Origin of the sequence: Pseudomonas sp. Xaverov 83, from assembly GCF_019352905.1 — a bacterium.
GTDB lineage: Bacteria > Pseudomonadota > Gammaproteobacteria > Pseudomonadales > Pseudomonadaceae > Aquipseudomonas > Aquipseudomonas yamanorum.
This window is the reverse complement of the sequence record NZ_JAAAFU010000002.1, coordinates 65,901-122,552: the sequence shown is the minus strand read 5'-3', so window position 1 is coordinate 122,552 and position 56,652 is coordinate 65,901. Positions and strand designations below refer to the sequence as shown.

The 56,652-nt window shown below is 59.8% G+C and carries 53 protein-coding genes and 1 tRNA gene (1 of these 54 cut by a window edge); 36 read left to right on the top strand and 18 right to left on the bottom strand.

From position 1 onward, the window contains the following. The 3 genes in view from K0H47_RS00725 to K0H47_RS00715 are tightly spaced (at most 12 nt apart) and all read left to right on the top strand, a layout consistent with a single transcriptional unit that may run on beyond the window. A protein-coding gene (locus K0H47_RS00725) for a cytochrome ubiquinol oxidase subunit I (RefSeq protein WP_219271736.1) crosses the window boundary here: on the top strand, positions 1-125 show its 3' end. 1,315 nt of this gene lie to the left of the window's left edge; the window shows 125 of its 1,440 coding nt (coding positions 1,316-1,440); the start codon falls outside the window, past its left edge; the stop codon is at positions 123-125. Between the two features lie 3 nt (positions 126-128). Next, a complete protein-coding gene (gene cydB / locus K0H47_RS00720; RefSeq protein ID WP_008432810.1) occupies positions 129-1,136 on the top strand; it encodes a cytochrome d ubiquinol oxidase subunit II in 1,008 nt (335 codons plus the stop codon). A 12-nt stretch (positions 1,137-1,148) separates the two neighbouring features. Further along, a complete protein-coding gene (locus K0H47_RS00715; protein WP_003215809.1) occupies positions 1,149-1,316 on the top strand; it encodes a DUF2474 domain-containing protein in 168 nt (55 codons plus the stop codon). A gap of 41 nt (positions 1,317-1,357) precedes the next feature. On the opposite strand, the gene K0H47_RS00710 is transcribed toward K0H47_RS00715, so the two are convergent. Further along, entirely contained in the window at positions 1,358-2,482 is a 1,125-nt protein-coding gene (locus K0H47_RS00710) for a methyltransferase (RefSeq protein WP_063026994.1), read from the bottom strand. 128 nt (positions 2,483-2,610) lie between these two features. Continuing rightward, positions 2,611-3,321, bottom strand: coding sequence for a LuxR family transcriptional regulator (locus tag K0H47_RS00705; protein WP_063026996.1), 711 nt, complete (start codon positions 3,319-3,321; stop codon positions 2,611-2,613). A gap of 403 nt (positions 3,322-3,724) precedes the next feature. On the opposite strand from K0H47_RS00705, the gene K0H47_RS00700 reads away from it, so the two are divergent. Continuing rightward, the gene (locus K0H47_RS00700) at positions 3,725-4,501 is read left to right on the top strand and encodes a ferredoxin--NADP reductase (protein ID WP_063026998.1); all 777 of its coding nucleotides are present in this window, start codon (positions 3,725-3,727) and stop codon (positions 4,499-4,501) included. A gap of 42 nt (positions 4,502-4,543) precedes the next feature. Here the strand turns inward: K0H47_RS00700 and mscL are convergent, their stop codons facing one another. Further along, the gene (mscL, locus tag K0H47_RS00695) at positions 4,544-4,960 is read right to left on the bottom strand and encodes a large-conductance mechanosensitive channel protein MscL (RefSeq protein WP_219271734.1); all 417 of its coding nucleotides are present in this window, start codon (positions 4,958-4,960) and stop codon (positions 4,544-4,546) included. 286 nt (positions 4,961-5,246) lie between these two features. Between mscL and katB the strand changes: the two genes are divergently transcribed. From katB to radA, 3 genes are read left to right on the top strand one after another with little or no spacing between them, the layout of a single operon-like run. Then, positions 5,247-6,788: a catalase KatB gene (gene katB / locus K0H47_RS00690; protein WP_017477839.1), complete on the top strand. Its 1,542-nt coding sequence runs from the start codon at positions 5,247-5,249 to the stop codon at positions 6,786-6,788. A gap of 52 nt (positions 6,789-6,840) precedes the next feature. Beyond that, complete coding sequence (locus K0H47_RS00685; protein ID WP_177070193.1) at positions 6,841-7,380, top strand: ankyrin repeat domain-containing protein; 540 nt, start codon at positions 6,841-6,843, stop codon at positions 7,378-7,380. 35 nt (positions 7,381-7,415) lie between these two features. After that, the gene (gene radA, locus K0H47_RS00680) at positions 7,416-8,783 is read left to right on the top strand and encodes a DNA repair protein RadA (RefSeq protein WP_003215821.1); all 1,368 of its coding nucleotides are present in this window, start codon (positions 7,416-7,418) and stop codon (positions 8,781-8,783) included. Positions 8,784-8,899: 116 nt separating this feature from the next. On the opposite strand, the gene K0H47_RS00675 is transcribed toward radA, so the two are convergent. After that, positions 8,900-9,268: a PilZ domain-containing protein gene (locus K0H47_RS00675; RefSeq protein ID WP_219271732.1), complete on the bottom strand. Its 369-nt coding sequence runs from the start codon at positions 9,266-9,268 to the stop codon at positions 8,900-8,902. A gap of 173 nt (positions 9,269-9,441) precedes the next feature. Here K0H47_RS00675 and K0H47_RS00670 point away from each other — a divergent pair, with 173 nt between their 5' ends. From K0H47_RS00670 to yjiA, 3 genes are all read left to right on the top strand, one after another. Next, entirely contained in the window at positions 9,442-11,508 is a 2,067-nt protein-coding gene (locus K0H47_RS00670) for a carbon starvation CstA family protein (RefSeq protein WP_063027003.1), read from the top strand. A 15-nt stretch (positions 11,509-11,523) separates the two neighbouring features. Next, positions 11,524-11,721 (top strand): YbdD/YjiX family protein, encoded by a 198-nt coding sequence (locus K0H47_RS00665; protein ID WP_219271730.1) that lies wholly within the window; start codon positions 11,524-11,526, stop codon positions 11,719-11,721. A gap of 157 nt (positions 11,722-11,878) precedes the next feature. Beyond that, the gene (gene yjiA, locus K0H47_RS00660) at positions 11,879-12,844 is read left to right on the top strand and encodes a GTPase (RefSeq protein ID WP_063027004.1); all 966 of its coding nucleotides are present in this window, start codon (positions 11,879-11,881) and stop codon (positions 12,842-12,844) included. Between the two features lie 180 nt (positions 12,845-13,024). Here yjiA and glyA read toward each other — a convergent pair whose 3' ends face one another. Continuing rightward, the gene (gene glyA / locus K0H47_RS00655; protein WP_063027005.1) at positions 13,025-14,278 is read right to left on the bottom strand and encodes a serine hydroxymethyltransferase; all 1,254 of its coding nucleotides are present in this window, start codon (positions 14,276-14,278) and stop codon (positions 13,025-13,027) included. A gap of 241 nt (positions 14,279-14,519) precedes the next feature. Then, positions 14,520-18,371 (bottom strand): bifunctional diguanylate cyclase/phosphodiesterase, encoded by a 3,852-nt coding sequence (locus K0H47_RS00650; RefSeq protein ID WP_219271728.1) that lies wholly within the window; start codon positions 18,369-18,371, stop codon positions 14,520-14,522. 285 nt (positions 18,372-18,656) lie between these two features. Between K0H47_RS00650 and ettA the strand changes: the two genes are divergently transcribed. Further along, complete coding sequence (gene ettA, locus K0H47_RS00645) at positions 18,657-20,321, top strand: energy-dependent translational throttle protein EttA (RefSeq protein WP_003215833.1); 1,665 nt, start codon at positions 18,657-18,659, stop codon at positions 20,319-20,321. A gap of 349 nt (positions 20,322-20,670) precedes the next feature. Beyond that, positions 20,671-22,008, top strand: coding sequence for an NADP-specific glutamate dehydrogenase (gene gdhA / locus K0H47_RS00640; RefSeq protein ID WP_219271726.1), 1,338 nt, complete (start codon positions 20,671-20,673; stop codon positions 22,006-22,008). Here gdhA and K0H47_RS00635 read toward each other — a convergent pair. The 4 genes from K0H47_RS00635 to K0H47_RS00620 all read right to left on the bottom strand — a co-directional run bounded on the left by K0H47_RS00635 (position 22,005) and on the right by K0H47_RS00620 (position 25,599). Next, entirely contained in the window at positions 22,005-22,502 is a 498-nt protein-coding gene (locus tag K0H47_RS00635; protein WP_063027010.1) for a GreA/GreB family elongation factor, read from the bottom strand. The genes gdhA and K0H47_RS00635 overlap by 4 nt on opposite strands. A 70-nt stretch (positions 22,503-22,572) precedes the next feature. Continuing rightward, positions 22,573-22,929 carry a hypothetical protein gene (locus tag K0H47_RS00630; RefSeq protein ID WP_093204917.1) on the bottom strand — a complete coding sequence of 119 codons (357 nt, stop codon included), beginning with the start codon at positions 22,927-22,929 and terminating at the stop codon, positions 22,573-22,575. 234 nt (positions 22,930-23,163) lie between these two features. Then, positions 23,164-25,017: a DUF4105 domain-containing protein gene (locus tag K0H47_RS00625; protein WP_017477816.1), complete on the bottom strand. Its 1,854-nt coding sequence runs from the start codon at positions 25,015-25,017 to the stop codon at positions 23,164-23,166. Between the two features lie 93 nt (positions 25,018-25,110). Then, positions 25,111-25,599: a DUF3015 domain-containing protein gene (locus tag K0H47_RS00620; RefSeq protein ID WP_017477815.1), complete on the bottom strand. Its 489-nt coding sequence runs from the start codon at positions 25,597-25,599 to the stop codon at positions 25,111-25,113. 267 nt (positions 25,600-25,866) lie between these two features. On the opposite strand from K0H47_RS00620, the gene K0H47_RS00615 reads away from it, so the two are divergent. Both K0H47_RS00615 and K0H47_RS00610 read left to right on the top strand, forming a co-directional pair. After that, a complete protein-coding gene (locus K0H47_RS00615) occupies positions 25,867-28,305 on the top strand; it encodes a Lon protease family protein (protein ID WP_017477814.1) in 2,439 nt (812 codons plus the stop codon). Between the two features lie 200 nt (positions 28,306-28,505). Beyond that, positions 28,506-28,832 carry a hypothetical protein gene (locus tag K0H47_RS00610; protein WP_003215849.1) on the top strand — a complete coding sequence of 109 codons (327 nt, stop codon included), beginning with the start codon at positions 28,506-28,508 and terminating at the stop codon, positions 28,830-28,832. Between the two features lie 136 nt (positions 28,833-28,968). Here K0H47_RS00610 and K0H47_RS00605 read toward each other — a convergent pair whose 3' ends face one another. Further along, positions 28,969-30,804, bottom strand: a complete 1,836-nt coding sequence (locus tag K0H47_RS00605) for a hypothetical protein (protein WP_219271725.1) — start codon at positions 30,802-30,804, stop codon at positions 28,969-28,971. Between the two features lie 166 nt (positions 30,805-30,970). Between K0H47_RS00605 and K0H47_RS00600 the strand changes: the two genes are divergently transcribed. Then, positions 30,971-31,459, top strand: a complete 489-nt coding sequence (locus tag K0H47_RS00600) for a TIGR00645 family protein (protein ID WP_003215853.1) — start codon at positions 30,971-30,973, stop codon at positions 31,457-31,459. A 121-nt stretch (positions 31,460-31,580) separates the two neighbouring features. Then, a complete protein-coding gene (locus tag K0H47_RS00595; protein ID WP_017477811.1) occupies positions 31,581-32,198 on the top strand; it encodes an FKBP-type peptidyl-prolyl cis-trans isomerase in 618 nt (205 codons plus the stop codon). A gap of 54 nt (positions 32,199-32,252) precedes the next feature. Here the strand turns inward: K0H47_RS00595 and K0H47_RS00590 are convergent, their stop codons facing one another. From K0H47_RS00590 to K0H47_RS00580, 3 genes are all read right to left on the bottom strand, one after another. Then, positions 32,253-32,510: a hypothetical protein gene (locus K0H47_RS00590; RefSeq protein WP_003215856.1), complete on the bottom strand. Its 258-nt coding sequence runs from the start codon at positions 32,508-32,510 to the stop codon at positions 32,253-32,255. Positions 32,511-32,708: 198 nt separating this feature from the next. Then, entirely contained in the window at positions 32,709-33,050 is a 342-nt protein-coding gene (locus K0H47_RS00585; RefSeq protein ID WP_063027018.1) for a zinc ribbon domain-containing protein YjdM, read from the bottom strand. Between the two features lie 115 nt (positions 33,051-33,165). Further along, positions 33,166-34,134 (bottom strand): polyprenyl synthetase family protein, encoded by a 969-nt coding sequence (locus tag K0H47_RS00580; RefSeq protein WP_003215860.1) that lies wholly within the window; start codon positions 34,132-34,134, stop codon positions 33,166-33,168. Positions 34,135-34,373: 239 nt separating this feature from the next. On the opposite strand from K0H47_RS00580, the gene rplU reads away from it, so the two are divergent. The 5 genes from rplU (at position 34,374) to K0H47_RS00555 (ending at position 38,139) form a co-directional block, all read left to right on the top strand. After that, positions 34,374-34,688 carry a 50S ribosomal protein L21 gene (gene rplU, locus K0H47_RS00575; protein ID WP_003176051.1) on the top strand — a complete coding sequence of 105 codons (315 nt, stop codon included), beginning with the start codon at positions 34,374-34,376 and terminating at the stop codon, positions 34,686-34,688. Positions 34,689-34,722: 34 nt separating this feature from the next. After that, entirely contained in the window at positions 34,723-34,998 is a 276-nt protein-coding gene (gene rpmA, locus K0H47_RS00570; RefSeq protein ID WP_003215862.1) for a 50S ribosomal protein L27, read from the top strand. Between the two features lie 193 nt (positions 34,999-35,191). After that, complete coding sequence (gene cgtA / locus K0H47_RS00565; RefSeq protein ID WP_219271723.1) at positions 35,192-36,415, top strand: Obg family GTPase CgtA; 1,224 nt, start codon at positions 35,192-35,194, stop codon at positions 36,413-36,415. A 123-nt stretch (positions 36,416-36,538) separates the two neighbouring features. Continuing rightward, the gene (proB, locus tag K0H47_RS00560) at positions 36,539-37,657 is read left to right on the top strand and encodes a glutamate 5-kinase (protein WP_017477809.1); all 1,119 of its coding nucleotides are present in this window, start codon (positions 36,539-36,541) and stop codon (positions 37,655-37,657) included. A 17-nt stretch (positions 37,658-37,674) separates the two neighbouring features. Further along, entirely contained in the window at positions 37,675-38,139 is a 465-nt protein-coding gene (locus K0H47_RS00555; protein ID WP_063027020.1) for a CreA family protein, read from the top strand. Between the two features lie 100 nt (positions 38,140-38,239). Here K0H47_RS00555 and rpsT read toward each other — a convergent pair whose 3' ends face one another. Beyond that, positions 38,240-38,518 carry a 30S ribosomal protein S20 gene (gene rpsT, locus K0H47_RS00550; RefSeq protein WP_003215870.1) on the bottom strand — a complete coding sequence of 93 codons (279 nt, stop codon included), beginning with the start codon at positions 38,516-38,518 and terminating at the stop codon, positions 38,240-38,242. 254 nt (positions 38,519-38,772) lie between these two features. Between rpsT and murJ the strand changes: the two genes are divergently transcribed. The 6 genes from murJ (at position 38,773) to ispH (ending at position 46,311) form a co-directional block, all read left to right on the top strand. After that, complete coding sequence (murJ, locus tag K0H47_RS00545; protein ID WP_219271721.1) at positions 38,773-40,311, top strand: murein biosynthesis integral membrane protein MurJ; 1,539 nt, start codon at positions 38,773-38,775, stop codon at positions 40,309-40,311. 118 nt (positions 40,312-40,429) lie between these two features. Further along, complete coding sequence (ribF, locus tag K0H47_RS00540) at positions 40,430-41,368, top strand: bifunctional riboflavin kinase/FAD synthetase (protein ID WP_076014011.1); 939 nt, start codon at positions 40,430-40,432, stop codon at positions 41,366-41,368. 13 nt (positions 41,369-41,381) lie between these two features. Continuing rightward, positions 41,382-44,213: an isoleucine--tRNA ligase gene (ileS, locus tag K0H47_RS00535; RefSeq protein ID WP_063027026.1), complete on the top strand. Its 2,832-nt coding sequence runs from the start codon at positions 41,382-41,384 to the stop codon at positions 44,211-44,213. Continuing rightward, the gene (gene lspA / locus K0H47_RS00530; RefSeq protein WP_003215877.1) at positions 44,206-44,715 is read left to right on the top strand and encodes a signal peptidase II; all 510 of its coding nucleotides are present in this window, start codon (positions 44,206-44,208) and stop codon (positions 44,713-44,715) included. Before ileS ends, lspA begins: the two co-directional genes overlap by 8 nt. A 7-nt stretch (positions 44,716-44,722) precedes the next feature. After that, entirely contained in the window at positions 44,723-45,160 is a 438-nt protein-coding gene (gene fkpB, locus K0H47_RS00525; protein WP_003215879.1) for an FKBP-type peptidyl-prolyl cis-trans isomerase, read from the top strand. A gap of 203 nt (positions 45,161-45,363) precedes the next feature. After that, positions 45,364-46,311 (top strand): 4-hydroxy-3-methylbut-2-enyl diphosphate reductase, encoded by a 948-nt coding sequence (gene ispH, locus K0H47_RS00520; protein ID WP_063027028.1) that lies wholly within the window; start codon positions 45,364-45,366, stop codon positions 46,309-46,311. Here ispH and K0H47_RS00515 read toward each other — a convergent pair. Continuing rightward, the gene (locus tag K0H47_RS00515; RefSeq protein ID WP_219271719.1) at positions 46,265-46,846 is read right to left on the bottom strand and encodes a GspH/FimT family pseudopilin; all 582 of its coding nucleotides are present in this window, start codon (positions 46,844-46,846) and stop codon (positions 46,265-46,267) included. The two genes, ispH and K0H47_RS00515, sit on opposite strands and share 47 nt — an antisense overlap. 219 nt (positions 46,847-47,065) lie before the next feature. Here K0H47_RS00515 and pilV point away from each other — a divergent pair, with 219 nt between their 5' ends. From pilV to thiO, 5 genes are all read left to right on the top strand, one after another. Further along, positions 47,066-47,542 (top strand): type IV pilus modification protein PilV, encoded by a 477-nt coding sequence (pilV, locus tag K0H47_RS00510; RefSeq protein WP_063027032.1) that lies wholly within the window; start codon positions 47,066-47,068, stop codon positions 47,540-47,542. Next, the gene (locus tag K0H47_RS00505; protein WP_093204938.1) at positions 47,539-48,246 is read left to right on the top strand and encodes a PilW family protein; all 708 of its coding nucleotides are present in this window, start codon (positions 47,539-47,541) and stop codon (positions 48,244-48,246) included. The genes pilV and K0H47_RS00505 overlap by 4 nt, the downstream gene beginning before the upstream one ends. A gap of 7 nt (positions 48,247-48,253) precedes the next feature. Then, positions 48,254-48,781, top strand: coding sequence for a PilX N-terminal domain-containing pilus assembly protein (locus K0H47_RS00500; protein WP_093204942.1), 528 nt, complete (start codon positions 48,254-48,256; stop codon positions 48,779-48,781). A gap of 12 nt (positions 48,782-48,793) precedes the next feature. Then, on the top strand, positions 48,794-49,195 hold the full coding sequence (locus K0H47_RS00495; protein WP_177070207.1) for a type IV pilin protein: 402 nt from the start codon (positions 48,794-48,796) through the stop codon (positions 49,193-49,195). Between the two features lie 62 nt (positions 49,196-49,257). Beyond that, positions 49,258-50,367 (top strand): glycine oxidase ThiO, encoded by a 1,110-nt coding sequence (gene thiO / locus K0H47_RS00490; RefSeq protein WP_177070209.1) that lies wholly within the window; start codon positions 49,258-49,260, stop codon positions 50,365-50,367. On the opposite strand, the gene K0H47_RS00485 is transcribed toward thiO, so the two are convergent. After that, positions 50,354-50,587: a PP0621 family protein gene (locus K0H47_RS00485; protein ID WP_081253077.1), complete on the bottom strand. Its 234-nt coding sequence runs from the start codon at positions 50,585-50,587 to the stop codon at positions 50,354-50,356. The genes thiO and K0H47_RS00485 overlap by 14 nt on opposite strands. Positions 50,588-50,708: 121 nt before the next feature. Further along, positions 50,709-51,734 carry an outer membrane protein assembly factor BamD gene (locus tag K0H47_RS00480; protein WP_063027044.1) on the bottom strand — a complete coding sequence of 342 codons (1,026 nt, stop codon included), beginning with the start codon at positions 51,732-51,734 and terminating at the stop codon, positions 50,709-50,711. 149 nt (positions 51,735-51,883) lie between these two features. Between K0H47_RS00480 and rluD the strand changes: the two genes are divergently transcribed. The 4 genes from rluD (at position 51,884) to K0H47_RS00460 (ending at position 56,644) form a co-directional block, all read left to right on the top strand. Then, positions 51,884-52,846: a 23S rRNA pseudouridine(1911/1915/1917) synthase RluD gene (gene rluD / locus K0H47_RS00475; RefSeq protein WP_003215899.1), complete on the top strand. Its 963-nt coding sequence runs from the start codon at positions 51,884-51,886 to the stop codon at positions 52,844-52,846. Beyond that, positions 52,843-53,568, top strand: a complete 726-nt coding sequence (gene pgeF, locus K0H47_RS00470; protein ID WP_093204948.1) for a peptidoglycan editing factor PgeF — start codon at positions 52,843-52,845, stop codon at positions 53,566-53,568. The genes rluD and pgeF overlap by 4 nt, the downstream gene beginning before the upstream one ends. 135 nt (positions 53,569-53,703) lie before the next feature. Further along, on the top strand, positions 53,704-56,268 hold the full coding sequence (gene clpB, locus K0H47_RS00465; protein ID WP_063027048.1) for an ATP-dependent chaperone ClpB: 2,565 nt from the start codon (positions 53,704-53,706) through the stop codon (positions 56,266-56,268). A gap of 300 nt (positions 56,269-56,568) precedes the next feature. Beyond that, a tRNA-Asn gene (locus K0H47_RS00460) sits at positions 56,569-56,644 on the top strand. The last annotated feature ends 8 nt before the right edge of the window (positions 56,645-56,652 follow it).

Here is a 56,652-nt window from a genome sequence, read left to right as displayed (position 1 = left end):
CCCACGAAAGCACCGAGCCTACTCTCGGTGGCCCTGGGCAGAAACGCACACCGGCCCGTCCGTTGTCGGCGGCTGATGATAGTGCCGATGCCGATCACGGCGACACCTTGAACAAGGGGAACTGAGCCATGGGTATTGATCTTCCGCTGATCTGGGCCGTGATCATCATCTTCGGCATCATGATGTACGTGGTCATGGACGGCTTTGACCTGGGGATCGGCATTCTCTTCCCGTTCATCCCGGGCAAGACCGACCGTGACGTGATGATGAACACCGTCGCCCCCGTGTGGGACGGCAACGAAACCTGGCTGGTACTCGGCGGCGCGGCGTTGTTTGGCGCGTTCCCGCTGGCCTATTCGGTGGTGCTCTCGGCGCTGTACCTGCCACTGATGCTGATGCTGATCGGGCTGATCTTTCGCGGCGTGGCGTTTGAATTCCGCTTCAAGGCCAAGGACGACAAGCGTCACTTGTGGGACAAGGCCTTCATCGGCGGCTCGCTGGCGGCGACGTTCTTCCAGGGCGTAGCGCTGGGGGCGTTCATTGATGGCATTCCGGTGGTCGACCGCCAGTTTGCCGGTGGCTCACTGGATTGGCTGACGCCGTTCACGATGTTCTGCGGCGTGGCCCTGATCGTGGCGTATGCGCTGCTGGGTTGCACCTGGCTGATCATGAAGACCGAAGGCAGTTTGCAGGAGAAGATGCATAACCTGGCGCGGCCCCTGGCCTTCGTGGTGCTGGCGGTGATCGGTATCGTCAGCCTCTGGACGCCGCTGGCCCACCCGGAAATCGCGTCGCGCTGGTTCACTCTGCCTAACCTGTTCTGGTTCCTGCCGGTGCCGATCCTGGTACTGGTGACCATGTACGGACTGATTCGCGCCGTGGCCCGCAATGCGCACTACACGCCGTTCCTGCTGACGCTGGTGCTGATCTTCCTCGGCTACAGCGGTCTGGGGATCAGCCTGTGGCCGAATATCATCCCGCCATCGGTATCGATCTGGGACGCCGCCGCGCCGCCGCAAAGCCAGGGCTTCATGCTGGTGGGCACCCTGTTCATCATCCCGTTCATCCTGGGCTACACCTTCTGGAGCTACTACGTGTTCCGCGGCAAGGTCACCCACGAAGACGGTTATCACTAGGAGGATTGACTCATGTCCGGCAAACCTTCGTTGCACGACATTGAACAGGCTGAGAAAAAGCCGCTCTGGCAGCGCTTGGGCTGGCTGGCGATGATCTGGACCGGCAGCGTCCTGGCCCTGTTCGTGGTGGCCAGCCTGATGCGCATGTTCATGAATGCCGCGGGTCTGACCACCCACTGACATCCCGTTGTAACTATTGCCCTCCTTTATGGAGGGCTTTTTTATTTGCGCGCCTTGAGAATCACGAACTTCGGTGTGGTCGCCACTTGCTCGACGCCGCGGAACAACCGCGCCAACTTGGTGTGATAACCCAAGTGACGGTTGCCGACGATATACAGGGCGCCGCCCACTACCAACGCTTCCCGCGCCTGCTGGAACATGCGCCAGGCGAGGAAATCACCCACCACTTGCTGCTGGTGGAACGGCGGGTTGCACAGCACCACCTCCAGTGATTGCGGTTCTTGATCGGCCAGTCCGTCGCCGGGGCGAACCAGCACCTCGCGTTCACCCAGGGCAGCGCGCCAGTTTTCGGCCGCCGATTGCACGGCCATATAGGACTCATCCACCAACGTGTACTGCGCTTGCGGATTCTGCAGTGCGCTGGCAATCGCCAACACGCCGTTGCCGCAGCCAAGGTCCGCCACGCGGGCGTCCCCCAGGTTTGCCGGAAGGTGCGGCAGGAAGGCTCGGGTGCCGATGTCGAGGCCTTCGCGGCAGAACACGTTGGCGTGGTTGAGCAGTTCGATGGCCGGGGTTTCCAGGCGGTAGCGCGTAGGGTAGGGCGATACGGCGTGTGGCCGATCGGCCTGGGTGGCGATCAGCAAGCGGGCCTTTTTTACCGCCAGTGAGGCGTGCATCGGGCCGACATAGCGCTCCAGCAATTCGCCGGCGGCCCGTGGCAAGTGCTTGACCATCGCCCCGGCAATCACCTCGGCGCCGGGTGCCAGTTGGCCTTGCAGGCGAATCAGTTGTTCTTCGAGCAGGGCCAGGGTTTTCGGCACGCGGATCAGTACACGGTCGAACGGCCCGGTCGGCGTCTGGCTGGCGGGCAGGAGCGTTACCGCGTCGAAAGCCTTGCCGTTGCGCGCGAGATTTTTCTCCAGGCCCAGGGCGCCGAGGAACGAGTCACCGCTGGAGGTGACCTGCACATGCCCTTCGAGGCTGGCCGCCAGCGCGCCGAAACTGTCGTTGAGCACCAATACGCGGGTCGCAGGCGTCGGCTGTTGTTCCGCCAGATAGCTGAGCAAATACTCATCGGCTGCATCAAACGCTTGCAGCGGGTCGTTGTGCTGTTCTGGCTGACGGATCAGGTCGAGTTGGGCGAAGGGGCTGTCGAGCAGGGGCATGGCGGGGGAGACTCTGGGTAAGCGAACCATCGGGGTGAGCGGCGACGCGAGGCGCATCAGGGGCTCGCGTCATCACCCGGAACTGGCCGCAAATGTTACTTTTTTTTCCCCTGGATTACATGCGGTGTTTAAAACAACCCGCATTTTACTGCCGTGATCACCGCGGCAATCTTGTTACTGACTCCCAGCTTCTTCATCGCACTGCTGATATGGAAGCCGACCGTGCGTTCGGACAGGCACAGGATGGTGGCGATGTCCGAAGCGGTCTTGCCCATGGCCGACCATTGCAGGATTTCGGTTTCACGCGGGGTCAATTTGCTGGGCGCTTGCGGACTGGGCTTGTCTGCATATTTTTTGGCCACCACCGCGTGCATGGCGTGGCAAATCCAGAGTACTTGTCCGGCTTTTTCATAGAGTTCTTCAGGGCCCACTGGGCCGATGGTGCGCCCCAGGCTCAACATGCTGAAAACACCCTGGAAGTCATGAACCGATTGGGTCCATCCGAAATTCAATCCGTTGGACTGGGCATGAGCCCATAAGTCCGGTACCGAGGAAAAGGTTTTCTCGTCCCATACGATCGGTAGAACCGAGCGTTTGCAATGTGCAACCACAGGGTCGAAATCAAAGTAGTGCTCTTGTCTGTACAGCGTATTCCACTCATTTGAATAGTTGTTTAGGTTGACGGTTTTCGTTTGGTTGTTGGGTAGATGAGAACTAAGGGTGAATGCGCAGTATTGGAAGCCAAGCTCGTAGGTAAGGTTGAGGGCCGCTTCGTACATGCTGGTTATTTCGCTTTCCCCTTCGAGTTTGGGCAGGCGAGTGTTGTGCCAGTTGACCATCGGTAACTCTCCATGTGCATGTTTTTTACATGGGGTACTTCCAAGGCCCCCGTTTACGGCATGAAAAAATAGTGTAGGACAACGGCTGTAGCTCGAAATGAAAATTTGGTTATGTTCGGCTGAGTGGTGGATGAGGAGTATTTGTACAAACTAACTACGGTGTACAAGTTGCAGGTGTTCGATAAGATTTTTCTATTTTTTTTAACGACTTGCTGTGAATGCCGCTTGTTAATATTTAATTGCGTTCCGTCATCTAATGGCTTGTTGAAAGGAGGCTAATAGCCAAATATTTAGTACTGCCCAGCGGTTGCCCATGGGCGCAGCGGCAATGCCAGCACAAACCATCGGTGTTTCCAGGAGGCGCTTTGAGGGACACTAGGGGCCTCTGCAAATGGAGTTTCCCATGACGGCCAGTGCTGAAAAATACACCCGCCAGACCTTGCTCGACGTGCAATCGCTGACCCCCAGCCTGTTTACCCTGCGCACTACCCGAGACCCGGGCTTTCGCTTTCGCGCCGGGCAATTCGTGCGCCTGGGGGTGACCAAGGCCGATGGCAGCATTGTGTGGCGTGCTTATTCAGTGGTGTCCTCGCCCTTTGACGAGCACCTGGATTTCTTCTCTATCGTCGTGCCGGGTGGCGAGTTCACCAGTGAACTCAGCCGCCTGCGCGAGGGCGATACCCTGCTGGTGGAACGCCAGGCCACGGGCTTTTTGACTCTGGACCGGTTTGTGGATGGTCGCGATCTGTGGCTGCTGGGCACCGGGACCGGAATTGCGCCGTTTCTGTCGATCCTGCAGGACTTCGAGGTGTGGGAAAAATTCGAGCGGATCATCCTCGTCTATAGCGCCCGCGAAGCAAGGGAGTTGGCTTACCAGTCGTTGATCCATGAGCTGGGCGAACGAGAGTACCTGGCGGAGCACGCCCACAAGCTCACCTACATTCCTATCGTGACCCGTGAGCAACATCCGGGCGCGCTGAATGGGCGGATTACCACCCTGATCGAGAACGGCGAATTGGAACGCGCCGCAGGCATCGAGCTGACCCCTGAGCATTCCAGAGTGATGATTTGCGGCAACCCGCAGATGATCGACGACACGCGCCAGTTGCTGAAACAGCGTGACATGCAACTGAGCCTGACCCGTCGCCCGGGCCAGGTCGCGGTAGAAAACTACTGGTAAAACAAAGGCGCCCTGAAGGCGCCTTTGTTTTGTTTGCCGAGCTTACTCGGGCTTGCTGTTCTGTGCCTTGAGCAGATCGCGGATCTCCCCCAGCAGCTCTTCTTCCTTGGTCGGAACCGGCGGCAAGGTGGGCGCCACGGCCTCTTCGCGCTTCAGGCGGTTGATGGCCTTCACACCCATGAAGATCGCAAACGCAACGATCACAAAGTCGATCACGCTCTGGATGAACTTGCCGTACGCCAGCACCACGGCAGGGGCATCGCTCTGGGCGGCCTTGAGCGTCACGGCCAAGTCGCCAAAATCGACTCCCCCGATCAACAGGCCGATGGGGGGCATCACCACGTCGCCTACAAAGGAGGAAACGATTTTGCCGAAGGCGGCGCCGATGATAATACCGACGGCCATGTCGACCACATTACCTTTGACCGCGAAGGCCTTGAACTCACTTAACACGCCCATAGGTTATTCCTTGTTACAGATGAGGAGGTAGAAGCCAGTGTAAGACAGTGTGGCGCGGCTTGCGCGACACAACTGCTTACAGTGTCCGTTTTTATCGACACATTAAATCGCAAATAGTTTGCAAAGTGCCATCAATCGCGCGCGGAATACCCGCTATTTCAGGGGGTTACCACACTATTTTCTTAATCGGGTTGGTACGGCTTTTCTATTTATCTTCTGACTCCCGGGTCACTAGCCTCTGGCAAGCACAACTCAATGTGCACTAAAAAAACCAGAGGATACCTCGATGAAAAACCCTATTAGCCGCGGGCCTATTTCTGCGCGACAGGTGCTGTTTGTAGTGAGCGCCAGTCTTCTTTCGCTGTCCGTACACGCCGCCAACCTCACCCGCGATAATGGCGCAGCGGTTGGCGACAATCAGAATTCGCAAACCGCCGGGGCCAATGGCCCGGTCCTGTTGCAAGACGTGCAACTGATCCAGAAATTGCAGCGCTTTGATCGTGAGCGTATTCCGGAGCGTGTTGTACATGCCCGAGGCACCGGCGCCCACGGTACGTTCACTGTCACCGACAACCTCAGCGACCTGACCAAGGCCAAGGTATTTGCCGCCGGTGAAGCCACGCCGGTATTTGTGCGGTTTTCTGCGGTCGTTCACGGTAACCATTCGCCGGAAACCTTGCGTGATCCACGCGGCTTCGCCACCAAGTTCTACACCGCCGAAGGTAACTGGGACTTGGTCGGTAATAACTTCCCGACGTTCTTTATTCGCGATGCGATCAAGTTCCCGGACATGGTTCACGCCTTTAAACCAGACCCGCGCACTAACCTGGATGACGATTCCCGTCGCTTTGACTTCTTCTCCCATGTTCCGGAGTCCACTCGTACGTTGACCGAGTTGTACTCGGACTCCGGTACTCCGGCCAGTTACCGGGAAATGGACGGTAACGGTGTACACGCCTACAAGTTGATTAACGCCAAGGGCGAAGTGCACTACGTCAAGTTCCACTGGAAGAGCCTGCAAGGCATCAAGAACCTTGATCCAAAACAGGTCACTGAAGTCCAAGGGCGTGATTACAGCCATATGACCAATGACTTGGTCACGCACATTAACAAGGGCGACTTCCCCAAGTGGGACTTGTATGTGCAAGTACTTAAACCTGAAGACTTGGCCAAGTTTGATTTTGACCCGCTGGACGCCACCAAGATCTGGCCCAACGTGCCAGAGCGCAAAGTCGGGCAAATGGTGCTGAACCGGAACCCGGCCAACGTCTTCCAGGAAACCGAGCAAGTGGCCATGGCGCCGGCCAACCTGGTGCCGGGCATCGAGCCGTCGGAAGACCGCCTGCTGCAAGGCCGGGTGTTCTCCTATGCCGATACGCAAATGTACCGCCTGGGGCCAAACGCCCTGCAACTGCCGATCAACGCACCCCGGGTGACCGTCAACAACGGTAATCAGGACGGCGCGATGAACTTCGGCAAGACCACCACTGGCGTGAACTACCAGCCAAGCCGCCTGCTGCCACGGGAAGAGCCGCAAACCGCGCGCTACAGCCAGTCGGCCCTGTCGGGCAGTACCCAGCAAGCGAAGATTCAGCGTGAGCAGAACTTCAAGCAGGCCGGCGACCTGTACCGCTCGTTCAACAAGAAAGAGCGTCAGGACTTGATCGACAACTTCGGCGGCTCCCTGGCCACCACCGATGACGAAAGCAAGCACATCATCCTGTCGTTCCTCTACAAGGCGGATCCGGAGTACGGCACCGGTGTGACCAAAGTCGCCAAGGGTGACCTGGCCCGCGTCAAGGCGCTGGCTGAAAAGCTGACTGACTGATTGGCCCCGTCGGCGCCCGAGCGGGCGCCGACACCCTGGCAGGAGAAACCCCATGCGTATCTACATCGCGTTATTCACCGCTTTGCTGGCCCTCACCGCCCATGCCGAGTCGCCTGACCCCCAGGCGGTCCAGGCACAGCTACAGGATTATTACTTCGATGCCGCCCGCCGTGGCGATGTGGACATGCTCAACACGTTCATCGACTCCGGCTATTCGCTGAACACCCAGGATGAAAAAGGCTACACGGCGCTGATTCTCGCCGCCTATCACGGCGAAAGTGCCTACGTGGACCGATTGCTCGCCGCCGGTGCCGACGCCTGTGTACAAGACAAGCGCGGCAACACCGCCTTGATGGGTGCGATCTTCAAGGGGGAGCTGAAAATCGCCCAGCGCCTGCTGGCCACCGACTGCAACCCCGACCAGCGCAACGGCGCCGGACAAACGGCGGCCATGTATGCCGGGCTGTTCAAACGCGTGGAACTGCTGGACGAACTGAAAGCCAAGGGCGCCGATCTGAATGCCGAAGACCCGATCGGTAACAGTGCTTCACGTTTGGCCAGCGGTGAAATCCGTACCCCGGCGCCGCGCTGAGCTATCATCGCGGTTTTTCGGTTGGAGGTTCTCAAATGGCAAAGGCCAAGCGCATGTATGGCTGCACGGAGTGCGGCGCGACCTTTCCCAAGTGGGCCGGCCAGTGCACGGAATGCGGTGCGTGGAACACCCTGACCGAAACCATGATCGAGAGCGGCGGCGCCGTGGCCCCCAGTGGCCGTTCCGGCTGGACCGGGCAACAAACCCAGATCAAGACCCTGGCCGAAGTCAGCGTCGAAGAAATCCCGCGTTTTTCCACCGCTTCCGGTGAACTGGACCGGGTGCTGGGCGGCGGCCTGGTGGATGGCTCGGTGGTGCTGATCGGCGGTGACCCGGGCATCGGTAAATCCACGATCCTGCTGCAAACCCTGTGCAGCATCGCCAGCCGTATGCCGGCGCTGTATGTCACCGGTGAAGAATCCCAGCAGCAAGTGGCCATGCGTGCGCGCCGCCTGGGCCTGCCCCAGGACCAACTGCGGGTGATGACCGAAACCTGCATCGAAAGCATCATCGCCACCGCGCGCCTGGAAAAGCCCAAGGTGATGGTGATCGACTCGATCCAGACGATTTTCACCGAACAACTGCAATCGGCTCCGGGTGGTGTGTCCCAGGTGCGGGAAAGTGCCGCGCTGCTGGTGCGCTATGCAAAACAGAGCGGTACGGCGATTTTCCTGGTGGGCCACGTGACCAAGGAAGGCGCGCTGGCCGGCCCGCGGGTGTTGGAACACATGGTCGACACCGTGCTGTATTTCGAAGGCGAGTCCGATGGGCGGTTGCGTTTGTTGCGGGCGGTGAAGAACCGTTTTGGCGCGGTCAACGAGCTGGGTGTGTTCGCCATGACTGACCGGGGCTTGAAAGAAGTCTCCAACCCGTCGGCGATTTTTCTTACCCGTGCCCAGGAAGAAGTCCCGGGCAGTGTGGTGATGGCAACGTGGGAAGGCACCCGCCCGATGCTGGTGGAAGTGCAGGCGCTGGTGGATGACAGCCACCTGGCCAACCCGCGCCGCGTCACCCTGGGCCTGGATCAGAACCGGCTGGCGATGTTGCTGGCGGTATTGCACCGTCACGGCGGCATTCCTACCCATGACCAGGACGTGTTCCTCAACGTGGTGGGCGGGGTCAAGGTGTTGGAAACCGCGTCTGACTTGGCATTAATGGCGGCAGTGATGTCCAGCCTGCGCAACCGGCCGTTGCCCCACGACTTGCTGGTGTTCGGCGAAGTGGGCCTGTCGGGTGAAGTGCGCCCGGTGCCCAGCGGCCAGGAGCGTCTGAAGGAAGCGGCCAAGCACGGCTTCAAGCGCGCCATCGTGCCCAAGGGCAATGCGCCGAAAGAAATGCCGCCGGGGCTGCAAGTGATCGGGGTGACGCGCCTGGAGCAGGCGCTGGATGCCCTGTTCGAATAGTCGCCAGCCACACATCACCCCCTGTGGGAGCCGGGCTTGCCCGCGATGGCGGCGTATCAGCTGATTGATATGCAAACTGACACACCGCCATCGCAGGCAAGCCAGCTCTCACATTTTCAGATCTCCAGCAAGGCCGCGAATTCCCGCTCCAGCTCTGCCTGATCGCCGAGGTTCAGCTCGATTATCCGCCGCAGGTGGCTGATGGAGTCGAGGTCGATGTGCTCGCACACAAAGCCGAGCTGCCCATGATCATCATGGGTCTGCCGCACCTGCATCTTCACGTTGGTCTCGGCGTCCAGATGAATGTCTACGTCGAATGATTCGTAGCGATGGCCGTGCCAGTCTTGCGGCCGTTGCACCAGCAAGCCCTTGAGCGACAAATCTACCAATTGCACCGACCAGGCATGGCCGTCTTGCGTGAGCTCGGTCTTGGCATCGAAGGCGATGCGTCGGAAACGGCGTCGGTCGGAAGGCTGTTCGCTCATGGTGAAACCCTCTGTGGATAAAAGAATTGTAGCCGTGCGCCATCATTGGGCATTTTTTTCTGCTTTTTTCGCCCCGGCAAGGCTCTAGACCAACGTAGGGGGGTGGCCTTTAAGGCCAGTAGCGCTAAACTCGGGATGGCTGTCTTTCTGTCCACCCTGGCTGGAATATAAAAATGAAAAATAATAATAGCCTGCTACGCCATCTACCCTGGCTGCTGCTGGCAATCGTAGGAGCGTGCGCCCTGGGCGTAGTGGCCTTGCGCCGCGGCGAGGCGATCAACGCCTTGTGGATTGTGGTCGCAGCAGTGGCCATTTATCTGGTTGCTTACCGTTACTACAGTCTGTTCATCGCTAATCATGTGATGCAGCTTGATCCACTGCGGGCGACCCCCGCTGTGCTCAACAACGACGGTCTGGACTATGTGCCGACCAACAAACACATCCTTTTCGGTCACCACTTTGCGGCAATCGCTGGCGCAGGGCCGTTGGTCGGCCCGGTACTGGCCGCGCAGATGGGTTACCTGCCCGGCACCTTGTGGCTGATCGCCGGCGTGGTGCTGGCGGGGGCGGTGCAGGACTTCATGGTCCTGTTCCTGTCCACCCGGCGCAACGGCCGTTCCCTGGGGGACATGGTCCGCGAAGAAATGGGCCGTGTGCCCGGGACCATCGCGCTGTTCGGCTGCTTCCTGATCATGATCATCATCCTCGCGGTGCTGGCGCTGATCGTGGTCAAGGCCCTGGCCGAAAGCCCGTGGGGCATCTTCACCGTGATGGCGACCATCCCGATCGCGATGTTCATGGGCATCTACATGCGCTACATCCGCCCGGGCCGCATCGGCGAAATCTCGATTGTCGGCGTGCTGTTGCTGCTGGGCTCGATCTGGCTGGGCGGGCAGATTGCCGCGGACCCGGTATGGGCCAAGGCCTTCAGCTTCACCGGCATCCAGATCACCTGGATGCTGGTGGGTTATGGCTTTGTGGCTGCCGTGTTGCCGGTGTGGCTGATCCTTGCGCCACGTGACTACCTGTCTACTTTCCTGAAAATCGGCACCATCATCGCGTTGGCGATTGGCATCCTGGTGACCATGCCCGACCTGAAAATGCCGGCGCTGACCCAGTTCATCGATGGCACTGGCCCGGTGTGGAAGGGCGGCCTGTTCCCGTTCCTGTTCATTACCATCGCCTGTGGCGCGGTATCGGGTTTCCACGCGCTGATCTCCTCGGGCACCACGCCCAAGTTGCTGGCCAGTGAAGGGCACGCCCGTTACATCGGCTACGGCGGCATGTTGATGGAGTCGTTCGTGGCCATCATGGCGATGGTTGCTGCTTCGGTGATCGAGCCAGGGGTGTACTTTGCCATGAACAGTCCGGCCGCCATTGTCGGTGCTGACGTGGTGACCGTTGCGCAAACTGTCAGCAGCTGGGGTTTTGCAATTACGCCGGAAGCGTTGCAGGCGGTGGCGCATGACATTGGTGAGTCCACCATCCTGGCCCGTGCCGGTGGTGCGCCGACCCTGGCGGTCGGTATCGCGCAGATCCTGCACAGTGTCCTGCCGGGTGAAAACACCATGGCGTTCTGGTACCACTTTGCGATCCTGTTTGAAGCGCTCTTCATCCTGACCGCAGTCGACGCCGGTACCCGTGCCGGTCGCTTCATGCTTCAGGATCTGCTTGGCTCCTTCGTACCGGCCCTTAAGCGTACCGAGTCCTGGACCGCTAACCTGATCGCTACCGCAGGTTGTGTGGCGATGTGGGGTTACCTGCTGTACCAAGGCGTGATCGACCCACTGGGCGGCATCAACACCTTGTGGCCGCTGTTCGGTATCTCCAACCAGATGCTGGCCGGTATCGCGCTGATGCTCGCCACCGTTGTGCTGATCAAAATGAAACGCCAGCGCTACATCTGGGTGACCATGCTGCCGGCTGTCTGGCTGCTGATCTGCACCGTGACCGCAGGCTTCATCAAGTTGTTCGACGCCAACCCGGCGATCGGCTTCCTGTCCCTGGCCAAGAAGTACAGCGATGCCCTGGCCGCCGGCCAGATCCTCGCACCGGCCAAGAGCATCGACCAGATGCAACACGTGATCTGGAACGCCTACACCAACGCAACGCTGACGGCGCTGTTCCTGTTTGTGGTCTTCAGCATCCTGTTCTATGCGCTCAAGGTCGGCATCGCCGCCTGGGGCAAAAAGGAACGTACGGATAAAGAAGCGCCATTCCAGGCCATCCCGGACGCTTGATAGAGGATTGCAATCATGTTCAATGACATCAGTCGCCTCGGTAAATACCTCGGTCAGGCCGCACGCCTGATGGTCGGCATGCCCGACTACGACACTTACGTCGAGCATATGCAAACCAAACACCCGGACAAGCCGATGATGGAATACAAGGCGTTCTTCCGGGAACGCCAGGAAGCCCGTTACGGCGGCAAGGGTGGGCCCAAGTGCTGCTAGCCCGGTAAGTACGGGTTGCGGTGATCCCTTGTGGGAGCGGGCTTGCTCGCGAAGGCGGTCTTTCAGTGAGGTATGTGCTGACTGACACGCCGCCTTCGCGAGCAAGCCCGCTCCCACATTTGTTTTGTGTTCCTTCAGTTATTAAGGAGAACTGTCTTTGTCCTCTCCCATTCCCGTCACCGTCCTCAGCGGCTTTCTCGGCGCTGGCAAGACCACCTTGTTGCGCCACCTGCTCAAGGCCGAGCACGGCTTGAAAATCGCCGTGATCGAAAACGAATTCAGCGACGCCGGTATCGACACCCAACTGCTGGGCACCGAGCCGGTGCAAGTCATGACCCTGTCCAATGGCTGCGTGTGCTGCACCATCCATACCGACCTGACCAAGGCCCTGTACCTGCTGCTGGAGCGCCTGGACAGTGGCGAAATCGCCTTCGATCGCCTGGTGATTGAATGCACCGGCCTGGCCGACCCGGCCCCGGTGGCCCAGACCTTTTTCATTGATGAAGAGCTGCGCGAGCGCTACATCCTCGACGGCATCATTACCCTGGTGGACGCGGCCCACGCCGAGCACCACCTGACCCAGACCATCGCCCAGGCGCAGATCGGTTTTGCCGACCGCCTACTGGTGAGCAAGCGTGATCTGGTGGACGACGCCACTTTTGACGCCCTCAGCGAGCGCCTGACCCGCATTAACCGTCGGGCACCGATTCGCGTGGTGGAACACGGCAAGATCGACCTCGCCGAACTGCTGGATGTGCGCGGCTTCAACCTCAACGCCGGCATGAATCTGCGCCCGGTGAGCCAGGCGCCGTCCATCGACCGGATTTCCAGCCTGGTGCTGCGCACCGACCAGCCGCTGGATATCGACAAGCTCAGCGAGTTCATGAACGAGCTGCTGGAAGACCACGGCAAGCAATTGCTGCGCTACAAGGGCGTGCTGAACATTGCCGGGGAAGACCGGCGCATGGTGTTCCAGGGCGTGCTGAAGCTCTACGGGTTTGATTGGGATACCGAATGGGCCGAAAGCGAGACGCGGGAAAGTGTGATTGTGTTTATTGCCGACGAGTTGCCGGAAGACAAAATCCGCGAAGGCTTTGCCCGGGTCCACCAAACCCTGACTTGAAATGCACTCAATATGTGGGAGCTGGCTTGCCTGCGATAGCGGTGTGTCAGTTACAGGTATCTCAACTGGCACACCGCTATCGCAGGCAAGCCAGCCCCCACATTTGACCTTATTTCAATTTGAAATCGGCCAAAAAAAAGCCCGGCTCAAAGGCCGGGCTTTTCATTCAATCAACTGCAATCAAGCGCCGTATACCGGCAGCTTCTTGCAGATGGCCTTGACCTTCTCACGAACAGCATCAATCACTGCTTCGTTGTTCAGGTCAGCCAGGATGTCGCAGATCCAGCCAGCCAGTTCCTTGCACTCTGCTTCCTTGAAGCCACGAGTGGTCACAGCCGGAGTGCCGAAGCGCAGGCCGGAGGTGACGAACGGCGAACGTGGGTCGTTCGGTACCGAGTTCTTGTTCACGGTGATGAAGGCTTTGCCCAGAGCGGCGTCAGCGTCTTTACCGGAGATGTCTTGCTTGATCAGCGAGAGCAGGAACAGGTGGTTCTCAGTACCGCCGGACACCACGTCAAAACCACGCTCGATGAACACGCCGGCCATGGCCTTGGCGTTTTTCACCACTTGCTGCTGGTAGGTCTTGAACTCAGGCTGCAGGGCTTCCTTGAAGCAGATCGCTTTAGCGGCGATCACGTGCTCCAGCGGGCCACCCTGGCCGCCTGGGAATACGGCGGAGTTCAGCTTCTTCTCGATCTCGGCGTTGGCGCGAGCCAGGATCAGGCCGCCACGTGGACCGCGTAGGGTCTTGTGGGTGGTGGTGGTCACGACGTCAGCGAATGGCACCGGGTTCGGGTACACGCCAGCAGCGACCAGACCGGCCACGTGGGCCATGTCGACGAACAGGTAGGCGCCCACTTTGTCGGCGATTTCGCGGAAGCGTGGGAAATCCAGGATCTGCGAGTAGGCAGAGAAACCGGCCACGATCATTTTTGGCTTGTGCTCAACGGCCAGGCGCTCAACTTCGTCGTAGTCGATCAGGCCGTTGCCGTCGATGCCGTACTGAACGGCGTTGTACAGCTTGCCGGAGGAGGAAACGCTGGCGCCGTGGGTCAGGTGACCGCCGTGGGCCAGGCTCATGCCCAGGATGGTGTCGCCCGCTTGCAGCAGGGCCAGGTACACGGCGCTGTTGGCTTGGGAGCCGGCGTGTGGCTGGACGTTGGCGTAATCGGCGCCGAACAGTTCCTTGGCGCGGTCGATGGCCAGCTGCTCAACGATGTCGACGTACTCGCAACCACCGTAGTAACGCTTGCCCGGGTAGCCTTCGGCGTACTTGTTGGTCAGAACCGAACCTTGAGCCTCCATTACCGCAGGGCTGGTGTAGTTTTCCGAAGCGATCAGCTCAATGTGCTCTTCCTGGCGCACGGCTTCTTGCTCCATGGCGGCAAAGAGATCGGCGTCGTACTTGGCAATAGTCAAATCACGGCTGAACATGGCGGTCCTCAAGGATCGGGGGCAGAAAAGAAGCGCATTCTAACCCAATGGGTTTTAGATGGCATATGAAAGGACATCATGTCGCGGACAAGCGGGGCTCATCTGGGGATGGGTGGTGTTTGTGCGGCCCCCTTCGCGAGCAAGCCCGCTCCCACATTCAATCGGGTTCCTTCAGGGGGAATGCGGTCGAGTGTGGGAGCGGGCTTGCTCGCGAAGAGGCCATCAGCATCACAGCAGGATTTCAATCGAACATGAACAGCGCATCATTACTGAACTGCGCCTCAAACCGGTTCGCCGGCATCGGTCGCCCGAACAGGTAGCCCTGAACCTCATCGCAACCGTGCTCCCGCAGGAAGTCCAGCTGCTCATGGGTTTCCACACCCTCGGCGATCACCGCCAGGTTCAGGCTGTGGGCCATGGCAATAATCGCCCGGGCGATCTGCGCATCCTGTTCACCCGACGGCAGGCCGTCGACAAAGGTGCGGTCGATCTTCAGCACGTCGATGGGGAATTGCTTGAGGTAGTTCAGCGATGAGTACCCGGTGCCGAAGTCGTCTACCGCAATGCTCAGGCCGAGGTTTTTCAGGCTGGCGAGAATCTGCATCGCCTCGTTGACCTCGCGCATCAGGATACTTTCGGTCAGCTCCAGTTCCAGGCACGCCGGCGGCAGGCCAGTGTCCTTGAGGATGGTGGCGATGCGCTCGCCCAGTTGCCCGTCGGAGAACTGCCGGGCCGAGATGTTCACCGAGACCTTGGGCACCCGCACCTTGTTCTGGTGCCAGGTCTTGAGTTGGCGGCAGGCTTCGCTGATTACCCAGTCGCCCACGTCCACCACCAGCCCCAACTCCTCCAGCACCGGGATAAAGTCCCCCGGCGGCACCAGCCCGCGACGGGGATGGCGCCAGCGCAGCAGGGCTTCGGCGCCCGTCAGGCGTTTGCCGTCGCCGCTGAACTGCGGCTGGTAATACAGCACGAATTCATTCTGTTCCAGAGCGTGGCGCAGGTCGCTTTCCAGCTCCAGACGTTCCAGGGCGCTGGCGTTCATATCGGCCTGGTAGAACTGGAAGTTGTTCTTGCCGCGCTCCTTGGCGTGGTACATCGCCGTGTCGGCGTTCTTCATCAACTGGCTGAGTTCGTTGCCGTCCTGCGGGCTCAGGGCGATGCCAATACTGGCGGTCACGAAGAACTCGCGGCCTTCCAGCACGAATGGCTTCACCAGGCTGGCCAGAATCTGCTCGGCCACGTGAATCGCACGGTTCAGCGCCATCTCACGGTTGACCCGCGGTTGCAGGAGCAAGGTGAACTCGTCGCCGCCCATGCGCGCCACGGTGTCGTCTTCCGCCACGCAGCCCAGCAAGCGGGTGGCCATTTCCTTGAGCATGCGGTCGCCGGCAGCGTGGCCCAGGGAATCGTTGATCGGCTTGAAGCGGTCGAGGTCGAGGAACATCAGTACCACCCACGACTTCTGTCGCTCCGCCGACTGCAACGCGGTGTGCAGGCGGTCCTGGAACAGCGTGCGGTTGGGCAGGTGGGTCAGGGCGTCGTAGTAGGCCAGGCGGTGGATCCGCTGTTCGCTGGCCTTGCGCTCACTGATGTCACTGAAGAAGCACACGTAGCTGGCCAAGTCGCCTTCGTCATCGAATACGGCGGTAATCCCGACCCAGGCCGGGTAATGCTCGCCGTTGCGGCGCTTGAGCCACACTTCGCCTTCCCAGGTGCTGTGCTGGTGCAATTGCTTGAGCACATAGCGCAGGTGGGCTTCCTGCTGTTCGTCGACGGTGAGCATGTTCGGCAACTGGTCGAGCACGTCCGCCACCGCATAACCGCTGACCCGGCTGAACGCTTCGTTGGCCTGCACGATATAGCCGGCCGGGTCGGTGATCAGGATCGCCGAAGTCGAGTGTTCGAATACCGTGGCCGCCATGCGCAGGTCTTTTTCCGCACGGCGTTGCTGGCTGATGTCGCGACCCACGCCGAGGATGCCTTCGAACGCGCCGTGCTCGTCCCACACCAGCACCAGGCGCAGTTCGATGGGGACCTTGCGCCCGTCGGCCCGCAGGCAGTCAAACAGGAACAGTTGGGTCTGCACGTCGTTGCGCAAGGCCGCCAGGGATTCAGGTTGGTCCAGGGCGCGGCTGACTTGCTCTACCAGGCTGTAGATGCCCGTGAGTTGCTGCGGGTTGGCGATGGTCGATTGCCAGCCGTTTTCGAAGATCCAGTCCACGTCGTAGCCCAGCACCGCGTTCACCGAAGGGCTGACGTAGTTCAGGGCCAGCTTGCTGTCGGTGGAGAAAATGACGTCGCTGATACTTTCGGCCAGCATGCGGTAGCGCTGTTCGCTGTCGCGCAGGGATTCGCTGGCTTCGATCTGGTCGGTGATGTCCTTGGCCACGCCGATGATGCGCGTGACCTGGTCGGTCTTGTCCCGGGCCAGGGCCTGTTCGCGGATATCGAAGCGTCGCCATTGGTTGTTGCGGTGGCGAAAGCGCAACTGGCACTGCAGTTGGCTCAGGTAGCCGGCCTGGCGCTGTTGCAGGCGCAGGTCGTGGTAGTGCTCGGCGTCTTCGGGGTGCAGCAGGATTTCCCAGAAATACTCGCCCATCTGCTGCAACTCGGGCTTGTTGTAGCCCAGGGTGTGGCCCAGGTGGTGGTTGCTGAAAATCATCCGCTGGCTGATCACGTCTTGCACATACAGGTGATCGGGCACGGTGCGCACCACGTCCGACCAGAAACCCTCGCGCTCCACCAGCGATAATTCGATCAGCTTGCGGCTGGTGATGTCGCTGATGCTCAGGATCACTGCCTTGAAGTCGTCCTGCTGTTCCGGCAGGCGCATCACCAGCCACAGGTATTGGTCGTTGCCTTCAACGTCGCTGAGCTGGATTTCCAGTTCGAGCTGTTTTTGTCGGGTCAGTACCGCGTCGATCACCTGATTGCCGATGGCGGTGGGGCTCGACGGGCAGGCGTCGATCAGGCGCTCCCAGGCTTGTTCGCAAGAGGCGACATTCAGCAGGCGCACCGCCACCTGATTGACCTCGGTGATGCGTAGCTCCTTGAGCAGTTGCTGGCGTTGCTCCGGGTTGTCTTGCAACAACTGTTGCAGTTGCTCGCAGGTTTGCAAGTGGGTCTTGTCGAAGAACGCGCGCAGGCCCGACAGGTCGAGCACGCACAGGGCCACGCCGGTGCCTTCGAAAATATCCTGATAGCGTCGGCGCCCCTCGTGCACCTGGCGCTGGCGGCGGCGCATGTTCAACAGCACGATGACCGGGATCAGCGAGAAGGCCAGGCCCAGCAGGCATTTGCCGATAAACGCTGGCAGCAGTTGTTCCAGCACGGCGGCGCGGTCGAACAGGCCACGCAGTTGCCAGTCGCTTTTGCTCAGGGGCGTGACCAGTACACTCTTGTTCAATTCGTCCGGGGTCAATGCCGAGGCCCATTGGGCCGGCATACCGCTGTCACGGCTGACCACGCGGTGGTTGAGGCGGTTTTCGATGACCCACATCGGCCGCTGGCCCTGGCCGTCCTGGCGGGTCAGGTTGGCCAGGTAATTGGGCGCCAGGCGCAAGGCCCAGTACATCTTGGTGCCGCCGCTGGGCTGGTGCAGCAGCAGGTAGATGACAGTGCCATCGTTGTTGTTGCTCAGGTAATAGGACTGGGCGTGGCTGCGCTTGACCAGCTCTTCGAGCCAGGCGCTGTCCTGGCTGTCACTGGCGCTGTCACTGATCATCGCGCCGCTGGGGGCGAGCAAGGCGACGCTGCGCAACTCCGGCAGGGAGCGTTGCAGGGTGCGCATCAGGATTTGTTGCTGTTCGGTGTCCCGCGGCGGCTCGACGATCGGCAGCAGGTTCAGCGCGATCTGCGCACTGAGGGCCATGTTCAGGCTGATCTGTTCGGCCAGGTCGGCGCTGTAGTCGATGGTGTATTGCTGCTGGTTTTTCTGGTTTTGCTGCAGCTGGTCCAGCAGTTGCCAGAACAATAACGCGAGCAGCAGCAGCACCAGCGTCGCCAATGCGCCCTTCAGGGTTCCGTGCAGGGGCGCTCCCGGCGCTATATGAGCGGCGCGCAGGGGAGTTGGCGGCGTTACGTTGGACAAACTGTGATCCTGCGGTTTGGCTGGACTGGCGCGCGACGTGCACTATAAGCCGGACGCCCGGAGGGCGGCTAGCATGCCTTGTGTTGTGGCAAAGTGCCAGCCCCGCTTGGCTGGACTGCCCATGCGCATTCAGGTAGCTTTGCCGGTTACGCGAGGGCGTTCCAGCCCCAGACAATCAGGCATCTACCGTACGCAGGCATTGATAGACATCAACGGCCCGCGCGGCGCATGGCCTGGCACGGGTTTCGCCCGCTTAATTCATCAGTCACTGACGCTAGGTTCACCATGGCTCAATACGTCTTCACCATGCATCGGCTGGGAAAAGTTGTTCCGCCGAAGCGGGAAATCCTGAAAAACATTTCTCTGTCCTTCTTCCCGGGCGCCAAGATCGGCGTGCTCGGCCTCAACGGTTCGGGTAAATCCACCCTGTTGAAAATCATGGCCGGCGTCGACACCGAGTTCGACGGCGAAGCCCGCCCGATGCCCGACCTGAACATCGGCTACCTGCCACAGGAACCTATCCTGGACCCGACCAAGACCGTGCGTGAAGTGGTCGAGGAAGCGGTCAGCGTGATCAAGAACGCCCAGGCGCGGCTGGACGAGGTCTACGCGGCCTACGCTGAAGAAGATGCCGACTTCGACAAACTGGCGGCAGAACAGGCCAAGCTCGAAGCCATCCTGCAAGCCGCCGACGGTCACAACCTGGACCGCCAGCTGGAAGTCGCCGCCGACGCGCTGCGCCTGCCGGCGTGGGACGCCAAGGTTGAACACCTGTCCGGTGGTGAAAAGCGTCGTGTGGCCCTGTGCCGCCTGCTGCTGTCGGCCCCCGACATGCTGCTGCTCGACGAACCCACCAACCACCTGGACGCCGATTCCGTCGCCTGGCTGGAGCACTTCCTCCACGATTTCCCGGGCACCGTGGTTGCGATCACGCACGACCGGTACTTCCTGGACAACGTTGCCGGCTGGATCCTCGAGCTCGACCGTGGCGCCGGTATCCCTTACGAGGGCAACTACTCCGGTTGGCTGGAAGCCAAGTCCGACCGTCTGGCGGCCGAATCCAAGCAGCAGTCGGCCCATGAAAAGGCCATGAAAGACGAGCTGGAATGGGTGCGTAAAGGCGCCAAGGCACGTCAGTCGAAATCCAAGGCCCGTCTGGCGCGTTTCGAAGAGATGCAGTCCCAGGAATTCCAGAAGCGTTCCGAGACCAACGAGATCTACATCCCGGCCGGTCCGCGCCTGGGTGACAAGGTCATCGAGTTCAAGAACGTCTGCAAGGGCTACGGCGACCGCGTGTTGATCGACAACCTGTCGTTCTCCATGCCTAAAGGCGCCATCGTTGGCGTGATCGGCGGTAACGGTGCGGGTAAATCCACCCTGTTCCGCATGCTGATGGGCAAGGAACAACCGGACTCGGGCACCATCGAAGTCGGCGAAACCGTGCAACTGGCCTGTGTGGATCAGAGCCGCGACGACCTCGACGGCAGCAAGACGGTGTTCCAGCAGATTTCCGACGGTTCCGACCAGATCCGTATCGGCAACTACGAAATCCCGTCGCGCACCTATGTGGGCCGCTTCAACTTCAAGGGCGGCGACCAGCAGAAGTTCGTCAAGGACCTGTCCGGTGGTGAGCGCGGTCGCTTGCACCTGGCCCTGACCTTGAAAGAAGGCGGCAACGTTCTGCTGCTCGACGAACCGTCAAACGACCTCGACGTTGAAACCCTGCGTTCCCTGGAAGAAGCCCTGCTGGACTTCCCGGGCGCCGCCATTGTGATCTCTCACGATCGGTGGTTCCTTGACCGTGTGGCCACTCACATCCTGGCGTACGAAGACGACTCCCAAGCCGTGTTCTTCGAAGGCAACTACACCGAATACGAAGCCGATCGCAAGAAACGCCTCGGCGAAGCAGCTGCCCAGCCGCATCGTGTACGGCACAAAAAACTGGCCTGATTCGGGTTGGTGGTATGAAAAAGCGGAGCCTTCGGGCTCCGTTTTTTTTTGCGTGTTTTCAGGTGGACCGAGTCGTCTGCATCGCAGGCAAGCCAGCTCCCACAGTTGACCGCATTGTCTTGGATGTAATCGATCAAATGTGGGAGCTGGCTTGCCTGCGATAGCGGGTTAACTGTTGGTGCAAGGCTTGGATTGAAATCCTCATTAAGGTGCAAAAACCGCCTTTATTTATATCTAATGCACCATTTAAATTCACAAAAGCGACATTTCGCCCTGTCGCGGTGCGACATGAATTGATAAAGTCCGGGACAAATCTCCTTTAATGACAATAAATTTGCCGAGACTTTTCATGATCGAATCCGTTGAATCCTTCCTTGCCCGCCTCAAGAAACGCGATCCCGACCAGCCGGAATTCCACCAGGCCGTGGAAGAAGTCCTGCGCAGCTTGTGGCCGTTTCTTGAAGCCAATCCCCATTACCTGACCTCGGGCATCCTGGAGCGCATCTGCGAGCCGGAGCGTGCGATTGTGTTCCGGGTGTCGTGGGAAGATGACCAGGGCAAGGTGCGAGTCAACCGCGGGTTCCGGATCCAGATGAACAGGGCCATCGGCCCCTACAAAGGCGGCCTGCGCTTCCACCCCTCGGTGAACCTGGGCGTGCTGAAATTCCTCGCCTTCGAACAGACCTTCAAGAACTCCCTGACCTCACTGCCCATGGGCGGCGGCAAGGGCGGCTCGGACTTCGATCCCAAAGGCAAGAGCGACGCCGAGGTGATGCGCTTCTGCCAGGCGTTCATGAGCGAGCTGTATCGCCACATCGGTTCGGACGTGGACGTGCCCGCCGGTGATATCGGCGTGGGCGCCCGAGAGATCGGCTTCCTGTTCGGCCAGTACAAGCGCCTGAGCAACCAGTTCACCTCGGTGCTGACCGGCAAGGGCATGAGCTACGGCGGCAGCCTGATCCGCCCGGAAGCCACCGGTTTTGGCTGCGTGTACTTCGCTGAAGAAATGCTCAAGCGCAACGGCCAGCGTGTCGAAGGCAAGCGCGTGGCCATCTCCGGCTCCGGCAACGTCGCCCAATATGCGGCGCGCAAGGTCATGGACCTGGGCGGCAAAGTGATTTCCCTGTCCGACTCCGAAGGCACCCTCTACTGCGAAAGTGGTTTGACCGAAGAACAATGGTCGGCGCTGCTGGAGCTGAAAAACGTCCAGCGCGGGCGCATCAGCGAGCTGGCACCGCGTTTCGGCCTGGAATTCCGCGCCGGCCAAGCACCCTGGGAACTGGCCTGCGATATCGCACTGCCCTGTGCCACCCAGAACGAACTGGACGCCGAAGCGGCGCGCACCCTGTTGCGCAATGGCTGCGCATGCGTGGCCGAAGGCGCCAACATGCCCACCACCCTGGAGGCTGTGGATATCTTTATCGACGCCGGCATCCTGTTCGCCCCGGGCAAGGCCTCCAATGCCGGCGGGGTTGCGGTGAGCGGGCTGGAGATGTCGCAGAACGCCATGCGTCTGCTGTGGACCGCCGGCGAAGTGGACAGCAAGCTGCACAACATCATGCAGTCGATCCACCATGCCTGCGTGCACTACGGCGAAGAGAACGGCCGGGTCAACTACGTGAAGGGCGCCAACATTGCAGGCTTCGTGAAGGTTGCGGATGCAATGCTGGCCCAGGGCATCGTTTAACCCTCGGGTTCGATGCGCAGGATTTCGATCAACTGATCACCGACGGGGCGCCTCCACAGCACCTCGTCGCCCACCTGTGTACCCAGCAGCGCGCGGCCCAGGGGCGAACCCCAGTTGATCAGGCCCACCGTGGCGTCGGCCTGGTCTTCGCCCACCAGTTGAATGCGCTGCTCTTCGTCCTGTTCATTGGCAAACGTTACCCAACTGCCGATCTGCACCTTCTCGGTGGAGGTCGCTGGCGCTACCACCTGTGCGCTTTGCAGGCGTTGGTTGAAGTAACGCAAATCCCGCTCAAGGTCGGCCTGGCGCTGTTTATCGGCTTGCTCGCCCTTGGCGGACTCTTCGCTGTGTTCGCTTTGTAACTGAGCCACCTTGGCCTGCAACTGCGCAAGACCACGGGCAGTGAGGTGATTGGGTTGCTCGCTGACCTGGCGTTCCACCGGCTGGCTGGCCTGGGCAGCGGCGCTGTCTTCGTTGACGAAAGCTCGACTCATGGCGTTCTCCTGCTATGGAGTTTGGGCCATGGTCGCAGGGGTTAAGTTTCGCTGGATGTCTGAAAGCGACCTATTGCGAGCGATAGGCCCGTGCGGCGTCGCGGTCCTTTTCCTGCTGCCAGGCGCGTTCGCGGTCGTCCCAGTGGCGGTTCTTGTAGTCGTTCAGGTCTTCGTTCTCGCGCATGGCCTTGCACTGGCGAAAGCCATCATCCCAGCCTTCGGCATAGGTACGGTCTTTCAGGTAGCGAGGGACGTTCTTGCGGAATTCCCCTGTGATCACCCCGGCGGCCTGGCGGCCGCTGCTGCATCCGTCGTCGTAGCCGTCGGCGAAGGCGGGTGGGTAACCCTTGGCCAGCAAATCTTCATGGGTTGATTGGCAACCCGATAGCAGGGCCATCAGGCCCAGCGTTACTGCGTACCGCCACATCGCTCGCTCCCTGGCCGTTGAACGGCTGATGGGTGGAAGTTTAGAAGGCGATTCGTTGGGGGGATGTGAAAGGGCTGTGATTAATCTGTTGGCACTCCTTCTTCTGAAGCAGCGCTGAAAAAATGTGGGAGCTGGCTTGCCTGCGATCGCATCAACTCGGTGTAACTGATACACCGAGGTGTCTGCATCGCAGGCAAGCCAGCTCCCACATTTGAACGATCTACGGCTCAGTGGTTAGTAGTGATACCACTTCACCTCTAGCATCACCTCATTCACTGGTGTCGCCAAGTGGCTGTATTCCCGTTGCGCACTCAGTCTCAGCCCCAGGTTGCGTGACAATTCCCACTGTTGATTCAGGCTGATACTGCGCCGCACCTCGCCATTGGTGAAGAAGTCACCCTTGGCTTCCAGGCTCAGGTTGCCCAGCGGGTTGCGCCACAACACACCTGTATTGAACCCGGCAGCCGGGGAGATGGCTTCACCGAAGTCGCTGTTGTGCTCCACGCGCACGGTGCCAAGGGCGAAGCCGAGCATGTCGTCGCGCAGTTGCCAGGTGCCGCCGGCGCCGCCATTGACGTGGCTGACCAGGGTCTCGTCGTCATGCTTGCCCGGTACGCGCTCAAGGCCACCGGTGACTTGCCATGACCAGGGTTGTAGCAGTTCGTTGCGCGGGGTCAGTGAGCGAATGGTCGCCAGGTCCAGTTGCTGTAACTGCCAGTGGTTGCCTTCGTACTGGCGTAGTTTCATTTGCAGGATTTCGATCTGAGCGCCCAGGGGGAAGCCTTCGGCGTTGTCATTCAGGTCGTGGTAGGCCATGCGCAGGCCGTATTCGCCGAAGGCCTTGTCGCCCCGGGTGCCGATGCCGGCTTGCCAGGTGCGGGATTCGTGGCCGTCTTCGGGCAGGCCGGGGCGTTCGATCTTCAGGTCCGGCGCCGGGTTCTGGTTGATCGCCCGCAGCAGCTCGAAGCTGCGCTGGGAACGTTCGGTGTCGCGCTCCAGGCCGTTGGCGCGGTAGCGGCCAAGGCGGTAGGCCGCGTCGATGATCAGGGCCTGGCGGTCTTTGGCGATGGCCTTGAACGCCGGGTCCTGCAGTTGTTTCTGGTCGTCGCTGATCTTCAGCACCCATTGCTGCTCGTCGCTGTCCAACGGCTTGGCGCGTTCCAGCAGCTCCCGTTCACGGGAAGGGCGGTAATCGATTTTCTCCACCAGGCCGGCTTCTTTCACGGCTTTTACCGTGTCGGTAGGGATCGCGGTCAGCGGGAATTGCTCGGTCAGCCGCAGGCTTGGACGGGCTACTTGCAGCAGCTCCAGCAGGCGATAGGAGCAGTTTTCGTCGAAGAAGAAGTAGTCGAACTGGATCTGCTTGAGTTCCCACACGTGCTCGACCATGCGCTCGGTCTCGACCTGGGTCAGGTTCAGGCGGTATTCCCACAGGTCGCGATTCTCCAGGCTACGGTATTCCGAGAGCTTTTCCTGATAGGGCACCAGCGCGAACAGGCCGGGATAGCCGCCCATCAGGCCCTTCCAGGCGTAGAGGATGCTGTTGTCCGAGCCTTCGATGTAGGCGCCAAAGTTAATTGCGTAGCTGAGCAGGGCAGTGTTGTTGCTCTGCACGTCAGCCTGGTCGATACGCAGCAGGGTATGGCCAAACATCGACGACGGGCTGTTGAGGTAGGCCGCCGGGAAGATCATTACCGCGCTGTGGGGGGCGACGTCCTTGAACCATTGCTTGAACTCCTTGCAGTCCAGCGCCGGCAAGTCCGTCAGGTGCAACTGGTCCTTGAGCCAACGGGTACGTGCCGGGTAGACGCATTGGGCGTGCTTTTCGCCGAGGCTGGCCGGGGCATACAGCGCCTCTACCGTGGCCTTCAGCTCCTGGTCCGGATGGTGGGCACCATCGGGGGCGAGGAAGAATTTCTTGTCGCTGACATAACTGCGCCAGCCTTTGAACTTGCCGGACTCGTAATGCCCCAGCGAAAGCCAGAACGGGTCGTTGGCCAGCTGCTGCAAACGTTGATCATCAAGGTGCGGTGCCGCATATAGCGGGGCGCAGGCGAAGAGTGCCAGGTAGGCAAGGCGTTTGAGCATGTGGGCAACTTAAGTCGAGATAAAAAGACCCAAAGGGGAGGCAGGTCCAAAAATAATAAAACCCGTGCCCCGAAAGGCACGGGCGGGTCGAGCTTAAGCCTGGGTAGCGTATTTCGCCAGACGGGTGTCGCTTTTCAGTACAGCCAAGGTGTTGTTGTGCACGTCATCAGCAGTTACGTCAGCCTTGCTGAAGATTTGCTGGAAATGCTCGTGAGTCACGGCGGCAAAGTGCTCGCGGTCTTCAGGAGCAACGCCCAGTACCACGGCGTAGGTAGTCAGCGCTTCGCCGTTACCCTTGGCCATGTCTTCGGACAGCTCGTTCATCATGCCATTCATGGCAATCCACGATTTGCCACCGTAGGTCAGCTTGCTGTTGGTGTTGCAACCGTTGGTGCCCGAGGTCATGCCGAAAGTGGCGTTACCCGAGGTACCGTTGGTGGTGGAGGCCAGGAAGTGCGCCGGAGTGCCGCGTTGGCCTTCGAACAACATGTTGCCCCAACCGCAGTTCGGGCCACCTGGCGCTTCAGCCATTGCATTGAGGGAGACGACGGTGAAGAGAGTACCGAGAAGGATCCGTTTCATAGCTTTGTTCTCTTTGTGTGCAAACCAATGGACAAGGGTTCAGGTGCCTGACAGCACCCTAGGGGTCGGTTATTAGTCCAACCCGCAGCAGGTTGGAGTTTAGGCACGATCCAAGGGTTCCGTGACTTTTTGTGAAACAAGCCGGAAACACTCGGTTTTTTTGCAGCCCCGAACACGGGTCTATGCTTTCCCTAAGCCGTCCTTGCCAGCCGGCCCAACCCGGCGCCAGAATGCCGTCATCTGCCCCGCCTGATGTAAGGAAGCCCGATGCCTGATCCTGTTGCTGCCAGCTTGCGTCTAGCGCCCGAAGCGCTGACTCGTCCTTTTTCCGCTGAACAGTTCAGCTTCTCGACCACCAATGATTTGGAGCCCTTTCGCGGTGTGCTTGGCCAGGAACGTGCGGTCGAAGCCTTGCAGTTCGGCGTGGCGATGCCACGCCCCGGTTACAACGTATTTGTGATGGGTGAGCCCGGTACCGGGCGCTTTTCGTTCGTCAAACGCTACCTCAAGGCCGAAGGCAAGCGCCTGCAGACCCCGGCCGACTGGGTCTACGTCAATAATTTCGATGAGCCTCGCGAACCCCGCGCGCTGGAGCTGCCTGCGGGCGGTGCTGCTGCGTTCATCTCCGATATCAACGGCCTGATCGACAACCTGGTCGCGACCTTCCCGGCCGTGTTTGAACACCCGACCTATCAACAGCGTAAAAGCGCCATCGACCGCGCCTTCAACCAGCGCTACGACCGTGCCCTGGATGTCATCGAGCGCCTGGCCCTGGAAAAGGACGTGGCGCTGTACCGTGACAGCACCAACATTGCCTTTACCCCGATGCTCGACGGCAAGGCCTTGGACGAAGCCGAGTTTTCGCAGTTGCCGGAAGCTGACCGCGAGCGTTTCCACACCGATATTTCCGAACTGGAAGAACGCCTCAACGAAGAACTCGCCAGCCTGCCCCAGTGGAAGCGCGAGTCCAACAACCAGATGCGCCAGTTCAACGAAGAAACCATCACATTGGCCTTGCAGCCATTGTTGGCGCCGCTGTCCGAGAAGTATGCGGAGAACGCGGCCGTTTGCGGTTACTTGCAGGCGATGCAGGTCTACCTGCTGAAAACCGTGGTCGAGCAGTTGGTGGACGACGCGAAAACCGATGCCCAGGCCCGCAAGTTGCTGGAAGAGCAGTATTGCCCGAGCCTGGTGGTGGGCCATCCGGTCAACGGTGGTGCGCCGGTGGTGTTCGAGCCGCATCCGACCTACGACAACCTGTTCGGCCGTATTGAATACAGCACCGATCAAGGCGCGCTCTACACCACTTATCGCCAATTGCGCCCGGGTGCGTTGCACCGTGCCAACGGCGGTTTCCTGATCCTTGAAGCCGAAAAGATGCTCAGCGAGCCGTTTGTGTGGGACGCCCTCAAGCGTGCCCTGCAATCGCGCAAGCTGAAGATGGAATCACCGTTGGGCGAACTGGGCCGCCTGGCCACGGTGACCCTCAACCCGCAAGTGATCCCGTTGCAGCTCAAGGTCATCATCATTGGTTCCCGCCAGCTGTACTACGCGCTGCAGGACGCGGATCCGGACTTCCAGGAGATGTTCCGGGTGCTGGTGGACTTCGACGAAGACATCCCGATGGTGGATGAAAGCCTGGAGCAGTTCGCCCAGTTGCTGAAAACCCGCACCTCGGAAGAAGGCATGGCGCCGTTAACCTCGGATGCGGTCGCGCGGCTGGCGACCTACAGCGCGCGGCTGGCGGAGAACCAGGGGCGCTTGTCGGCGCGTATCGGTGATTTGTTCCAACTGGTCAGCGAGGCGGACTTCATTCGTCACCTGGCGGGCGATGAGCGCACCGACTCCGGGCACATCGAGCGTGCACTCAAGGCCAAGGCCACGCGCACCGGGCGGGTGTCGGCGCGGATTCTCGACGACATGCTCGCCGGGGTGATCCTGATCGACACCGCCGGTGCGGCGGTGGGCAAGTGCAACGGGCTGACAGTGCTGGAAGTGGGGGACTCGGCATTCGGCGTGCCGGCGCGGATCTCTGCATCGGTGTACCCGGGCGGCAGCGGCATTGTGGATATCGAGCGTGAAGTTAACCTCGGCCAGCCGATTCACTCCAAGGGCGTGATGATCCTCACCGGTTACCTGGGCAGCCGGTATGCCCAGGAATTCCCGTTGGCGATCTCGGCGAGTATTGCCCTGGAGCAGTCCTACGGGTATGTCGACGGCGACAGCGCTTCCCTGGGCGAGGCGTGCACCTTGATCTCGGCGTTGTCGAAGACGCCGCTCAAGCAGTGCTTTGCCATCACCGGCTCGATCAACCAGTTTGGTGAAGTGCAGGCGGTGGGCGGGGTCAACGAGAAGATCGAAGGTTTCTTCCGCCTCTGTGAAGCCCGTGGGCTGACCGGCGAGCAGGGGGCGATCATTCCCCAGGCCAACGTCGCGACGCTGATGCTCGACGAGAAGGTGTTGCAAGCCGTGCGCGACGGGCAATTCCACGTCTACGCTGTGCGCCAGGCCGACGAGGCCTTGAGCTTGCTGGTGGGTGAGCCTGCGGGTTCGCCCGACGAGGAGGGGCAATTCCCCGAAGGCAGCGTCAATGCGCGGGTGGTGGAGCGTCTGCGGGCGATTGCCGAGATGATCAGTGAGGATGATCTGAAGGAAGCCGAGAAGGAGCTGGCGCAGGAGGCGTTGGCAGAAGCAAAACCGGTGTAATAACTACCGAAGGGGCCTGTTTTCAGGTCCCTTCGGCATATTTTTGACGCCGTCGTGACGGCAGTCGTCCGTTGGTCCCCCGGCCTTGGTTTGTACCGGGTTTCTTCTATTCTCAGCTCAAGGGATATCCACAGGAGTCGCTGGATAGAAACAGTCTTGCCCTGCGAGGCTGAATACCGGATCTACCGAGGGTCGCCGCCATGTCGCGCAACCTCTGCCTCACCCGCCAGTGCCTGGGCCTGGTTACTCGTATCGAATGTTCCATTCGCCCTCTCGCGGGGGATACCGGGATGTGGACCTTGTTGTTTGCTGCCGGAATGACCGGCGAACAGCCTTCCACCATCAAGTCCCAAGGCCCGTTTCACGGACCTTTCGTGGCACAAACCATCCTTGATTCGATTGTCGAAAGCCTGACCCTGCACGGGTACGAACTGGCGGACGACCCGCAGATCTGGTGCCTGCACTTGCAGGCGCACTTGCGACAGCTCAATGGCGGGCGGCAGACGGTGCTAAGCGATATCCGCTGATCGCACTCCCCGTAGCAGCTGTCGAGCGCCAGCGAGGCTGCGTCGGCCGCACCGCCGACATCGTGTCTGACTCAGCGCCCCGTTCGCACCCGACGCAGCCTCGCTGGCGCTCGACAGCTGCTACGGGGGCGGGGGGCTATGGCTTGGGGGCAGGGGCCGCCTCGGGTTTGTCCAGCTTCACCTCAAACCCATATTGCACCGTGTCCAGACCGGTGCGCTGGTAGGTTTCCAGCGTGGTCGGCTGGCCATAAAAGTAATGCACATCGAACAGCGCCGTGCCGTACTCCTCGGCCCGGTGGCTGACGCCGAGAATTTCTTTCAAGTAGTTGCCGCTGGCATCCTTGGCATAGAACCGCCAGCTATCCGACGGGAACAGCTTCTGGTCGACAATCAGCGCGTTGTCTTTCAGCTCCAGGCCCTTGGGCAGTTGCCCGGCCGTGAGGCTACCTTTTTCGATGGTGGCCAGGAACAGTGGCATTGACCCGACGGCAAACCCGGGGTTTTCGGGGAACAGGTTCAGGTCATAGGTGATGGTGCCGCGCCCCGGGTCGACCTCGTAGGCTTCGGCGGGCAGTTCGATCGGCTCGCCGAGCTTGCCTTCGTCGTTGGCGGTGAGGAAGGTCACGGGGGCATCGCCGCCGCCCCGGTCTTCGCCCAGCAGGTCATCGTTGAAGGTGTAGGGGTGATCGAACTCGATGTGTGCTGCGCTGGCGTCATCCACCGATTGGTTGATGGTGACGCTTTTCTTCAACAGGTCTTCGGAAAGCGTGGCGTCCTTGAGCCAGTCCGAAGCCTGGTCGTCATACACGGTGACGGGCATCGGCAACGGCTGTACGGTCTTCTCCAGGCTGTTCCTGTCGAAGCGCCGTACGGGCAGGTCCAGGTCCTTGCGGGTCACCGTGGCCTGGGAAAAGTCGAGGACGCTGACTTGCACGTTGTCGATCAGGCCGTTGAAGTACACCTTGGTGTAGTGGCTGTTCTGCTTGTGTTCGAAGGCTTTCTGTTCGTCTTCCAACTGTTTTTCAAAGGCGTCGGACCAGGCCTTCTGCTTTTGCATTTCGGCCAGTTGTTTCTCGTAAAACGCCAGTTGGGCGGCGTTCTCGTTGATTGAGCCCGAGCGCGAGAGAAATTTCCCGGTGGTGTCGCGAGCCTGCACCAGCAGCGGGTTGGGCGATTCATCCACGACTTCCGGTGCCAGCGGGGCGCTGTTGGTCAGTTCGATTTCGGCGTAGTTCTTTTCGAGGGTCAGCAGCGTGACCGTGACGTTGTCTTCAGTGCGTTTGCGGCCCACGTCCTTTTTCGACAGGTCGAAGGTGAAGACTTTACGCGGCGCGATGACTTCCACCTTGCCCTTGAGTGTGACGGGCTGCGGCTGGCTCTTGTTTTCAGTCTCAATGCCTTCGATGAACGGGTAGGTCACCGTAAGGTCATCGGGGTTGGTCAGGTTGGAGCTGGTGGGGCTCAGTTGGATACCCGGGTCGGTTTCCGACCATTCCGGCTGGAAGGGGATGACCTTGTTGTTGCTCAAGGTCACTGACTGCCATTCCAGGCCGTGGGGGAAGGGGAACTGGTCGGGCATGTTGAAGTTGAACGGGAAGATCGGCTGCAGGTCCGTCAGGTAGTCCGAATGGGACGCCTTGCGCAGGACAAACAGGCCATTGATATAGGTGTCCACCAGGGCCTGGGGCGTGGGGTAATGCTTGAGCAGTGCCAGGGCGTCTTCGCTGTACTCGGCCTCGATGGGCTTGGTGGCGAGCTTGGCGCGTGCCCGCTCCAGCAACAGCAGCGAGCCACCGAGTTCGGACACGGCGTCCTTGAGCTTGGGGTCCTGGATCACGTCCAGGGACTGTTCGAACTTGGCGGTTTTCTCTTCAAGGCTGGCTTGCTTGTGTTCATCGCTTGGGGAGCAACCGCCGCCCACCAGCAACGCCGCGCACAGGCCAATGCTGGCCAAAGGGGATCGCACATCCATTATCTGAGTTTTCCTGTCCGACATCATCGAGCCGAGTTGATGAGCTCGACACTAGCAGAAAAAATCTTTTACAGATGCCGTACAGATCAGTTTTATCGACGGTTTCTGGCGTTTGGGTGCGGCTGGTATACTCGCCGCCATTTTTAGCCAAGCTGTGTGAGATTCAATGGAACGCTTTATCGAAAATGCAATGTATGCCTCACGCTGGCTGTTGGCGCCGATCTATTTCGGGTTGTCCCTGGGGCTGCTGGCACTGGGGCTGAAGTTCTTCCAGGAAGTGTTCCATGTGATTCCCATCGTGTTCACCATGAGTGAGTCGGATGTGATCCTGGTGCTGCTGTCGTTGATCGACATGGCGCTGGTGGGCGGCCTGCTGGTGATGGTGATGATCAGCGGCTACGAGAACTTCGTCTCCCAGCTGGACATCGACGAAAGCAAAGAGAAGCTCAACTGGCTGGGGACCATGGACTCTTCGTCGCTGAAGATGAAAGTCGCAGCGTCCATCGTGGCGATTTCGTCGATCCATTTGCTGCGGGTGTTCATGGATGCCAAGAACGTCGATCCCGAGCATTTGAAATGGTACGTGATCATCCACATGACGTTTGTGGTGTCGGCGTTTGCCATGGGTTACCTGGATAAAGTTACCAAGCATTAATTGCCGCCCGACGCTCCCCGTTGCCCGGGTGCAGGGCTCATCAAGGGTGTGGCTTGTGTGCTAGTCTGCTCGCCCTTTTAGTTTGGACGACACCTGTGTCGTCCTACAGCGGAGCCTTTCCATGTCCGAAGTTAATCTGTCCACCGACGAAACCCGCGTGAGCTACGGCATTGGCCGTCAGTTGGGCGACCAGCTGCGCGACAACCCGCCACCGGGCGTCAGCCTGGACGCGATCCTGGCTGGCCTGACCGACGCTTTCGCCGGCAAGCCTAGCCGTGTGGACCAAGAGCAAATGGCCGCCAGCTTCAAGGTCATCCGCGAAATCATGCAAGCCGAAGCTGCTGCGAAGGCTGAAGCGGCTGCTGGCGAAGGCCTGGCTTTCCTGGCTGAAAACGCCAAGCGTGACGGCATCACCACCCTGGCTTCCGGCCTGCAATTTGAAGTGCTGACTGCCGGTGACGGCGCCAAGCCGACCCGCGAAGATCAGGTACGCACTCACTACCACGGCACCCTGATCGACGGCACTGTGTTCGACAGCTCCTACGAGCGCGGCCAGCCTGCAGAGTTTCCGGTTGGCGGCGTGATCGCCGGCTGGACCGAAGCCCTGCAACTGATGAATGCCGGCAGCAAATGGCGCCTGTACGTGCCGAGCGAACTGGCTTACGGCGCTCAAGGCGTTGGCAGCATCCCGCCGCACAGCGTTCTGGTGTTCGACGTCGAACTGCTCGACGTTCTGTAAGACCTTACCTGCAGGAGCGAGCCTGCTCGCTCCTGCAGTGTTTTGCGCGGTTGCTCATGGATGAAACTTGCCATTCAGATCCGTCACAGGGCGCAACGCCCGGGCATAGCAGAACAGAAACAGATTTCTCACCACTTCCTTCAGCACACCAGGTTCACTGGAACTCAGGCCATTGACGTCCAGGTCGCCCTGATCCTGCAGTTCGCTCAACGCTTCTTCTTCCAGCACCGCGCAGACTTCACCGGTTTCCCGATGGAGGATTCGCAGGTAAGGGTGTGGACGGTCCAGCCAGGCATCGATCAAATAAGTCATGGGAAGCATCTCCTTGATGGGTTTCAATGAGAATAATTCTTATTCGTAGAATAGCAAGTCCCTATTGGCGATTTCCGGACTTTTCTGTGTGGATATTGTTTTTGATCAAAAGGCCTGGCCTTTTGCCGCTAGCGCGGAAGTGACGCGGGGGAGGGTGAAGCGCCATCCCGTGCAGGGCACGAGATGGAGGCAGCAGGTTCAGACCTTGCGGACGAACTCGGACTTGAGTTTCATCGGGCCGATACCGTCGATCTTGCAGTCGATATCATGGTCGCCATCGCACAGGCGGATGTTCTTGACCTTGGTGCCGACCTTGACCACCAGTGATGTGCCTTTGACCTTGAGGTCCTTGATCACGGTGATGGTGTCGCCGTCCTGCAGGACATTGCCCACAGAGTCTTTCTTTACGGATTCATCGCTGGCAGCCTCGGCTTCGCCACCGACGGTCCACTCATGGGCGCATTCCGGGCAAATCAGCTGGGCGCCGTCTTCGTAGGTGTATTCGGAATTGCATTTCGGGCAGGGTGGCAACGTGCTCACTAAAGCTCCTTTGGTTTCAGGATGGCTAAAAAGCGCACATTATATAGGGTTTTAGCGTGGGAAGGGCGGTGCGGGTCGTTGCAGGAGCCGGGAAGGCTCCTGCAGGGCGGCCAAATCAGTGAGTACGGGCGACCGCGAACTCACTCAGCTCAACCAGGGCGTCCCGGTATTCGCTGGCTGGAAGGGCTTCCAGGCATTGGATGGCACGAGCGACGTAGTCACGGGCCAGTTGCGCGGTGTATTCGAGGGAGCCCGAAGCTTCCACGGCTTCGCGGATGCTTTCCAGGTCTTCGATCCCGCCTTTCTGGATCGCCTTGCGCACCAGGGCGGCCTGTTCCGGCGTACCTTCGCGCATGGTGTAGATCAGCGGCAAGGTCGGCTTGCCCTCGGCCAGGTCGTCACCGACGTTCTTGCCCAGGGTTTCGGCGTCGCCGCGGTAATCCAGCAGGTCGTCTACCAGTTGGAAGGCCACGCCCAAGTGATCGCCGAAGGTGCGCAGGGCTTCGCTCTGCTCGGGCGTCGCTTCGCACAGGGCCGCGGCGCTGTGGGTCGAGGCTTCGAAGAGCATCGCGGTTTTGCCGCGAATCACTTCCATGTAGGTCTCTTCGGTGGTGCTGGCGTCGCGAACCTTCGACAGTTGCAACACTTCGCCTTCGGCGATGATGCGCGTGGCCTGTGAAAGAATCTTCATCACCGGCATCGAGCCCAGCTCGACCATCATTTCGAACGAGCGCGAGTACAGGAAGTCGCCCACGAGTACGCTCGGCGCGTTGCCCCACATCGCGTTGGCCGTCTCGCGACCACGGCGCATGCCGGACATGTCGACCACGTCGTCATGCAGCAGGGTGGCGGTGTGCAGGAACTCGATGGTCGCGGCCAGCAGGCGCAGATCGTCGCCTTCACGGCCCAGGGCCTTGCCACACAGCAACACTAATAAAGGACGCAGGCGTTTACCGCCGGCCGACGTAATGTAGTCGCCAATTTTGGAGACCAGCGGCACTTTAGAAGTCAGCTGCTTCTTGATGATGCCGTCGACGGCGCTAAAATCGTCCGCCACCGCGCGGTAGAAAGCTTGGGGTTGCATCAGCGACAGTCGCTCCAGAAGGGTTGCGCGGCATGCTAGGACCCGCGTCCCCTAGTGTCAAGGCGCGATAGACGGCCACTTGCAACACCTCCATAGCTTGCGTACAATCGCGCACCCTGAACTTCCTGGGCAGCACCTGCCTTACGCAATTGCATTCGGGACGTCCATCCCATGCAGCCATGCCAGCCAATACCTCTTCTTATAAAGCGCTGGGTGAGCAGGATTATCGGAGAAATACCATGTCGTACGCAGTAATTGTTACTGGTGGCAAGCAATACAAGGTCGCCCCAGGTGAATACCTGAAGATCGAGAAGCTGGAAATCGCTACTGGCGAATCCGTCACTTTTGATCGCGTTCTGTTGGTCGCCAATGGCGATGACGTGAACATCGGCGCTCCAGTTGTTGCAGGCGCTACCGTTGTGGCTGAAGTGATCTCCCAAGGTCGTCACGATAAAGTCCGCATCATCAAGTTCCGTCGTCGTAAGCACCACATGAAGCGTATGGGCCACCGCCAGTGGTACACCGAGATCAAAATCACCGGTATTCAGGCTTAATTTCAGCCTAATTCCTCACTAGGAGAATTGACTCATGGCACACAAAAAAGCTGGTGGTAGTACCCGTAACGGTCGCGACTCAGAAGCCAAACGCCTTGGCGTGAAGATGTATGGCGGCCAGGTTATCATTCCGGGCAACATCATCGTGCGTCAGCGCGGCACCCAATTCCACGCCGGTTACGGTGTTGGCATGGGTAAAGATCACACTCTGTTCGCTAAAATCGACGGCGTGATCAAGTTTGAAGTAAAAGGCGCTTTCAACCGCCGTTACGTGAGCATTGTCCCGAAGACTGAAGTCGTCGCGGCATAATTACGTAGTTGCTGGAAAAGCCCTGTCTCGCGACGGGGCTTTTTCGTTTGTGGGGTGAGTCTCTTGCAAAGCTGTTTGTGATGGGCGAAAGCAGTGGATTTGCGGTCGTTGCTTGAGGTCGCTGCGCTCATTTTTGCAAGAGTCTTATGTCTTGGTTTCTTAAGCTCGTCCGTGTGGCGAGAGGCGTTTTGTTATGAAGTTTGTTGATGAAGTTTCGATCCGAGTAAAAGCTGGCGACGGCGGTAACGGTTGCATGAGTTTCCGTCGGGAAAAATTCATCGAAAACGGTGGTCCTAACGGTGGTGATGGTGGCGATGGCGGCTCGGTCTACATGATCGCCGACGAAAACCTCAACACCTTGGTGGACTACCGTTACACCCGGCACTTTGATGCTGAGCGTGGCTCCAACGGCGGCAGCACCGACTGCACCGGTAAAAAAGGCGAAGAACTGGTGCTGCGGGTTCCGGTTGGCACCACCGTGATCGACTCCGCTACCCAGGAAGTCATCGGTGACCTGACCAAAGCCGGTCAGCGCCTGCTGGTGGCTCATGGCGGCTGGCACGGTCTGGGCAACACACGTTTCAAATCCAGTACCAACCGTGCACCACGCCAGACTACGCCGGGCAAGCCTGGCGAACAGCGTGACCTCAAGCTGGAAATGAAGGTGCTGGCTGATGTGGGCCTGCTGGGCTTGCCGAACGCCGGCAAAAGTACGTTCATTCGCTCGGTGTCTGCTGCCAAGCCGAAAGTCGCCGATTACCCGTTCACCACCTTGGTGCCAAACCTGGGTGTGGTCAGTGTCGACCGCTGGAAGAGCTTCGTGGTTGCTGACATTCCGGGCCTGATCGAAGGTGCTTCCGACGGCGCGGGCCTGGGGATTCGTTTCCTCAAGCACTTGTCCCGTACCCGTTTGCTGCTGCACCTCGTCGACATGGCGCCGTTGGATGACACCAGTGCGCCGGACGCCGCTGAAGTGATTGTCAGCGAGCTGACCAAGTTCAGCCCGTCTCTGGCAGAGCGTGATCGTTGGTTGGTGCTGAATAAGTGCGACCAGATCCTCGAGGAAGAGCACGAAGAGCGCGTCAAGGAGATCGTCGATCGCCTGGAATGGACGGGTCCAGTCTACGTGATCTCGGCCATTGCCAAAGAAGGCACTGAGCGCCTGACTCGCGACATCATGCGTTACCTCGAAGACCGTGCCGACCGCCTGGCTGCCGACCCTGTCTACAAGGCGGAGCTGGCCGAGCTGGATCAGCGCATCGAAGACGAAGCTCGTGCCCAGTTGCAGGCGCTGGATGACCAGCGTGCTCTGCGTCGCAGTGGCGTCAAGTCGGTCCATGACATCGGTGATGACGATTGGGACGAAGAAGACGCGGATGATGAAGATGGTCCGGAAATCATTTACGTGCGCGACTGATTCGTTGCAGTAAACTTAAGCGCCGCTCAATCGAGCGGCGTTTTGGTATCTGGAAATCGGTAGTCACGAATAACGTTATGGGCGGCGCTGGGTCGCGCGGCCCTCTATCTAAGGTTGAAGATGATGCGGAGCAAGGTGACAGGTGCGCAGCGTTGGGTCGTTAAGATCGGTAGCGCGCTGCTGACGGCGGATGGCAAGGGGCTGGATCGTGCGGCCATGAGCGTCTGGGTGGACCAGATGGTGGCCTTGCATGAGGCTGGCGTCGAGTTGGTGCTGGTGTCATCCGGGGCGGTTGCCGCCGGTATGAGCCGCCTTGGCTGGACCGCGCGACCCAGCGCGATGCACGAGTTGCAAGCCGCTGCCGCCATTGGTCAGATGGGCCTGGTGCAGGCCTGGGAGTCCAGCTTTGCCGAGCACGGTCGCCATACGGCGCAGATTCTGCTGACCCATGACGACTTGTCCGACCGCAAGCGCTACCTGAATGCTCGTAGTACGCTGCGCGCCTTGGTTGAACTCAAAGTGATCCCGGTGATCAACGAGAATGACACCGTGGTGACTGACGAGATTCGCTTTGGCGACAACGACACCCTGGCGGCCCTGGTGGCTAACCTGGTTGAAGCCGATTTGCTGGTGATTCTCACGGATCGCGACGGCATGTTCGACGCTGATCCGCGCAATAACCCTGAGGCGCAGCTGATTTACGAGGCGCGTGCCGATGATCCGGCGCTGGATGCGGTGGCTGGCAGTGTCGGTGGTGCCCTGGGGCGTGGTGGTATGCAGACCAAGCTGCGTGCGGCACGGCTGGCAGCGCGTTCCGGCGCGCATACCATCATCGTTGGCGGTCGGATTGAGCGGGTGCTGGATCGCCTCAAGGCGGGCGAGCGCATCGGTACGCTGCTGTCGCCTGAGCGTGGCATGCTGGCGGCGCGCAAGCAGTGGCTGGCAGGGCATCTTCAGACGCGCGGTACCCTGGTGTTGGATGCTGGTGCGGTTTCAGCGTTGTCCCAAGGCAACAAAAGCCTGCTGCCGGTGGGTGTAAAACTGGTCCAGGGCAGCTTCCGCCGTGGCGAGATGGTGGTGTGCGTGGCGCCGGACGGTCGCGAGATTGCCCGTGGCCTGGCCAACTACAGTGCCCTTGAGGCGCAGAAAATCATCGGGCAATCGTCTGATGCGATTGTCGGTCTGTTGGGTTACATGGCTGAGCCGGAGCTGGTTCACCGGGATAACCTGATTCTGGTTTAAGTAAAAAGGAATTCTCGATGCGTGTGATGAAGGGGTTGCTCGGTTTACTGCTAGCGATGCCGTTGCTGGCATCGGCCGAAGAGATTGGCCAGGTGTCGACGGTGTTCAAGTTTGTCGGCCCCAATGACCGGATTGTGGTCGAAGCTTTTGATGACCCAAAGGTGGATGGCGTGACGTGCTACCTGTCCCGTGCCAAGACGGGTGGGGTGAAAGGTGGTCTGGGGTTGGCTGAGGATCGCGCTGAGGCGTCGATTGCTTGTCGTCAGGTGGGCGCGATTCACTTCAAGGGTGAGCTGAAGGACGGGGATGAGGTGTTCAAGGAGCGCACGTCTCTGGTGTTCAAGACCATGCAGGTGGTGCGTTTCCTCGACAAGAAGCGCAATACCCTGGTGTATCTGGTGTACAGCGACCGCTTGATCGAAGGCAGTCCGCAGAACGCGGTGACGGCGATTCCGATCTTGCCGTGGCCTACTGCGCAGTAAGTCTGAAGTAGAGCCGGCATGCCGGCTCTTTTTTTGGCTTGCTCAAATTGCAGGCAATAAAAAACCGACCCTGGGGTCGGTTTTTTAACAAGCTTATCGCTTAGGCTGCAGCAGCAAGGTTCAGAGCCTTGATGTGGCCATTCAGACGACCTTTATGGCGAGCAGCTTTGTTCTTGTGGATGATGCCTTTATCGGCCATACGGTCGATAACTGGCACAGCCAGAACGTAAGCAGCTTGAGCTTTTTCAGCGTCTTTTGCGTCAATGGCTTTAACTACATTCTTGATGTAGGTACGAACCATGGAACGCAGGCTGGCGTTGTGGCTGCGACGCTTCTCAGCCTGTTTTGCACGTTTTTTGGCGGAAGGTGTGTTGGCCACCGTCGAGCTCCTCGAAAGACTTTTTAGGAAATAGCAAACAAAATAGGCCGCGAATCATGCCGATGAGTTGAAGTCTTGTCAAGGGCGTGTGATGCGAACTGCTGAGTGGTCGATCTTAAGAGGCGGGTGATTTATTTCCGGCGCTTGACCTGTAAACTCGCGAGCTTTGGCTCTGTGCTTGTTGCAGGCGCGGAGTATCGCATATGTGGGCCGTTTGTTCGCCTGCTCTTTATCTATAGGCAAAAACTCTTTCAATGAATCTGCTCAAATCGTTGGCCGCTGTCAGCTCTATCACCATGATTTCCCGGGTCCTGGGGTTTGTGCGTGACACGCTGCTGGCACGCATTTTTGGCGCCAGCATGGCCACGGATGCCTTCTTTATTGCCTTTAAACTGCCCAATCTGCTGCGGCGGATCTTCGCCGAGGGGGCTTTTTCCCAGGCCTTCGTGCCGATTCTGGCGGAATACAAGGCGCAGCAAGGGGAGGAGGCAACCCGCACCTTTATTGCCTATGTTTCGGGTTTGCTGACGTTGGTGCTGACGTTGGTGACCATCGCCGGGATGCTTGCCGCGCCCTGGGTGATCTGGGCCACGGCCCCCGGTTTTGCCAATACACCGGAAAAATTCGCCCTGACCACTGACCTGTTGAGGGTGACCTTTCCTTATATATTGCTGATTTCCCTGTCGTCCCTGGCCGGGGCGATCCTCAATACCTGGAACCGTTTTTCGGTGCCGGCCTTCGTGCCGACCCTGCTTAACGTCAGCATGATTATTTTCGCGCTGTTCCTGACGCCGTATTTCGATCCGCCCGTGATGGCCCTGGGTTGGGCGGTCCTGGTCGGTGGCCTGGCGCAACTGCTGTACCAGCTGCCGCAACTGAAGAAGATCGGCATGCTCGTGCTGCCGCGCCTGAACCTTAAAGACACCGGGGTCTGGCGGGTGATGCGCAACATGCTGCCGGCAATCCTGGGGGTTTCCGTCAGCCAGATCTCGCTGATCATCAATACCGCCTTTGCCTCGTTGCTGGTCTCGGGCTCCGTATCGTGGATGTACTACGCCGATCGCCTGATGGAGCTGCCGTCCGGCGTACTGGGCGTGGCGCTCGGCACCATCCTGCTGCCAACGCTGTCCCGCACCTATGCCAGCAAAGACCGCCACGAGTACTCGCGGATTCTCGACTGGGGCCTGCGCCTGTGCTTCGTGCTGGTGCTGCCGTGCGCCGTGGCCTTGGGGTTGCTCGCTGAGCCGCTGACGGTTGCGCTGTTCCAGTACGGCCAGTTCACCGCGTTTGACGCCTCGATGACGCAGCGTGCGCTGATCGCCTATTCCGTCGGCCTGCTGGGCATTATCGTGATCAAGGTGCTGGCCCCCGGCTTTTATGCTCAACAAAACATTCGTACGCCGGTAAAGATCGCGATCTTCACCCTGGTGGTTACACAACTGCTCAACCTAGCGTTTATCGGTCCGCTGAAGCATGCGGGGCTGGCGCTGGCAATCAGTGTGGGTGCCTGCATTAATGCCGGGCTGCTGTTTTATCAGCTACGCAAACAGAAAATGTTCCAGCCTCAGGCAGGCTGGGGTACGTTTGGGCTCAAGTTGGTGGTGGCGGTGGGCACGATGGCCGCAGTGCTATTGGGGCTGATGCACTTCATGCCTGCCTGGGATCAAGGCCATATGCTGGAGCGCTTCATGCGCCTCGGTGCATTGGTGGTCGCTGGGGTGGTGGTGTACTTCGGCATGTTGCTGCTGATGGGCTTCCGTTTACGGGATTTCAATCGCAAGTCGCTGAGCTAGAGACTTTTCGTCGATAAGGCGGTTGTTTTATCGATTCGCGCAAATGGCCTGCGCTGTTGCCTGTCGTCCGGGGCCGGGTGTGGTTATAATCGACCACTTTATGAGCAAGAAGCGCGTTATGCAGCTGGTTCGAGGTCTCCACAACCTGCGCCCCCAGCATCGGGGCTGCGTCGCCACTATTGGCAACTTTGACGGTGTTCACCGTGGCCACCAGGCTATCCTGGCCCGCCTGCGTGAGCGTGCGGTTGAGTTGGGCGTGCCCAGCTGCGTGGTGATTTTTGAACCACAGCCCCGTGAATTCTTTACCCCGGAGACGGCGCCGGCGCGTCTGGCCCGACTTCGGGACAAGCTGCAATTGCTGGCTGAAGAAGGCGTGGACCGTGTCCTCTGCCTGGCTTTCAACCAGCGCTTGCGCAGCCTCAGCGCCGCCGAGTTCGTCGACCGTATCCTGGTGGATGGCCTGGGCGTGCAGCACCTGGAGGTCGGCGACGACTTCCGTTTCGGTTGCGACCGGGTAGGGGATTTCGATTTCCTGCAACAGGCCGGCGTTACCCAGGGTTTTACCGTCGAAGCCGCGCAAACCGTCGAACTGGACGGCCTGCGCGTGAGCAGTACCCAGGTGCGTAACGCCCTGGCCGCTGCCGACTTCGCCTTGGCCGAGCGTTTGCTCGGTCGCCCGTTCCGGATTGCCGGGCGGGTCCTGCACGGCCAGAAGCTGGCGCGCCAACTGGGCACGCCAACCGCCAACGTGCAGCTCAAGCGCCGTCGTGTGCCACTGACCGGGGTTTACCTGGTGAGTGTCGACATCGACGGCCAATCGTGGCCCGGAGTCGCCAACATAGGCGTCAGGCCCACGGTTGCAGGTGATGGCAAAGCCCACCTGGAAGTTCACCTTTTGGATTTTGCCGGTGATTTGTATGACCGGCGTTTGACGGTGGCTTTCCACCAAAAGCTGCGTGAAGAGCAGCGTTTCGCCTCCCTGGAGGCGTTGAAAACGGCGATCAATGCGGATGTCGCCGCCGCCCGTGCACTAGCCGCACCTAGCGCCCATCGCTAATGAAGAGCCTTAAATGACCGACTATAAAGCCACGCTAAACCTTCCGGACACCGCCTTCCCAATGAAGGCCGGCCTGCCACAGCGCGAACCGCAGATCCTGCAGCGCTGGGACAGTATTGGCCTGTACGGAAAGTTGCGCGAGATTGGCAAGGATCGTCCGAAATTCGTCCTGCACGACGGCCCTCCTTATGCCAACGGTACGATTCATATCGGTCATGCGCTGAACAAGATTCTCAAGGACATGATCGTTCGCTCGAAAACCCTTTCGGGCTTCGACGCGCCTTATGTCCCGGGCTGGGACTGCCACGGCCTGCCGATCGAACACAAAGTCGAAGTGACCTACGGCAAGAACCTGGGCGCGGACAAAACCCGCGAACTGTGCCGTGCCTACGCCACCGAGCAGATCGAAGGGCAGAAGTCCGAATTCATCCGCCTGGGTGTATTGGGCGACTGGGCCAACCCGTACAAGACCATGGACTTCAAGAACGAGGCCGGTGAAATCCGCGCCTTGGCCGAGATCGTCAAGGGCGGTTTCGTGTTCAAGGGCCTCAAGCCCGTGAACTGGTGCTTCGATTGCGGCTCGGCCCTGGCTGAAGCAGAAGTCGAGTACGAAGACAAAAAGTCCTCGACCATCGACGTCGCCTTCCCGATCGCCGACGAAGCCAAACTGGCTGAAGCCTTCGGCCTGGCGAGCCTGGCCAAGCCAGCCTCCATCGTGATCTGGACCACCACCCCGTGGACCATCCCGGCCAACCAGGCGCTGAACGTGCACCCGGAATTCACCTACGCCCTGGTGGACGTCGGTGACAAGCTGCTGGTGCTGGCTGAAGAGCTGGTCGAGTCGTGCCTTGCCCGCTACAACCTGCAAGGCTCGGTGATCGCGACCACCACCGGCTCCGCGCTGGAACTGATCAACTTCCGTCACCCGTTCTACGACCGTCTGTCGCCAATCTACCTGGCCGAGTACGTTGAACTGGGCGCTGGCACCGGCGTGGTTCACTGCTCGCCTGCCTATGGCGTAGACGACTTCGTGATCTGCAAGCAGTACGGCCTGGTCAACGACGACATCATCAATCCAGTGCAAAGCAACGGCGTCTACTCGCCGTCCCTGGAATTCTTCGGTGGCCAGTTCATCTTCAAGGCCAACCCGGCGATCGTCGACAAGCTGGCTGAAGTCGGTGCGCTGCTGCACACCGAAACCATCACCCACAGCTACATGCACTGCTGGCGTCACAAAACCCCGCTGATCTACCGCGCCACCGCGCAGTGGTTTATCGGTATGGACAAAGAGCCGACCAGCGGCGAAACCCTGCGCAAGCGTGCGATCAAGGCGATCGAAGACACCAAGTTCGTTCCGGCCTGGGGTCAGGCGCGCCTGCACTCGATGATCGCCAACCGTCCGGACTGGTGCATCTCCCGCCAGCGTAACTGGGGCGTGCCGATCCCGTTCTTCCTGAACAAGGAAAGCGGCGAGCTGCATCCACGTACTGTCGAGCTGATGGAAGTGGTGGCCCAGCGTGTTGAACAAGAAGGCATCGAAGCCTGGTTCAAGCTGGACGCCGCCGAGCTGCTGGGCGACGAAGCGCCGCTGTACGACAAGATCAGCGACACCCTCGACGTGTGGTTCGACTCCGGTACCACCCACTGGCACGTATTGCGTGGTTCACACCCGATGGGTCACGAGACCGGCCCGCGTGCCGATCTGTACCTGGAAGGTTCCGACCAACACCGTGGCTGGTTCCACTCCTCGTTGCTGACCGGCTGCGCGATCGACGATCACGCCCCGTACCGCGAGCTGCTGACCCACGGTTTCACCGTCGACGAGAACGGTCGCAAGATGTCCAAGTCCTTGGGCAACGTGATCGCGCCGCAAAAGGTCAACGACACCCTCGGCGCCGACATCATGCGCCTGTGGGTTGCCTCTACCGATTATTCGGGCGAGATGGCCGTGTCCGAGCAGATCCTGCAGCGCAGCGCCGATGCCTACCGCCGGATCCGTAATACCGCACGTTTCATGCTCTCGAACCTGACCGGTTTCAATCCGGCCACCGACATCCTGCCGGCCGAGGAAATGCTCGCCCTGGACCGTTGGGCCGTGGACCGTACCCTGTTGCTGCAGCGCGAGCTGCAAGAGCACTACGGCGAATACCGCTTCTGGAACGTCTACTCAAAGATCCACAATTTCTGCGTGCAGGAGCTGGGTGGTTTCTACCTCGACATCATCAAGGACCGCCAGTACACCACTGGCGCCAACAGCAAGGCACGCCGTTCGGCGCAAACCGCGCTGTACCACATCTCTGAGGCGCTGGTGCGCTGGATCGCGCCGATCCTGGCGTTCACCGCCGATGAGCTGTGGGAATACCTGCCGGGCGAGCGTAACGAGTCCGTGATGCTCAACACCTGGTACGAAGGCCTGACCGAATTGCCGGCTGACTTCGAACTGGGCCGCGAGTACTGGGAAGGCGTGATGGCCGTCAAGGTTGCCGTGAACAAGGAGCTGGAAGTGCAGCGCGCGGCGAAGGCCGTAGGCGGCAACCTGCAGGCCGAAGTCACGCTGTTTGCCGAGGAAGGCCTGACCGCCGACCTGGCCAAGCTGAGCAACGAACTGCGCTTCGTCTTGATCACGTCTACCGCCAGCTTGGCACCGTTTACTCAGGCTCCGGCGGACGCCGTGGCGACTGAAGTCCCGGGCCTCAAGCTTAAAGTGGTCAAGTCGTCCTTCGCCAAGTGCGCCCGTTGCTGGCACTGCCGTGAAGATGTCGGCGTGAACCCTGAGCATCCGGAAATCTGCGGTCGTTGCGTCGACAACATCTCTGGCGCTGGCGAGGTTCGTCACTATGCCTGAAGCCAGTCGTTTTGGACGCCTGGGCTTGCTCGTGTTGAGCGTGCTGGTGCTGGTCATTGACCAGCTCAGCAAGGCTCACTTCGAAGGCGCCCTGGAGATGTACCAGCAGATCGTGGTGATTCCTGACTACTTCAGCTGGACCCTGGCCTACAACACCGGCGCTGCGTTCAGCTTCCTGGCTGACAGCTCCGGATGGCAGCGCTGGCTGTTTGCCCTGATCGCCGTAGTGGTCAGTGCCGTGCTGGTGGTCTGGCTCAAGCGCCTGGGGCGCAACGACACTTGGCTGGCCGTCGCTTTGGCGCTGGTGCTGGGTGGCGCATTGGGCAACTTGTACGACCGTATTGCGCTGGGCCATGTGATCGACTTTATTCTGGTGCATTGGCAGAACCGCTGGTACTTCCCGGCGTTCAACTTTGCCGACAGCGCCATCACCGTCGGTGCAATCATGCTGGCGTTGGATATGTTCAAAAGTAAGAAAACCGGAGAGACCGTTCATGACTGAACAGGTATTGGCTGAGCAACGCATCGGCCAGAATACGGAAGTCACTTTGCATTTCGCATTGCGCCTGGAGAATGGCGACACGGTCGACAGCACCTTCGACAAGGCCCCGGCGACCTTCAAGGTCGGCGACGGCAACCTGCTGCCGGGTTTCGAAGCGGCACTGTTCGGTTTCAAGGCCGGCGACAAGCGCAACCTGCAGATCCTGCCGGAAAACGCCTTTGGCCAGCCCAACCCGCAAAACGTGCAGATCATCCCGCGTTCGCAGTTCCAGGACATGGAGCTGTCGGAAGGCTTGCTGGTGATCTTCAACGATGCGGCGAATACCGAACTGCCGGGTGTGGTGAAGGCCTTTGATGACGCGCAAGTGACCATCGATTTCAACCACCCGTTGGCCGGGAAAACCTTGACCTTTGATGTCGAAATCATCGACGTTAAAGCGCTGTAACTAACGAAATCGGCCTACTGTAGGCGCGAGCTTGTTGTGGCGAGGGAGCATGCTCCCGTTGGAGTGCGTAGCACTCCAAACTGTTCATCGAGATACACCTGATGTGTCTCGATTGCCCAGGTTGGGGCTGCTTCGCAGCCCAGCGGGAGCAAGCTCCCTCGCCACACAAGTTCTCTCCTACAGGGCAAGACACGAGGCACAGCATGCAAATCAAACTCGCCAACCCCCGTGGCTTCTGCGCCGGCGTGGACCGGGCGATTGAAATCGTCAACCGCGCCCTGGAAGTCTTCGGTCCGCCGATTTACGTGCGCCATGAAGTCGTCCACAACAAGTTCGTGGTCGAAGACCTGCGCAGTCGCGGTGCCATCTTTGTTGAAGAGCTGGACCAGGTGCCGGACGACGTTATCGTCATTTTCAGCGCCCACGGTGTTTCCCAGGCTGTACGCACCGAAGCTGCTGGCCGTGGCCTGAAGGTATTCGATGCTACCTGCCCGCTGGTGACCAAGGTGCATATCGAGGTCGCGCGCTACAGCCGTGATGGTCGTGAATGCATTCTGATAGGCCACGCCGGTCACCCGGAAGTCGAAGGCACCATGGGTCAGTACGACGCCAGCAATGGCGGCGCGATCTACCTGGTGGAAGACGAAAAAGACGTCGCCGCGTTGCAGGTGCACAACCCTGAGAAGCTGGCCTTCGTTACCCAGACCACCTTGTCGATGGATGACACCAGCCGTGTCATCGATGCGTTGCGTACGCGCTTCCCCGCGATTGGCGGGCCGCGCAAGGACGACATCTGCTACGCCACGCAAAACCGCCAGGATGCGGTCAAGCAATTGGCCGACGAGTGCGACGTGGTGCTGGTGGTGGGCAGCCCAAACAGCTCCAACTCCAACCGTCTGCGGGAACTGGCCGAGCGCATGGCCACCCCGGCTTACCTGATCGATGGTGCCGAAGACATGCAGCGCGGCTGGTTCGATGGCGTCGAGCGCATCGGCATCACGGCGGGTGCCTCGGCCCCGGAAGTGCTGGTGCGTGGCGTTATTCAGCAACTGCAGGCCTGGGGCGCCACGGGCGCTGATGAACTGGCGGGCCGTGAAGAAAACATCACTTTCTCCATGCCCAAGGAGCTGCGGGTTCGTTCGCTGCTCTGAGTCCCAAGGTGCCAGCGTATCCCCGGCACAGCGCCTGCTCGGTTTTGTTACTGCGCAGGCTGATGCGCCCGCTGGCCGCCAGCACTATTTGATACAGGCTCAGTTGCTGGTCCGTCGCACACACGTGAACGGTGCCGGCGCTGAAAGCCCCTGCGGAGAGCAATGGTTCACCCAGGCCGCTGAAGCGTATCTGGGTTCTCACCGGCGTATTTCCCACAATCGGTATCTGGCCATTGTCCTGGCGCTCCAGCAGCACCGGGTTCTGATCGTCCAGATGGCCGCGACCGTTCAGGTCCAGTGTTACCCTCCATCCCCGGCTCCAGTCGTCATCCAGCGCATGGATAACCACCGTGCGATTGCGCGCGATGGCTTCCGTACGGGCGTAACGCACCCCTCCGGCGAGGGATTCGGCGGCGTTCTGTCGTCGTTGCGACTCAAGCAACCCCTTGAGGCTCGGCACTGCCAGATTGGCCAGGATGCCGCTCAGGAACAGGCCCAGAATTAGCTCAATCAGCGAGAAACCTCGTTGTGTCATATGCCGTCCCTCCGTGGACGCGGTGTGCTTTTTTCAGTCAGTGCCGGATGGCAGACATAGTTATAGCGCCCAGGCTGGGGCGTTGAATGATGGCCATCCTGTCCAAAGTATTTCCCATTGTTCCGGGGTGCAGCGCTCAGACGAGACCGGCGCTAGTCTTGCCTCGCACCGCAGATTTTCCGCTGCCTTTGATGACCTTCGACACGGATGACGATGGTAATGAACGCTTGCTCCGTAACACCTCGCCACCAACCGACCCAGGCCGGGATGACCCTTATCGAGGTCCTGGTATCTGTGCTGATCCTCGCCGTCGGCCTGCTGGGGGCTGCGGTGATTCAGCTCAATGCGCTGAAATACACCGACAGTTCCAGGATGACCAGCCAGGCCAGTTTCATCGCGTACGACATGCTCGACCGGATCCGCGCCAACTCGGGCGCTGATTACTCTTGGGGGCAGAGCGAGCGTGCGCCCCCCAGTACTTCTGTCGCGAGTGTCCGTGATCTGGACCTGCACGATTTTGAAGCCAACATCGCAGGATTTGCGGGGGAGAGCGCCAAGGGTTCGGTTGCGGTCAATCAGCGAGAGGTGACCATCAGTATCAGTTGGGACGACTCCCGTGGAGCCAAGGCTCAAGGCGCCCGGGAAACGTTCACCCTGACCAGCCGGGTCGCCGTCGACCCGAGGGGGTTGCCATGACCGGCGCTGCTCGCGGTTTCAGCCTGGTGGAGTTGCTGCTTGCATTGGCTCTCGGCCTGCTGCTGATCATGGGGGTGACCCAGATTGCGCTCAGCTCCCGTACCACTCATGCCAGCCAGCGCGCGGCTTCGTTGTTGCAGGATGATGCACGGTTTGTCCTGGGCAAACTGATTCAGGAAATACGCCAGGCAGGCATGTTCGGTTGCCTGTCCACCGCATCAATCAGCAACGCTCCCGCAGGGTTCGACCGCCCCATCGGTTGGAGCTCTACCGGCAACTCTCGGTCCCTGACACTGGTGACCGCTGACGTCGGAGAGGGCGGCAGCAAGCCTGACTGGACGGTGCTTTCCGATTGCACCGGTTCTGCCCAGGCCTATGGAGGAAGCCCGCCGGCAGCGGCACCCGGGCAGATCCGCTTTCCACTGCGCAAGCTGACTTACACCTTCGAAGGCGGGCAATTGAAGCTCAGCACACTGGCAGCCCCGAGCAAGGCGGTACTGGTGGATAACGTGGGGGCTTTCGATATCAGTTTCGGGGTGGCCGGGAAGGCGGGGTCAACGGTTGTCAGCCGATACGACCCTAGCCCCGGTGACGAGTCGCTTATACGCAGTGTGCGGGTTCTGCTGACGCTTCAAGACCCAAATGGGCTCGTGAAAGACCAGACCTACAGCGTTGTAGCTGCGCTACGTAATCGTCTGGAGTAGCTCGCCCATGGGTTATAACCGCTCTCGTTCGAGGCAGGCAGGCATGGTTTTGCTGATCAGCCTGGTGTTCCTGCTGTTGTTGGCGCTCCTCGGGGTGTCTTCGATGCAGGGGGCCATCTCGCAAGAAAAAATGACCGGCAGCGTTCGACAGCGCAATCAGTCGTTTCAGCTGGCCGAAAGCGGCCTCAGGCTTGGAGAGTCCGTGGTGCAGGCGCCTGGTTTTGCCCTGCGTCCTTGCCACTCAACTGTTGCGTGTGCACCCCCTCCCGAGTCGGTTTCGGTAGTGGGACCAGGGACGAACCCCGTGTCGGCTGTCACGTGGGTGGGGATGAAAGATGGCGTTTACGGTATTCAAAACCTGGGGCAGGGGATGGGCTTGGCTCATCTCCCGGCAGAGACCCAAGCCACCCTTTATCGAGTGACGTCGGTGGGAATCAGCGGTCATTCGCGTTCCGTCCTGGAGACGGTGTATGCGCGCGTGGGCAGCGGCGCCGGTGAGCGTTTTCGACGAATCATGTGGCGACAACTTCAATAGGTGAGCAGCACGATGAGCAAGGATTGCACTGGTTTCACCCTGATCGAATTATTGGTCGCCGTGGCGATCATCGGCCTTCTGGTTAGCGTCGCCTATCCCGGCTATACGAGCCATATGAAAAAGGTCTATCGCGCCGAAATTGCCGGGTTGCTGACCGAGCAAGCTCAGTACCTTGAGCGTTATTACTCGAGGAATGGCACTTTTATTGATGCAACTGGCGTCATCGCCGGCAACGATCGCTATAGAATCACTCCTGCATTGAACCCTCAGGATTTCGTTCTGCTTGCCACGCCCGCAGTTGACTCGGTGATGGCGGGCGATCCCTGTGCAGCCTTCAGCCTCACCAGTGCCGGTGCGCGAAGCAATCCGGGCGCCGCGCCTGATATGACGCACAAGGCGTGCTGGGGGCAATGATGAGGAAGCTGGACGATTGGGCGCCGGGCGTGCCTTTTTCTTTTTATCGGCTGGATCGAACAATGGCTAAGCAACAGCAAGTAGTGGTTGTGGGTGGTGGGGTAATCGGCTTGTTGACGGCGTTCAACCTGGCGTCCCAGGGGCAGGTGGTTGTGCTGCTGGATCGCTCCGCGGTCGGGCAGGAGTCTTCCTGGGCTGGCGGCGGTATTGTTTCCCCGCTGTACCCATGGCGCTATAGCCCGGCGGTGACGGCCCTGGCGCACTGGTCCCAGGATTTTTACCCGCAATTGGCAGCGCGTCTGTTCGCGGCTACCGGCGTTGACCCGGAAGTCCACACCACTGGCCTGTATTGGCTGGACCTGGAGGATGAGGCCGAGGCGCTTGCCTGGGCAGCCCGCGAAGGGCGCCCGCTGAGCAAGGTGGATGTTTCCGCTGCCCATGACGCGGTACCGGTGCTGGGTGCCGGTTTTTCCCAGGCGATCTATATGGCGGATGTGGCCAATGTGCGTAATCCGCGGTTGGTCAAATCCCTCAAGGCGGCCTTGTTGGCCCTGCCGGGAGTGACGATTCACGAGCAATGCGCGGTTCAAGGGTTTATTCAGGAGGGCGGTAAGGTTGTCGGGGTGACTACGGCGCTCGGGCCGATCCGTGGCGATCAGGTCGTGCTTGCTGCCGGAGCCTGGAGCGGTGAGTTACTGGGTAGCCTTGGGCTGGTATTGCCCGTGGAGCCGGTCAAGGGGCAGATGATCTTGTACAAATGCGCGTCGGACTTCCTGTCGTGCATGGTCCTGGCCAAGGGGCGTTATGCGATTCCCCGGCGAGACGGTCACATCCTGATCGGCAGTACGCTGGAGCATGAGGGGTTCGACAAGACGCCCACCGATTCCGCACTGGAAAGCCTGAAAGCCTCTGCTGTAGAGCTGATTCCTGCCCTGGCCGATGCCGAGGTGGTGGGGCATTGGGCCGGCTTGCGGCCCGGGTCGCCGGAAGGCATTCCCTATATTGGCAAGGTGCCAGGGTTTGATGGGCTATGGCTCAACTGCGGGCATTATCGCAACGGCCTGGTGCTGGCGCCGGCGTCCTGCCAATTGTTTGCCGATTTGTTGCTGGAGCGTAAGCCGATCATTGATCCGGCGCCGTACGCGCCAGCAGGCCGGATCAACGTTGGATAGATTTCGGCCCTTGCTCCAGATGCGCCTGGGTGCAATACCATTCCTGGCGCTGGCTCAAGGCGCGATCCTGTGGCAGGTGAAGGCCGCAGTGGGCGCAACGAACCATTTGGATCGGGCCTTGCTCGCTGGGCCGCTGCTGTTTGGCGGCCGGGCTTTTGAATTTGCGCCAAAACCATACCGCGGCAGCAATAACGGCGATCCAGAACAGTAGACGAACCATGGTGGGCAGCTTCTCGACAAGGAATGCGGCAGTTTAGCCAAGGACGTGACAGGCGCACAGCGCAATTTTGCGCAATAAAAAAGGGAGCCCAAGAGCTCCCTTTTTGCATCGCGGTCAACAATCAGTCAAAGACACCGAAAGTCATGTAGCTGAACCACGAGCGGTCTTCGTTGTTGCCCAGGGCTTGAGGCCCTTGCTCTTCGATCACGTCGCCGTTTTCGTCACGAGGCTTGAGGTCCGATGGAATCGAATCCTTGGCGTCCTGGTATTGCTTGATGATGTCCTGGTTGGCGCGGGTTTCGCCCGGCGGCAGCGGTGGACGGGACTCGATCAGGCCCAGGGTGTACTTGCTCAGCCACGAACGGTTGTCCGCTTCGGCAACCTGTGGCACGAACTGGCCATCCTTAAGGCTTGGGTGGTCCGGATAGTTGAGCTTCAGGGTTTCCAGGCTGGTGGCCGCCAGGGCGTCCAGGTGCAGGCGCTGGTAAGCCTCGGTCATCACGGCCAGGCCGTCACCCACCGATGGGGTTTCCTGGAAGTTTTCCACCACATAGCGGCCACGGTTGGCGGCAGCGACATAGGCCTGACGGGTCAGGTAGTAGTCGGCTACGTGGATCTCATACGAAGCCAGCAGGTTGCGCAGATAGATCATGCGCTGCTTGGCGTCCGGCGCGTAGCGGCTGTTGGGGTAGCGGCTGGTCAGCTGGGCGAACTCGTTATAGGAGTCGCGGGCAGCGCCCGGGTCACGCTTGGTCATGTCCAGCGGCAGGAAGCGCGCCAGCAGGCCAACGTCCTGGTCAAACGAGGTCAGGCCCTTGAGGTAGTAGGCGTAGTCGACGTTCGGGTGCTGAGGGTGCAGGCGGATAAAACGCTCGGCGGCGGACTTGGCAGCTTCCGGCTCGGCGTTCTTGTAGTTGGCGTAGATCAGCTCGAGCTGGGCCTGGTCGGCGTAGCGCCCGAACGGATACCGCGACTCCAGTGCCTTCAGCTTTGCCGTGGCGCTGGTGTAGCTGTGGTTGTTCAGGTCGGTCTGAGCTTGTTGGTACAGCTCGACCTCGCTCAGGTTTTCGTCGACGACTTCCTTTGTTGACGAGCAAGCAGCAGTCATGGCGAGGATGGCGATCAGCAGCAGGTGTTTCACTTGCATGGCGGCTTGCGTCCCTATGACGGCCGCTGTCTTGGGCGGGGCCGTCCTGTTATGATGAGCGCCCCTTGGAAAGCCTCGGGGCAAAAGACGCCGTATTTAACCACAAGCGCGCAGCCGAAACCAAAGGCTGTGCCACGCCTAGTCTGAGCATGTCCGATAAAATTGAACTTCGCGCAGAGGTGCCGTCCGAATTGGGCGGCCAACGCCTCGATCAAGTCGCCGCACAATTATTCGCTGAGCACTCGCGCTCGCGCCTTTCCGCCTGGATCAAAGACGGCCGCCTGACTGTGGATGGAGCGGTTATCCGCCCGCGAGACATAGTCCATGGTGGTGCGATTCTTGAGCTGACTGCCGAGCAGGAAGCCCAGGGAGAATGGATCGCCCAGGACATTGAACTGGACATCGTCTATGAAGACGACGACATCCTGGTGATCAATAAACCCGCAGGCCTGGTGGTTCACCCGGCCGCCGGGCACGCTGATGGCACCCTGCTCAATGCTTTGCTGCACCACGTGCCGGACATCATCAATGTCCCGCGCTGCGGCATCGTGCACCGCTTGGACAAGGACACCACTGGCCTTATGGTGGTGGCCAAGACCATTCAGGCGCAGACGCAGTTGGTCACACAACTGCAGAGCCGCAGCGTTAGCCGGATCTACGAGTGCATCGTGATCGGTGTAGTAACCGCAGGTGGCAAAATCAATGCCCCGATCGGTCGCCACGGCCAGCAGCGCCAGCGCATGGCGGTGATGGAAGGCGGCAAGCAAGCTGTCAGCCACTACCGTGTGCTCGAGCGTTTCCGCTCCCACACCCACGTGCGGGTCAAGTTGGAAACCGGTCGTACCCACCAGATTCGGGTGCACATGGCGCACATCAACTTCCCGTTGGTCGGAGATCCGGCCTACGGTGGCCGCTTCCGTATTCCCCCGGCGGCCAGTGCAACCATGGTTGATTCGCTGAAAACCTTCCCGCGCCAGGCACTGCATGCACGCTTCCTGGAACTGGATCATCCGACGAGCGGTAAGCGGATGAGCTGGGAATCGCCACTTCCAGACGATTTTGTCTGGTTGTTGTCGCTGCTCAAGCAGGATCGTGAGGCGTTTATCGGATGAGTGACTGGCTGATTCCTGACTGGCCCGCGCCGGCCGGGGTGAAAGCCTGCGTCACTACCCGTGCGGGCGGCGTCAGTGTGGCGCCGTTCGACAGCCTCAATCTCGGCGATCATGTCGAGGACAGCGTCGAAGCCGTTCTCGAAAATCGTCGTCGCCTCACCGATGCCTTCAATATCCAGCCGGCCTGGCTGCGCCAGGTTCACGGTGTGGTTGTGGTTGAGGCTGATCCTGGCCGAACTGCTGAAGCCGATGGCAGTTGGACCAGCACCCCAGGCATCGCCTGCACATCAATGACGGCTGATTGCCTGCCTGCCTTGTTTTGCAATCGCGCCGGCACCCGCGTCGCGGCTGCCCATGCCGGTTGGCGTGGCCTGGCTGCGGGTGTCCTGGAAGCCGCTTTCGAAAGCCTGGATGACGAACCTGGTGAAGTGCTGGTTTGGCTTGGCCCGGCCATCGGCCCGCAAGCCTTTGAAGTGGGCCCGGAAGTGCGTGAAGCCTTTATGCAGCAACTTCCGGAAACGATTGAGGCGTTCGTCCCCAGTCAGAACCCGGGCAAGTTCATGGCCGACATTTACCAACTGGCCCGCCTGCGCCTTGCCGCCCGCGGCGTCACTGCTGTGTACGGTGGCGGCTTCTGTACCGTGACCGATCCCCGTTTCTATTCCTACCGTCGCAACGCGCGCACCGGTCGGTTTGCCTCCCTTATCTGGCTGGAACGCTAGACTCTCCTGACCTGCGTCAACTATCCGTAGCTTGAATCTTCCAGAATCCACCCCATCTATAAGGGTATCTGGCAGGTTTCTTCATTCAGGATGTGTTTGTTCATAGCTCCGGCCTGCTCAAAAGGAAGGTGACTAATGCGTATTGATCGTTTAACCAGCAAATTGCAGTTGGCTTTATCTGACGCCCAATCTCTGGCGGTTGGCCTGGACCATTCAGCCATTGAGCCTGCGCACTTGATGCAAGCGCTCCTGGAGCAGCAAGGCGGTTCCATCAAGCCTTTGCTGATGCAGGTGGGCTTTGACGTCAACAGCCTGCGCAAGGAGTTGAGCAAAGAGCTCGACCAACTGCCGAAAATCCAAAATCCTACTGGCGACGTGAACATGTCCCAGGATTTGGCGCGCCTGTTGAATCAGGCGGACCGCCTGGCCCAGCAGAAGGGTGACCAGTTCATTTCCAGTGAAGTGGTGCTGCTCGCCGCGATGGACGACAACAGCAAGCTTGGCAAATTGTTGCTGGGCCAGGGCGTGAGCAAGAAAGCCCTGGAAAATGCCATCAACAATCTGCGTGGCGGCGAAGCGGTAAATGACCCTAACCACGAGGAGTCTCGCCAAGCGCTGGACAAATACACCGTCGACCTGACCAAGCGCGCCGAAGAGGGCAAGCTCGACCCGGTGATCGGTCGTGACGATGAGATTCGTCGCACCATCCAGGTCCTGCAGCGTCGCACCAAGAACAACCCAGTGCTGATCGGCGAACCTGGCGTTGGTAAAACCGCCATTGCCGAAGGCCTGGCCCAGCGCATCATTAATGGCGAAGTGCCGGATGGCCTTAAAGGCAAGCGCCTGCTGTCCCTGGACATGGGGTCGCTGATTGCCGGCGCCAAGTTCCGTGGCGAGTTCGAAGAGCGCCTGAAATCCCTGCTGAACGAACTGTCGAAGCAGGAAGGGCAGATCATTCTGTTTATCGACGAACTGCATACCATGGTCGGCGCTGGTAAAGGCGAAGGTTCGATGGATGCGGGCAACATGCTTAAGCCAGCACTGGCGCGGGGTGAGTTGCATTGCGTCGGTGCGACCACGCTGAACGAATATCGCCAGTACATCGAGAAGGATGCGGCCCTTGAGCGTCGCTTCCAGAAAGTACTGGTGGAAGAACCGAGCGAAGAAGACACCATCGCCATCCTGCGTGGCCTGAAAGAGCGGTATGAGGTCCACCATAAAGTCGCGATCACCGACGGCGCGATCATTGCGGCGGCGAAATTGAGCCATCGCTACATTACCGACCGTCAGTTGCCGGACAAGGCCATCGACTTGATCGACGAAGCGGCCAGCCGCATTCGGATGGAGATCGATTCGAAGCCCGAAGTGCTGGACCGTCTGGATCGGCGCCTGATTCAGCTGAAAGTTGAGTCCCAGGCCCTGAAGAAAGAAGAGGACGAGCCGGCGAAGAAACGCCTGGAAAAACTCCAGGAAGAAATTGTTCGCCTGGAACGTGAGTATTCGGACCTCGAAGAAATCTGGACCTCGGAAAAGGCCGAGGTGCAGGGTTCTGCGCAGATCCAGCAGAAGATCGAGCAGTCCCGTCAGGAGCTGGAAGCCGCCCGTCGTAAAGGCGACCTGAACCGCATGGCCGAGTTGCAGTACGGGGTGATCCCGGACCTGGAGCGCAGCCTGCAGATGGTCGACCAGCACGGCAAGCCTGAGAACCAGTTGCTGCGCAGCAAGGTGACCGAGGAAGAAATCGCCGAAGTCGTCTCGAAGTGGACCGGTATCCCTGTGTCGAAAATGCTCGAGGGCGAGCGCGACAAGCTGTTGAAGATGGAAAGCCTGTTGCACCAGCGCGTCATCGGCCAGGACGAGGCGGTGATTGCGGTGTCCAACGCGGTACGGCGTTCACGGGCCGGGTTGTCCGACCCGAACCGTCCGAGCGGCTCGTTTATGTTCCTCGGCCCTACCGGTGTGGGTAAAACTGAGCTGTGCAAGGCCTTGGCCGAGTTCCTCTTTGATACTGAAGAGGCCATGGTGCGGATCGATATGTCCGAGTTCATGGAGAAACATTCCGTGGCCCGCTTGATCGGGGCGCCACCAGGCTATGTAGGCTACGAAGAGGGTGGTTACCTGACCGAGGCGGTACGGCGTAAGCCTTACTCGGTGATCCTTCTGGACGAGGTCGAGAAGGCCCACCCGGATGTGTTCAACGTGTTGCTGCAAGTGCTGGAAGATGGCCGCCTGACGGACAGTCACGGACGTACCGTGGACTTCCGCAATACGGTGATCGTGATGACCTCCAACCTGGGCTCGGTACAGATCCAGGAACTGGTGGGTGATCGTGAAGCCCAGCGCGCAGCCGTGATGGACGCGCTGACCAGCCACTTCCGGCCGGAGTTCATCAACCGGGTCGACGAAGTGGTGATCTTCGAGCCTCTGGCGCGGGATCAGATCGCGGGCATCACCGAGATCCAGTTGGGCCGCCTGCGCAGCCGTCTGGCGGAGCGCGAGTTGTCTTTGGAGCTGAGCCGCGAGGCGTTGGACAAGCTGATCGCCGTCGGTTACGACCCAGTGTATGGCGCACGGCCGTTGAAGCGTGCGATCCAGCGCTGGATCGAGAACCCGCTGGCACAGCTGATCCTGTCGGGCAGCTTTATGCCGGGCACCAGCGTCGAGGCGACGGTGGAGAACGACGAAATCGTCTTCCACTAAGCTCGAGTGGTACTGCTATAAGAAGAGGCCCCGCATTGCGGGGCCTTTTTTTTCGATAGGGCGTTGAACTGTAAGGCAAAGGCTTGTAAAGTGCGCCCCGCAGCAACGTCAGCCCAACGGTTTCTTCTCCCCAAGAAGAAATCAGAAAGAAGCGCAAATCATTGTCTTAAAAGCAATTTAAAGGGTTGACAGGGGTTTTTAAGATTGTAGAATAGCGCGCCTCAGAGACACTAACGTAGCGATACGGAAGCGTCGAAGAGAAGGTAACAAGCAACAACGTAACACTTTGAAATATGTAGTTCCGTGATAGCTCAGTCGGTAGAGCAAATGACTGTTAATCATTGGGTCCCAGGTTCGAGTCCTGGTCACGGAGCCAATTTCAAA

Coding starts and splice junctions, on each gene's coding strand:
- cydB (WP_008432810.1), top strand. CDS start 129: ATGGGTATTGATCTTCCGCTGATCTGGGCCGTGATCATCATCTTCGGC.
- K0H47_RS00715 (WP_003215809.1), top strand. CDS start 1,149: ATGTCCGGCAAACCTTCGTTGCACGACATTGAACAGGCTGAGAAAAAG.
- K0H47_RS00710 (WP_063026994.1), bottom strand. CDS start 2,482: ATGCCCCTGCTCGACAGCCCCTTCGCCCAACTCGACCTGATCCGTCAG.
- K0H47_RS00705 (WP_063026996.1), bottom strand. CDS start 3,321: ATGGTCAACTGGCACAACACTCGCCTGCCCAAACTCGAAGGGGAAAGC.
- K0H47_RS00700 (WP_063026998.1), top strand. CDS start 3,725: ATGACGGCCAGTGCTGAAAAATACACCCGCCAGACCTTGCTCGACGTG.
- mscL (WP_219271734.1), bottom strand. CDS start 4,960: ATGGGCGTGTTAAGTGAGTTCAAGGCCTTCGCGGTCAAAGGTAATGTG.
- katB (WP_017477839.1), top strand. CDS start 5,247: ATGAAAAACCCTATTAGCCGCGGGCCTATTTCTGCGCGACAGGTGCTG.
- K0H47_RS00685 (WP_177070193.1), top strand. CDS start 6,841: ATGCGTATCTACATCGCGTTATTCACCGCTTTGCTGGCCCTCACCGCC.
- radA (WP_003215821.1), top strand. CDS start 7,416: ATGGCAAAGGCCAAGCGCATGTATGGCTGCACGGAGTGCGGCGCGACC.
- K0H47_RS00675 (WP_219271732.1), bottom strand. CDS start 9,268: ATGAGCGAACAGCCTTCCGACCGACGCCGTTTCCGACGCATCGCCTTC.
- K0H47_RS00670 (WP_063027003.1), top strand. CDS start 9,442: ATGAAAAATAATAATAGCCTGCTACGCCATCTACCCTGGCTGCTGCTG.
- K0H47_RS00665 (WP_219271730.1), top strand. CDS start 11,524: ATGTTCAATGACATCAGTCGCCTCGGTAAATACCTCGGTCAGGCCGCA.
- glyA (WP_063027005.1), bottom strand. CDS start 14,278: ATGTTCAGCCGTGATTTGACTATTGCCAAGTACGACGCCGATCTCTTT.
- ettA (WP_003215833.1), top strand. CDS start 18,657: ATGGCTCAATACGTCTTCACCATGCATCGGCTGGGAAAAGTTGTTCCG.
- gdhA (WP_219271726.1), top strand. CDS start 20,671: ATGATCGAATCCGTTGAATCCTTCCTTGCCCGCCTCAAGAAACGCGAT.
- K0H47_RS00635 (WP_063027010.1), bottom strand. CDS start 22,502: ATGAGTCGAGCTTTCGTCAACGAAGACAGCGCCGCTGCCCAGGCCAGC.
- K0H47_RS00630 (WP_093204917.1), bottom strand. CDS start 22,929: ATGTGGCGGTACGCAGTAACGCTGGGCCTGATGGCCCTGCTATCGGGT.
- K0H47_RS00625 (WP_017477816.1), bottom strand. CDS start 25,017: ATGCTCAAACGCCTTGCCTACCTGGCACTCTTCGCCTGCGCCCCGCTA.
- K0H47_RS00620 (WP_017477815.1), bottom strand. CDS start 25,599: ATGAAACGGATCCTTCTCGGTACTCTCTTCACCGTCGTCTCCCTCAAT.
- K0H47_RS00615 (WP_017477814.1), top strand. CDS start 25,867: ATGCCTGATCCTGTTGCTGCCAGCTTGCGTCTAGCGCCCGAAGCGCTG.
- K0H47_RS00610 (WP_003215849.1), top strand. CDS start 28,506: ATGTCGCGCAACCTCTGCCTCACCCGCCAGTGCCTGGGCCTGGTTACT.
- K0H47_RS00605 (WP_219271725.1), bottom strand. CDS start 30,804: ATGGATGTGCGATCCCCTTTGGCCAGCATTGGCCTGTGCGCGGCGTTG.
- K0H47_RS00600 (WP_003215853.1), top strand. CDS start 30,971: ATGGAACGCTTTATCGAAAATGCAATGTATGCCTCACGCTGGCTGTTG.
- K0H47_RS00595 (WP_017477811.1), top strand. CDS start 31,581: ATGTCCGAAGTTAATCTGTCCACCGACGAAACCCGCGTGAGCTACGGC.
- K0H47_RS00590 (WP_003215856.1), bottom strand. CDS start 32,510: ATGACTTATTTGATCGATGCCTGGCTGGACCGTCCACACCCTTACCTG.
- K0H47_RS00580 (WP_003215860.1), bottom strand. CDS start 34,134: ATGCAACCCCAAGCTTTCTACCGCGCGGTGGCGGACGATTTTAGCGCC.
- rplU (WP_003176051.1), top strand. CDS start 34,374: ATGTCGTACGCAGTAATTGTTACTGGTGGCAAGCAATACAAGGTCGCC.
- rpmA (WP_003215862.1), top strand. CDS start 34,723: ATGGCACACAAAAAAGCTGGTGGTAGTACCCGTAACGGTCGCGACTCA.
- cgtA (WP_219271723.1), top strand. CDS start 35,192: ATGAAGTTTGTTGATGAAGTTTCGATCCGAGTAAAAGCTGGCGACGGC.
- proB (WP_017477809.1), top strand. CDS start 36,539: ATGCGGAGCAAGGTGACAGGTGCGCAGCGTTGGGTCGTTAAGATCGGT.
- K0H47_RS00555 (WP_063027020.1), top strand. CDS start 37,675: ATGCGTGTGATGAAGGGGTTGCTCGGTTTACTGCTAGCGATGCCGTTG.
- murJ (WP_219271721.1), top strand. CDS start 38,773: ATGAATCTGCTCAAATCGTTGGCCGCTGTCAGCTCTATCACCATGATT.
- ribF (WP_076014011.1), top strand. CDS start 40,430: ATGCAGCTGGTTCGAGGTCTCCACAACCTGCGCCCCCAGCATCGGGGC.
- ileS (WP_063027026.1), top strand. CDS start 41,382: ATGACCGACTATAAAGCCACGCTAAACCTTCCGGACACCGCCTTCCCA.
- lspA (WP_003215877.1), top strand. CDS start 44,206: ATGCCTGAAGCCAGTCGTTTTGGACGCCTGGGCTTGCTCGTGTTGAGC.
- ispH (WP_063027028.1), top strand. CDS start 45,364: ATGCAAATCAAACTCGCCAACCCCCGTGGCTTCTGCGCCGGCGTGGAC.
- K0H47_RS00515 (WP_219271719.1), bottom strand. CDS start 46,846: ATGACACAACGAGGTTTCTCGCTGATTGAGCTAATTCTGGGCCTGTTC.
- pilV (WP_063027032.1), top strand. CDS start 47,066: ATGAACGCTTGCTCCGTAACACCTCGCCACCAACCGACCCAGGCCGGG.
- K0H47_RS00505 (WP_093204938.1), top strand. CDS start 47,539: ATGACCGGCGCTGCTCGCGGTTTCAGCCTGGTGGAGTTGCTGCTTGCA.
- K0H47_RS00500 (WP_093204942.1), top strand. CDS start 48,254: ATGGGTTATAACCGCTCTCGTTCGAGGCAGGCAGGCATGGTTTTGCTG.
- K0H47_RS00495 (WP_177070207.1), top strand. CDS start 48,794: ATGAGCAAGGATTGCACTGGTTTCACCCTGATCGAATTATTGGTCGCC.
- thiO (WP_177070209.1), top strand. CDS start 49,258: ATGGCTAAGCAACAGCAAGTAGTGGTTGTGGGTGGTGGGGTAATCGGC.
- K0H47_RS00485 (WP_081253077.1), bottom strand. CDS start 50,587: ATGGTTCGTCTACTGTTCTGGATCGCCGTTATTGCTGCCGCGGTATGG.
- K0H47_RS00480 (WP_063027044.1), bottom strand. CDS start 51,734: ATGCAAGTGAAACACCTGCTGCTGATCGCCATCCTCGCCATGACTGCT.
- rluD (WP_003215899.1), top strand. CDS start 51,884: ATGTCCGATAAAATTGAACTTCGCGCAGAGGTGCCGTCCGAATTGGGC.
- pgeF (WP_093204948.1), top strand. CDS start 52,843: ATGAGTGACTGGCTGATTCCTGACTGGCCCGCGCCGGCCGGGGTGAAA.
- clpB (WP_063027048.1), top strand. CDS start 53,704: ATGCGTATTGATCGTTTAACCAGCAAATTGCAGTTGGCTTTATCTGAC.